At 57.5% G+C, this 57,671-nt stretch carries 38 protein-coding genes (1 of these 38 cut by a window edge); 22 read left to right on the plus strand and 16 right to left on the minus strand.

Annotated elements, in window-relative coordinates; genetic code table 11:
• Positions 1 to 1,658 (plus strand): cadherin repeat domain-containing protein (locus CA85_RS14775; protein WP_186774960.1); only part of this gene is annotated, 1,658 nt, incomplete at its 5' end.
• A gap of 148 nt (positions 1,659 to 1,806) precedes the next feature.
• On the opposite strand, the gene CA85_RS14780 is transcribed toward CA85_RS14775, so the two are convergent.
• The 3 genes from CA85_RS14780 to CA85_RS14790 form a co-directional block, all read right to left on the minus strand.
• On the minus strand, positions 1,807 to 2,088 hold the full coding sequence (locus CA85_RS14780) for a peptidylprolyl isomerase (protein ID WP_146392100.1): 282 nt from the start codon (positions 2,086 to 2,088) through the stop codon (positions 1,807 to 1,809).
• Positions 2,089 to 2,232: 144 nt separating this feature from the next.
• Positions 2,233 to 5,427: an efflux RND transporter permease subunit gene (locus CA85_RS14785; protein ID WP_146392101.1), complete on the minus strand. Its 3,195-nt coding sequence runs from the start codon at positions 5,425 to 5,427 to the stop codon at positions 2,233 to 2,235.
• A gap of 9 nt (positions 5,428 to 5,436) precedes the next feature.
• Positions 5,437 to 6,681, minus strand: coding sequence for an efflux RND transporter periplasmic adaptor subunit (locus tag CA85_RS14790; RefSeq protein WP_146392102.1), 1,245 nt, complete (start codon positions 6,679 to 6,681; stop codon positions 5,437 to 5,439).
• 340 nt (positions 6,682 to 7,021) lie between these two features.
• Between CA85_RS14790 and CA85_RS14795 the strand changes: the two genes are divergently transcribed.
• Positions 7,022 to 8,659 carry an efflux transporter outer membrane subunit gene (locus CA85_RS14795; RefSeq protein ID WP_146392103.1) on the plus strand — a complete coding sequence of 546 codons (1,638 nt, stop codon included), beginning with the start codon at positions 7,022 to 7,024 and terminating at the stop codon, positions 8,657 to 8,659.
• 277 nt (positions 8,660 to 8,936) lie between these two features.
• Here the strand turns inward: CA85_RS14795 and CA85_RS14800 are convergent, their stop codons facing one another.
• Complete coding sequence (locus CA85_RS14800) at positions 8,937 to 9,974, minus strand: reverse transcriptase domain-containing protein (protein ID WP_146392104.1); 1,038 nt, start codon at positions 9,972 to 9,974, stop codon at positions 8,937 to 8,939.
• Positions 9,975 to 10,502: 528 nt separating this feature from the next.
• Between CA85_RS14800 and CA85_RS14805 the strand changes: the two genes are divergently transcribed.
• Positions 10,503 to 10,883, plus strand: coding sequence for a hypothetical protein (locus CA85_RS14805; RefSeq protein ID WP_146392105.1), 381 nt, complete (start codon positions 10,503 to 10,505; stop codon positions 10,881 to 10,883).
• 264 nt (positions 10,884 to 11,147) lie between these two features.
• The gene (locus tag CA85_RS14810; RefSeq protein WP_146392106.1) at positions 11,148 to 12,689 is read left to right on the plus strand and encodes a YifB family Mg chelatase-like AAA ATPase; all 1,542 of its coding nucleotides are present in this window, start codon (positions 11,148 to 11,150) and stop codon (positions 12,687 to 12,689) included.
• A 424-nt stretch (positions 12,690 to 13,113) separates the two neighbouring features.
• On the opposite strand, the gene CA85_RS14815 is transcribed toward CA85_RS14810, so the two are convergent.
• Both CA85_RS14815 and CA85_RS14820 read right to left on the minus strand, forming a co-directional pair.
• On the minus strand, positions 13,114 to 14,127 hold the full coding sequence (locus CA85_RS14815) for an alpha/beta hydrolase (RefSeq protein WP_146392107.1): 1,014 nt from the start codon (positions 14,125 to 14,127) through the stop codon (positions 13,114 to 13,116).
• A gap of 114 nt (positions 14,128 to 14,241) precedes the next feature.
• Positions 14,242 to 16,317 (minus strand): FAD-dependent oxidoreductase, encoded by a 2,076-nt coding sequence (locus tag CA85_RS14820; protein WP_146392108.1) that lies wholly within the window; start codon positions 16,315 to 16,317, stop codon positions 14,242 to 14,244.
• 210 nt (positions 16,318 to 16,527) lie between these two features.
• On the opposite strand from CA85_RS14820, the gene CA85_RS24975 reads away from it, so the two are divergent.
• Positions 16,528 to 16,704 (plus strand): hypothetical protein, encoded by a 177-nt coding sequence (locus CA85_RS24975; RefSeq protein ID WP_186774961.1) that lies wholly within the window; start codon positions 16,528 to 16,530, stop codon positions 16,702 to 16,704.
• A gap of 125 nt (positions 16,705 to 16,829) precedes the next feature.
• Here CA85_RS24975 and CA85_RS14825 read toward each other — a convergent pair whose 3' ends face one another.
• Both CA85_RS14825 and CA85_RS14830 read right to left on the minus strand, forming a co-directional pair.
• The gene (locus CA85_RS14825) at positions 16,830 to 18,065 is read right to left on the minus strand and encodes a DUF1559 family PulG-like putative transporter (protein WP_146392109.1); all 1,236 of its coding nucleotides are present in this window, start codon (positions 18,063 to 18,065) and stop codon (positions 16,830 to 16,832) included.
• A 263-nt stretch (positions 18,066 to 18,328) separates the two neighbouring features.
• Positions 18,329 to 21,184 carry an FG-GAP-like repeat-containing protein gene (locus CA85_RS14830; RefSeq protein WP_246112821.1) on the minus strand — a complete coding sequence of 952 codons (2,856 nt, stop codon included), beginning with the start codon at positions 21,182 to 21,184 and terminating at the stop codon, positions 18,329 to 18,331.
• 600 nt (positions 21,185 to 21,784) lie between these two features.
• On the opposite strand from CA85_RS14830, the gene CA85_RS14835 reads away from it, so the two are divergent.
• Entirely contained in the window at positions 21,785 to 23,179 is a 1,395-nt protein-coding gene (locus CA85_RS14835) for an FG-GAP repeat domain-containing protein (RefSeq protein WP_246112822.1), read from the plus strand.
• 83 nt (positions 23,180 to 23,262) lie between these two features.
• Here the strand turns inward: CA85_RS14835 and CA85_RS14840 are convergent, their stop codons facing one another.
• Entirely contained in the window at positions 23,263 to 24,468 is a 1,206-nt protein-coding gene (locus tag CA85_RS14840) for an AraC family transcriptional regulator (protein WP_246112823.1), read from the minus strand.
• A 154-nt stretch (positions 24,469 to 24,622) separates the two neighbouring features.
• On the opposite strand from CA85_RS14840, the gene CA85_RS14845 reads away from it, so the two are divergent.
• The 7 genes from CA85_RS14845 to CA85_RS14875 all read left to right on the plus strand — a co-directional run bounded on the left by CA85_RS14845 (position 24,623) and on the right by CA85_RS14875 (position 34,029).
• Positions 24,623 to 26,086, plus strand: coding sequence for a sulfatase (locus tag CA85_RS14845; RefSeq protein WP_146392111.1), 1,464 nt, complete (start codon positions 24,623 to 24,625; stop codon positions 26,084 to 26,086).
• 34 nt (positions 26,087 to 26,120) lie between these two features.
• Positions 26,121 to 27,059, plus strand: a complete 939-nt coding sequence (locus tag CA85_RS14850; protein ID WP_146392112.1) for a dihydrodipicolinate synthase family protein — start codon at positions 26,121 to 26,123, stop codon at positions 27,057 to 27,059.
• Between the two features lie 548 nt (positions 27,060 to 27,607).
• Positions 27,608 to 28,792 (plus strand): sialidase family protein, encoded by a 1,185-nt coding sequence (locus CA85_RS14855; protein WP_222435451.1) that lies wholly within the window; start codon positions 27,608 to 27,610, stop codon positions 28,790 to 28,792.
• Positions 28,789 to 30,219 (plus strand): sulfatase, encoded by a 1,431-nt coding sequence (locus CA85_RS14860; protein ID WP_146392113.1) that lies wholly within the window; start codon positions 28,789 to 28,791, stop codon positions 30,217 to 30,219. Before CA85_RS14855 ends, CA85_RS14860 begins: the two co-directional genes overlap by 4 nt.
• Positions 30,216 to 30,470, plus strand: coding sequence for a hypothetical protein (locus CA85_RS14865; RefSeq protein WP_146392114.1), 255 nt, complete (start codon positions 30,216 to 30,218; stop codon positions 30,468 to 30,470). The genes CA85_RS14860 and CA85_RS14865 overlap by 4 nt, the downstream gene beginning before the upstream one ends.
• Positions 30,467 to 33,079, plus strand: coding sequence for a sodium:solute symporter family transporter (locus CA85_RS14870; RefSeq protein WP_146392115.1), 2,613 nt, complete (start codon positions 30,467 to 30,469; stop codon positions 33,077 to 33,079). Before CA85_RS14865 ends, CA85_RS14870 begins: the two co-directional genes overlap by 4 nt.
• A gap of 380 nt (positions 33,080 to 33,459) precedes the next feature.
• Entirely contained in the window at positions 33,460 to 34,029 is a 570-nt protein-coding gene (locus CA85_RS14875; RefSeq protein WP_146392116.1) for a hypothetical protein, read from the plus strand.
• 334 nt (positions 34,030 to 34,363) lie between these two features.
• On the opposite strand, the gene nadD is transcribed toward CA85_RS14875, so the two are convergent.
• From nadD to CA85_RS14895, 4 genes are all read right to left on the minus strand, one after another.
• The gene (nadD, locus tag CA85_RS14880) at positions 34,364 to 34,999 is read right to left on the minus strand and encodes a nicotinate-nucleotide adenylyltransferase (protein WP_146392117.1); all 636 of its coding nucleotides are present in this window, start codon (positions 34,997 to 34,999) and stop codon (positions 34,364 to 34,366) included.
• Complete coding sequence (locus CA85_RS14885; protein WP_246112824.1) at positions 34,996 to 39,768, minus strand: outer membrane protein assembly factor BamB family protein; 4,773 nt, start codon at positions 39,766 to 39,768, stop codon at positions 34,996 to 34,998. Before CA85_RS14885 ends, nadD begins: the two co-directional genes overlap by 4 nt.
• 81 nt (positions 39,769 to 39,849) lie before the next feature.
• Positions 39,850 to 40,605 (minus strand): hypothetical protein, encoded by a 756-nt coding sequence (locus CA85_RS14890; RefSeq protein WP_146392118.1) that lies wholly within the window; start codon positions 40,603 to 40,605, stop codon positions 39,850 to 39,852.
• 125 nt (positions 40,606 to 40,730) lie between these two features.
• Positions 40,731 to 42,749 (minus strand): sulfatase family protein, encoded by a 2,019-nt coding sequence (locus CA85_RS14895; RefSeq protein ID WP_246112825.1) that lies wholly within the window; start codon positions 42,747 to 42,749, stop codon positions 40,731 to 40,733.
• 32 nt (positions 42,750 to 42,781) lie between these two features.
• On the opposite strand from CA85_RS14895, the gene CA85_RS14900 reads away from it, so the two are divergent.
• The 6 genes from CA85_RS14900 (at position 42,782) to CA85_RS14925 (ending at position 49,909) form a co-directional block, all read left to right on the plus strand.
• Positions 42,782 to 43,561, plus strand: a complete 780-nt coding sequence (locus CA85_RS14900) for a signal peptidase II (RefSeq protein ID WP_246112826.1) — start codon at positions 42,782 to 42,784, stop codon at positions 43,559 to 43,561.
• 9 nt (positions 43,562 to 43,570) lie between these two features.
• Positions 43,571 to 46,045, plus strand: coding sequence for an efflux RND transporter permease subunit (locus CA85_RS14905; RefSeq protein WP_146392120.1), 2,475 nt, complete (start codon positions 43,571 to 43,573; stop codon positions 46,043 to 46,045).
• A gap of 96 nt (positions 46,046 to 46,141) precedes the next feature.
• Positions 46,142 to 46,534, plus strand: coding sequence for a BlaI/MecI/CopY family transcriptional regulator (locus CA85_RS14910; protein WP_146392121.1), 393 nt, complete (start codon positions 46,142 to 46,144; stop codon positions 46,532 to 46,534).
• A 24-nt stretch (positions 46,535 to 46,558) separates the two neighbouring features.
• A complete protein-coding gene (locus tag CA85_RS14915; protein ID WP_146392122.1) occupies positions 46,559 to 47,749 on the plus strand; it encodes a hypothetical protein in 1,191 nt (396 codons plus the stop codon).
• Positions 47,750 to 47,876: 127 nt separating this feature from the next.
• On the plus strand, positions 47,877 to 48,935 hold the full coding sequence (locus tag CA85_RS14920; RefSeq protein WP_146392123.1) for an NHL repeat-containing protein: 1,059 nt from the start codon (positions 47,877 to 47,879) through the stop codon (positions 48,933 to 48,935).
• 158 nt (positions 48,936 to 49,093) lie between these two features.
• Complete coding sequence (locus CA85_RS14925) at positions 49,094 to 49,909, plus strand: hypothetical protein (RefSeq protein WP_146392124.1); 816 nt, start codon at positions 49,094 to 49,096, stop codon at positions 49,907 to 49,909.
• Between the two features lie 676 nt (positions 49,910 to 50,585).
• Here the strand turns inward: CA85_RS14925 and CA85_RS14930 are convergent.
• Complete coding sequence (locus CA85_RS14930; protein ID WP_146392125.1) at positions 50,586 to 51,335, minus strand: methyltransferase domain-containing protein; 750 nt, start codon at positions 51,333 to 51,335, stop codon at positions 50,586 to 50,588.
• 17 nt (positions 51,336 to 51,352) lie between these two features.
• Positions 51,353 to 52,735 carry a prolipoprotein diacylglyceryl transferase family protein gene (locus CA85_RS14935; protein WP_146392126.1) on the minus strand — a complete coding sequence of 461 codons (1,383 nt, stop codon included), beginning with the start codon at positions 52,733 to 52,735 and terminating at the stop codon, positions 51,353 to 51,355.
• Between the two features lie 279 nt (positions 52,736 to 53,014).
• Between CA85_RS14935 and CA85_RS14940 the strand changes: the two genes are divergently transcribed.
• The 3 genes from CA85_RS14940 to pyrE all read left to right on the plus strand — a co-directional run bounded on the left by CA85_RS14940 (position 53,015) and on the right by pyrE (position 55,150).
• Positions 53,015 to 53,218 (plus strand): hypothetical protein, encoded by a 204-nt coding sequence (locus CA85_RS14940; RefSeq protein WP_146392127.1) that lies wholly within the window; start codon positions 53,015 to 53,017, stop codon positions 53,216 to 53,218.
• A 107-nt stretch (positions 53,219 to 53,325) separates the two neighbouring features.
• The gene (locus CA85_RS14945; protein ID WP_146392128.1) at positions 53,326 to 54,402 is read left to right on the plus strand and encodes an Mrp/NBP35 family ATP-binding protein; all 1,077 of its coding nucleotides are present in this window, start codon (positions 53,326 to 53,328) and stop codon (positions 54,400 to 54,402) included.
• Between the two features lie 172 nt (positions 54,403 to 54,574).
• A complete protein-coding gene (pyrE, locus tag CA85_RS14950; protein ID WP_146392129.1) occupies positions 54,575 to 55,150 on the plus strand; it encodes an orotate phosphoribosyltransferase in 576 nt (191 codons plus the stop codon).
• Positions 55,151 to 55,741: 591 nt separating this feature from the next.
• Here the strand turns inward: pyrE and CA85_RS14955 are convergent.
• On the minus strand, positions 55,742 to 57,671 hold the 3' portion of the coding sequence (locus CA85_RS14955; RefSeq protein WP_146392130.1) for a serine/threonine-protein kinase. Its footprint extends 65 nt past the window's final position; 1,930 of the gene's 1,995 nt are visible here — the last part of the coding sequence; its start codon lies off the right edge, out of view; it ends in the stop codon at positions 55,742 to 55,744.

Here is a 57,671-nt window from a genome sequence, read left to right on the forward strand (position 1 = left end):
CGGTTGGCGAACTCGACTTCGACACCCAGTCGAGCTATTCGGTTCGCGTCAGCAGCACCGATGCCGGTGGACTGTCGACCGAAGAGATGTTCACGATCACCGTGACCGAGGCCGCTGAAAACACGGCACCAACGGCGATCGCACTCAGCGAAACTTCGATCGATGAATCGTCCGAAATCGGAACGGCGGTTGGTACGCTTAGCAGCACTGACGCTAACGCGGGTGACACGTTCACCTACGCCTTGGTCGCCGGTGAAGGCGATACCGACAACGCTGCTTTCGAAATCGATGGCGACCAAATCAAGACGGTCGGCGAACTCGACTTCGATACCCAGTCGAGCTACTCGGTTCGCGTCAGCAGCACCGATGCCGGTGGACTATCGACCGAAGAGATGTTCACGATCACCGTGACCGAGGCCGCTGAAAACACGGCACCAACCGCGATCGCACTGAGCGAAACTTCGATCGATGAATCGTCCGAAATCGGAACGGCCGTTGGTACGCTTAGCAGCACTGACGCTAACGCGGGTGACACGTTCACCTACGCCTTGGTCGCCGGTGAAGGCGATACCGACAACGCTGCTTTCGAAATCGATGGCGACCAAATCAAGACGGTTGGCGAACTCGACTTCGATACCCAGTCGAGCTATTCGGTTCGCGTCAGCAGCACCGATGCTGGTGGATTGTCGACCGAAGAGATGTTCACGGTCACCGTGACCGAGGCCGAAGCACCAGGCAACTCGGCCCCAACGGATATCGACTTGAGCTCGGACACCATCGATGAGTCGGCCCCTGCCGGTAGCGTGGTTGGAACGCTCAGTGCGGTTGATCCAGATGAAGGCGACACGTTCACGTACGGCGTGGCGCTAGTCGAAGGCGCTGGAGACACCGACAATGCGTCTTTCGTAATCGAAGGCAACGAACTGAAGACGACGACCGATCTCGATTTCGATACCCAGTCCAGCTACGTCATCCACCTCCGGGCAACCGACGCGGGTGGATTGTCGGTGGAGAAAACCTTCACCATCCATGTGACGGAGAGCGAGACGCCAGCCAACACGGCACCCACGGAGGTTACCATCGATCAGAGCATCGTGGCCGCGGGACAGCCTGTTGACACTGTCGTGGGCACGCTGGGAAGTGTTGATGCCGATGCCGGCGACACGTTCACTTACACGATCGTTTCGGACGATGGTGGCGAACCAGATGCATTCAAGGTCGTCGATGGCAACTTGGTCACTAATCAAGTTTTTGATGATGCAATCCAGGATCTATTTTCGGTGGAAGTCCAGACCGAGGACGCTGGCGGTTTAACGCTCTCCCAGACGCTCGATATCATGATCAGTGAGGCGAATGTCGCGCCGACTGCGATTTCAATCTCGGGCACTTCGGTTCCTGCCAATCCTGTGGCGGGCACTTCCTTCGGCACCTTGGTGACCGATGATGCCAACGCGGCTGACAGTCATGTCTACACGTTGGTCGCTGGTGACGGTGATGCTGACAACGCGACTTTCGTAGTGGAAGGCGATGAATTGAAGACCACCACGGATCTCGATTCGTCTTCGCAAAGCAGCTACAGCATTCGCGTGCGAAGCCAGGACCGGTACGGATTGTCCGTCGAAGGAGTCCTCACCCTGAGCATGGAATCGGTGGAATAGTCACCTCTGGAAGAGAAACGATCGCGGAAGGCTGACGCATTCCGCTGATTGAAAACGCGAAACGGGCGACCTTTGAGGTCGCCCGTTTTTTTGTTGTATCTGGCGAGGGATCAGCGAATCTCGCGGATCTTCGTATCCGGTAGTCGGATCAGTCCTCGCGGCTGGTGATCTCGATCAAGTGGTATCCGAATTGGGTTTTGACGGGTCCGTGGACCTTGTTCAAATCGCCGCTGAAAACGACTTGATCAAACTCAGGCACCATCTGGCCAGGACGGAACGTACCCAACGCGCCACCCGACTTACCCGACGGGCAGGCCGAAAACTCCGCCGCGATGGTGCCGAAGTCCTTGCCGCCTTCAATCTGTTCTTTCAAATCGGTGCAGACTTCTTCGGTTTCCACGAGAATGTGTCGAGCGCTTGCTTGGGCCATCGGTTTCACTTTGTTAAAGGAAATTTGAAAATAGGGTCGAATGGAGGTGGAAACGTTTCCAACCAACCTCGACTGGTATCGTCGTCGAAAGCAGACGTTTCGAATACCCAGGCGAATCCCATTTCCGAGCCGTGATCTCAGCGATCAATTGGTATCTGCCGGACTCTCACGAGCATTCACCTCGGACTTAGGCCCCTCCGAGAGAAATGGCCGAAAATACCAATGCTTGATCGCAAGTAACACCTTCCCGATGTCTTCAGCGGCAAGTTGAGCACAAGGAATCAAGAACAACGTCACAAGCGTGGCGAACATCACGCCAAAGGCGAGCGATGCGGCCATCGGAATCAAGAACTGAGCTTGCAACGACGTGTCCGTCAGCAACGGTATCAGACCGACAAACGTGGTAACGGAAGTCAGCATGATTGGACGAAATCGCCTGGCGCCGGCTTGGAGCGCCGCTTCGCGGAGGGTGGCTCCCTCGGCGAGACGCTGGTTCACATAGTCGACCATGACAAGCGTGTCATTGACCGCAACACCCGCAAGAGCCAGCATTCCGAAAATGGATAGATACGAGGGAGTGATATCCATCGCGATATGCCCCAGAAGAGCACCGATGATGGCGAATGGGACAGCTAACAGGACGAAGAATGGCTGCCCCAATGACTTCAGAGCAATGGCTAACAGCCCATAGAGGACGAAAGCCAGAATACACGTACTAAGAATCGTCTGGCGTTGTGCGTCTTCCGCCTCCGCGACATATCCGATGTACTGAAAGCTCAGGTTATTCTGCTGGCACAATTCTTGGATCTTCGGCGAAAGCTCATTTGCAATCCCCAGCAGGTCCACGGTTTGGTCAACCGGTTGAGCGCCGCAGCGAAGAACTTCGGCGCCGTTCTTCCGTTCGACTGACGACGGTGCCTTCGTGAAGGCAATTTCGGCAACCGTTGACAGTGAAACATCCGCACCGCGAGGAGTACGAACGCGCATTCGTTCAAGAGTGTGCAGAGTTTCTCGCTGCTCCAGAGGCAGTCTGACCATGACTCGGATGCTATCGATTCCTCGCTGTAATCGTTGAGCTTCCTCCCCAAAGAACGACTGGCGGACCTGCTGAGCGAGAAGTTGCTGCGTCAGGTCGAGCTCAGCAGCGAGTGGTTTCAGTCGCAACTCCAATTCGTCTTGTCCATAGTTGATATTCGCCCATGTGGAGTTGAACTCCTTGTATTCATCAAGGAGGGCCTTGATCTGACGTGCTACTTTGGCCTTCTCCGGAGACATGGGACCACGCAATTCGATATTTAAGTTCGCATTGTCCGTATTTCGATCGCGGCTAATGCTCGATTCGGAACGAATACGAAACTCTGTCGCCTCGGGAATAGGTCCAATCAGTTCGTTCCATCTCGCGGCAAGATCGCTGTTGCGTGGACCGGCAGCGCTGCGAAGCGACGGTGCTAACACTTCAAAAGTAATCGCGCCACGCGACTTGTCAAAGTCTCGGTGAATTCGCCGGGCACCTACTAATTTGGAGATATTCCGCACGAGCGACTCACCGGTTCCCGGATCGACGAATTCCTTCTGTAGTTGGTGCAATGCCGTTTCAACTCTTCCCATGTACTGAGCGGTGGTTTCGAGCGAGGTATCGTTTGGCATATCGAGTTCGGCGCTGATTCTCTGCTGCTCGACCGACGGATACGCAATGAACTCCATTCGGCCGCTGAGGCAATAACCGACCATCAGAAGCATCGCTGATGCGAATATCGCCAACACCGACGCACGATGATGCACCGAGAACTCGAGGCAGGGCTGATAGACTCGCTTAATGAAATATTCGAGGCCGTTAGCGATCGACGTTTGAATTCGTGTGAGCGGATTGTTATAGGGAACCGGTCGCAGGTGCTTGAGGTGGGCTGGAAGAATGAACTTCGATTCCACCAGCGAGAAGAGAAGAACGGGCGCCACGATCGGCGGCACCTGAGAAGCGAAATCCCCCCAACTTCCTTCAAAAAACATCAACGGGATAAATGCGACCATGGTCGTCAACGCACCGAAGGTGACGGGTATCGCCACCTCTTGGGCACCTTCGACGGCTGCTTCGAGGGGAGGCATGCCCTCCTTCATTTTCAAATAGACGTTCTCGCCGGTGACGATCGCATCGTCGACGACGATCCCAACAACGATGATGAAGCCGAACAGACTCATCACGTTGGCTGTGACACCAAACCAAGGCATCAGCATCACGCCCCCAGCAAAACCGACGGGGATCCCAGCAACAATCCAAAAGGCAAGGCCGGGGCGGAGGAAGAGCCCCAGCAGCAACATCACCAACAAACCGCCCTGGAGCATCGATTCAATGAGCGTTGTCAGACGCCCTCGAATTTCGACCGACTCATCGTCCCATATGAATAGTTCGATTCCCTCGGGAAACCGGCTTCTCGCATTGGATACATATTCATGCACCTTGTCCGAAATTTCGATTGCGTTTTCGTTTCCGGTACGCATCACTTCGACGAACAGGGCTGGCCTACCATTGAACTCGACGATTTTCTCGCCCTCTTCAAATCCGTCGGTAACGGTTGCCACTTCGCCCAACGTGACCGCCGATCCATTGGCAGAACGGATGGGGACATTTTGGAACTCCTGTTCCGAGTATGCCTGCCCACGGGTCCGAACAATGAACGTGCCACTGTCGCTATTGATCGAGCCCGCTGGCAAGTCGATCGAATACTGCTGAATCGCGTCGGTCAGGTCCTGCAAGCTCAACCCATATGCCAGGAGCTTGGTTGTATCCACTTCCACGCTGATCTCGTACTCACGGTCCCCCTGCACTTGCGCGCGGCTGACTCCTGGTAACGAGATGACGTCTTCCTGGACTTTTCGTGCGACTTCGCGTAATTCGTGTGGGCTCAGATGTCCGGTAACGGCGATGCTCAGCACTTCCCACCAGTTGGACGAATCGGGAATGGAGATTTGGGGCCGTTCCGTCTCATCGGGAAAGGTTGTGATGGTGTCGATCCGAGCCGAAACATCGTCCATCAACGTGCGGAGGTCTGTCCCGGGCTCGGCTTCTACCGAAATACGCCCGCTACCCTGACCACCTTCAGAAATGATGTCACGAATCCCCTCAACCCCTTCCAGCGATTCTTCAATAGGGATCAGAATCGCTTGCTCGACATCTTTGGCCGTTCCTCCGCGATAGGCCATCTCGATGCGAACGGATTCCATCGTCCGTTCCGGCGACACTTCCAACGGAATTTTATAGAAGGCCGTATAGGTGCCCGCGATCAGTAGCGCGAGCATCAAGAAATTCGCGGCAATCCCGTTTGTTGCAAACCAGCGAATCATAGGTATTCGTTAATTGGTGGCGTTTTCGTCAGATTTTGTGGAGGTGGAATCCGCTATCGTAATCGCCGCATCTGCGGGCGGAATGATTTCGATCTTAGCCCCCTTCGGTGTGAAGGGCATCGGTGTCGTTGCCAACCACATTCCAGGCGGGATCGCTGCCGACGAAACGATCACTTTCTCCGCGTCGGACCAAAGCGTCTTCACCTGAAGTGGTAACAGCGTTTGATCGGCTCGGTCGACCAAAACAACCTGATCCAATTCGCGAACGGCTCCTCTTGGCAATGCGATGACATCGTGGAGCACCTTGCCGTCAATGGACGCGATCACGGGTTGACCGATGCGCAGTGGCGGTTTGCCGGATTCACGACCAAAGGGATCATCGATTCGCGCGATTGCAAACAGATCGCGAGAATCCGCGTCGAGCACCCCCTCGGTACGAACGATGGTCCCTTCCCAGATCGAATCGTTAGATTGCTGAATACCATCTTGAAGCCGCACTGCCAGTGGGGAATCATCGGGAAATTCGGGCAGATCCAGATAATCCCTTTGCTCACCGGAGACGGGAAGCCGGACTTCGACGTAATCGATGGCAAATATTTCGCCCAGAGGGGCATTCTGTCCCGCCAATTGACCGATGCCAATCAGCTTTGAAATGACTCGGCCATCGAACGGGGCCACGAATTTGGTTCTCTGAAGATTCAGCTTCGCTTGCTCGACGTTTGTTTCAGCCAGAGCAACGTTGGCCTGAGCCTGCTCCCTGCTCGCCGAAGCCGTTTCCACCTCTCCCTGAGGAACAGCATTCGATTCGACCAGCTTCAGCTTACGTTTTTCCACGATGACCGCAAGTTTCAGTTCTGATTTGGCAGCAGCCAGTTCAGACTCGGCGATGGCAAGTGCTGTTTGATAGTCGCGTTGATCGATCTCGACAAGCACATCCCCTTTCTTGAAATAAGCACCGACTTCAAAGAAAGGGCTCGTTTTGGCAACAGTACCTGAGACCTGGGATGTCAAAGTAATTCGGTTGTGGGCTTGGACGACTGCGTGCGTCTTCACCACGACCGGATAGTCGACGATAGCAATTTCCTCAATTCGGGAACGAAGCAGGACCTCCTTGGGTTCTGGCAGAGGGGGTCGTTCGACCTCACCCGCCAACCGTTGGAATCCAAACCAACCAGCGGCCAGGATAGCGCAGGGAATGGCCATTCGCAGCAAGACCCCGGCCAAAAATGAAGGGGTAGTTGATGGCGTTGTCATGTCTTGGAACCGCGTTGATTAACCATTGGCAGGGGATCGAGAGAGGGAAAAGGCGTCCCTCCATTGATCATGGAACACTTCGTAATACCCATCGGTGTCGAAGGAATGCACACTACTTTGGGAATCTTTACGTCACCGAGGGACGATCGCCCGCAGGCAGGGGGAGGTTAACGGCTGATCACTTGTCGGCATCAAACGGTCGTGCCGATCAGGGCGACTTTAATGACGTCGTCTACGGGCTGGGGTTAAGCTGTTCAGGTGGGGAGGGATTGTTTGTACCAAATCCACTGGATCAACCGAAGGTAGGACAGGTGAGGACTTTTCCTGTTTTCCGAGACGTATGATGCGACGCACAGCTGAACCATTTGCGCTCAACGCAGCCCGCCGATACCGGGTGTGCCTGGCATGGGTGTGCGCGTGCATCGCTGCCGTTGGCGTGGGATGCACCAGCCCGCGAGACTGGATTGCCAATGGTTTCAAGGTCGGCCCCAATTACCGCAAACCATGCGCTCCGGTAGCGCCTGACTGGATCGATGCCAACGACAAACGGGTGATCGGTGATCCTGTCAACGCTACGGCCTGGTGGGCGACATCGTTCAACGACCCCGTTTTGAACCAACTGGTCACGGAGGCATACACGCAAAATTTGACGCTACGACAAGCTGGGGCGAGAATCGCGCAAGCCCGGGCACTGCGTCAAATTGTCGTCGGAAATTTCTTCCCGCAACAGCAATCCGTTTCCGCCGACTACTCGCACAATCTCAGTACAGGCAGGGGTGGCGACCGACACTTTAGCTCTTGGAGAGGATCGTTTGGCTTGGCATGGGAAATTGACTTCTGGGGACGGTATCGCCGCGCAATCGAATCGGCCGACGCTGACCTTGACGCTGCCATGTACGAGTACGGTGACGTGGTGGTCACGCTGGTGGCTGACGTCGCTGCAACCTATATCGATATCCGCACGCTTCAGACACGATTGGAACTCATCAAGCTAAACGTGGAGAATCAACGCCAGACGTATGAGGTAACTGAGGTTCGTTTTCGGCTGGGCGAATCGAGCGAAGTCGATGTGCAGCAAGCAAAATCGAGCCTCGTTCAAACCGAGGCCCTCGTCCCGCAAGTGGAAACGGCGCTTCGACAGTCGCAAAACCTATTGTGTATCCTCCTCGGCATGCCCCCCGAAGACATCTTGGGCATCTTGGGCGCAGGCAGCATCCCAGACGTAAAGCCAGAGATTGCAGTTGGCATCCCAGCGGCGACGCTACTGCAACGACCTGATGTTCGCCGCGCCGAGCGAGTACTGGCATCGCAGAGTGCGTTAATCGGTGTGGCTGAGTCCGATCTCTATCCGCACATTAGCCTTGTAGGAACAGTTGGAAGAAGTGCCAACCAGTTCGAGGACCTGTTCCGCGGAGGTTCTGGCTTTGGATCAGTCGGGCCAACATTCAATTGGGATATCCTGAACTACGGACGCTTGGCCGGAAATATTGAGTTCCAGGATGCCCGATTCCAAGAGCTCTTGGCAGCTTATCGGCAAACGGCTCTGACTGCCAACCTGGAAGCGGAGAACGCCATTGTTCAATTTCTGAAGAACCAAGAACGCTTTGAACTGCAACTCGAGGCTGCGAAGGCGGCCGATAAAACCAACGAACTGATCACTCTGCAGTTTACCGAGGGGGAGCCGATTGACTTCAACCGTGTGTTCAGTGTCCAGAACACCAAAACGCAACAGGAACTAGCCGCCGCAGGAACCAAGGGCGACGTTGCCCAAAGTCTAGTGGCAATCTATCGAGCACTCGGCGGTGGTTGGCCGTCGCCCTATCTACGAACGCCCATCATGGCGTCGATCGAGCAAGACGATGATTCCGATAGCGTGGAGGAAATTGAAACGCCTCCCGCCGAAGAAGAATCCGCCGAAGACGAACCCGCAATCGATCAGGTATTGGAAAACCCAGTCGAAGAAACGACGGGAGATTAAATGCAGTGGGATCGGCGTTCAGAACGGCGATCGACCGGGACCTGTCCTCGCCCTCAAACCAAACGCAGATCGCAATCCCACTACCGAGAATCAAACATCAGGATAGTGAAAGAAGCCAAATGGGTCAAAGAAGCCAAATGGGTCAGGCCTCTTTGCCCCTGATGAAAGAAGCCAAATGGGTCAGGCCTCTTTGCCCCTGATAACCATCAAAGAGGATCGCGGTTGGGACGGCTGTTGCCAGCCGCCCCCCGCACAGATCCGTACTTGAAGGATTACCTCACACGGCTCTTGCTTTGAGTCGAGCGGCATGACGTTGGTTTGGGTACGGATGGAGAATACGTGGGGCCGGGAGATGTTTGCGTGCGAGTCGCTGCATTCGTGACCATGTCCAGCGAGAACGTTGAGAACGGCGACGGAGAACCGCCAGCCACATCTTCACAATCTCATCACGAAACAGTTGCGAGCGGACCCTATTCAAAGGCACGGCGTGATAATTCAGCCAGCCTTGCACGACCTTTCCCAACCAGCGACCGGTTTCACCTACCGGACGATGACGATGACGCCTTAGCTTCTCTTTAATCTCCGCTAACTTCGCTTGGATTCGCTTGGCGATGCTGATCCGTTTCACCCTGAACCGCCCACCACGACGGGTTACGTCGCACACATGGGTGAAGCCCAAGAAGTCAAACGTCTCTGGGGTGCCAAGTCCACGCTCAGCGCGATTGCTCGCGGCGAAACGGCCAAATTCGAGAAGTCGGGTTTTCCCGCCGTGTAGCTCCAAGCCAAACTTACCCATCCGCTCTTTAATAGCTTCAAGACAAGCAACCGCTTCATAGCGGTGCTGAAAGCCGATGATAAAATCATCCGCGTAGCGGACAATCACGACATCACCACGACAGTTTCGACCACGCCAATTCTGTATCCACAGGTCCAAAACATAATGCAGAAACACGCTACCAAGTAACGGTAAAATCACTGCTCCTTGGGGTGTCCCCACGGTCGTCGCTGACCATTGCCCCTCCTCGCTGACCCCGGCGCGAAGCCATTTACGGATCAATCGGAGGATGCGTTTGTCACCGATTCGGTGCTCTAAAAATTTGACTAACCACTCGTGGTCAATCGTATCAACGAACCCTTTGATATCGGCGTCCAGTCCCCAATTCACCTTCTGGCTTGTGATCGCGACATCCAACGCATCAAGCGCCGTATGTTGAGAGCGACCAGGCCGCAACCCGTAACTGAAGCCGAGAAAATCCACTTCATAGACGCTGTTCAACACGCACATGACCGCTTTCTGGACGAGTTTGTGGCTCATCCGACGGAAGCGTGCGCTGGAGGTTTTGGAGGCATGGCTCCAGTATCCAATGATTGATTTGTCGGAGGTGATAGTGGATGTTAGGCTGGAGTTGCCGGGAGAAACGGAGCCGAGCTCTGCAGAGGTGCTGGCTTGGCAAGGGATATCTCGGTCGCCAGCGTTTCCCTGCAAAAGCGGTACGCCAATGGTGTTGCCGGTCCCTGGCGGACATTCGTTCGTCAGGGACGCATTTCTGTAAGATTATTGGATACGAGAGCCATGCCTAGAAAAACCTTCCCCTGTGCTCCGCGCACGCTTCCGTCGGATGAGCCCCAAATAGTCCCCAGCAGAGTGCTGTGGTCCCTTGCGGGACTAAAGAACATCACTTCAGCTCATTCTCCCCAAACACTCTAGCGGGCAGTGCGGTAGTGAATAATTCCAAGCCAAGATAGCTTGACGCTCCCGCGTTTAGCGATTGCGGGGCTCAGACCAACTCGGTAGCTTAACCGGATTCGTGTCGGTTCTTATCAGGTCACAAGGAGGAAAGAGATGCAGGCACTCCAAGCCGTCGTTTCCAAATTACTGGTGCTGGCGGTTATCGCGTCGATTAGCCTCTCAGTGGTACTCGGGATCGGGCTGATACTGGGCTACGTCCTCAACCGCTTGATACCGAGCATCGAACTTGGGATCGCGACCTTGTGCGGCCTGGCCGCGGTCGGGATTTGTGGGTTTGTTCTGGTCAGCCTATTTCGCACCTACGCAGCCTCGCTGGAAATGGCGGGCTCCACCGAGGAGGATGAGCTCGAGGTTTCGGACTTACTGACCGAAGCACAGCTCGAGCAGATCACGAGTAAGCTCAGTGAAGAAGTGCTCCTGCAAATGGACTTGGAGCACCGCCAAACAGCACGCCGCTCCAAGAATCGCCGTTAAGGTGGCATGAGGGATTCTCTCAATTTGGTCACTAGCAACCGGGACTTCACGGCCCCGGCAATCATTGTGGCCGCCCGTCGGGCTTGACTAACGACGCGTGGAATCGTGAGGCACGGGGTGCTGGCGGGAGTTCAATCGGCGTGACAACCCCCGGAACCAGCGAGAAAGCGAGCGGATTTGTCGCGGCACGCTGCGGGCGTCTGATCCGGTATGATGGAGTGGGAATATCGATCAGACTTTTCCTTTGCGAATACCGAGGCTCTCATGCTGGCGCGACTGAAGACGTTCACGTTATTGGGCATTGAGGCAATGCCGGTCGATGTGGAAGTCGACATTTCGCCTGCAGCGATGCCCAAGACGATTCTGGTCGGGCTGCCTGATACGGCCGTCAAGGAATCCACACACCGGGTCGAGCGGGCGATCTCCAACAGCGGTTTCATCCGCCCCACCGATCGTGTCGTGATCAACTTGGCTCCTGGCGATCTGCCCAAGCAAGCCCCCTCGTTCGATCTACCCATCGCCCTGGGTGTGCTCGCTGGTAGCGGTCAGCTCGATGCCGAGCGGATTGAGGACTACGCCGTCGTTGGCGAACTGGCCCTCGAAGGCATCACCCGGCCGATCAAAGGCGTGCTGTCGATCGCGATCGAAGCCGCCAAAGATCAAGCACTCAAAGGATTGATCGTGCCCTCGGAGAATGCACCCGAGGCGGCAGTGGTGGAAGACCTCGAAGTCATCGCAGTCGATTCTCTGGCGCAGTGCGTGGCGTTTCTAGCGGGCGAGATTGAAATCCCTGCCGTGCCCAGTCGTTTGGATGAGATTTTCGAGCAGTTCAGCGAATACGACGTCGACTTTGCCGACGTCCGGGGCCAGGAACTTGCCAAGCGGGCAATGACCTTGGCCGCCGCCGGTCGCCATAATTTACTGATGATAGGTCCCCCCGGATCTGGCAAGACCATGCTCGCCAAACGGATCCCCACGGTCCTGCCCCAGCTCTTGCCCGCCGAGTCGATCGAGACGACTCGCATCTATAGCGCCGTCGGCCAACTGCCATCGAAACAACCGCTGCTGGCCAAACGCCCCTTTCGCTGCCCGCACCACACGATCAGTGACGCGGGGTTGGTCGGCGGCGGCAGTCCGCCTTCACCGGGCGAAATCAGCAAAGCCCACAATGGCATCTTGTTTCTCGACGAGCTGCCGGAGTTCAACCGCAAGACGCTCGAAGTCATGCGGCAACCGCTCGAGGATGGCGTCGTGACAATCTCACGAGCCCTTCGCAGCACCACGTTTCCGTCCGACTTCATGCTGATCGCGGCGGCCAACCCCTGCCCCTGCGGCTACCGCAGCGACCCCAGACGAAGTTGCAATTGCACACCACCCCAAATTGAAAGGTATATGGGAAAAATCTCCGGACCACTGCTCGACCGGATCGACATTCATATCGAAGTCCCCGCGGTTCCCTTTGAAGAACTCTCGGCCAAGACCACGACCACCGAGAGCAGCGCGATGATGCGTGAGAACGTTGTCCGCGCCCGGGCCGCGCAAAGCGATCGATTCCAGAACAGTCCCGTACGTTACAACGCGCAGATGACCAGCCGTCAGGTCCGCCAATACTGTGAACTCAACACAGCCAGTAAGCAACTCCTACGCGTGGGCGTGGAGTCGCTCGGCCTCTCGGCCCGCGCCCACGACAAAATCCTGCGAGTTGCCCGGACCATCGCCGACATCGCCGCCAGCGACAAGATCGAAGAAGAGCATCTCGCCGAAGCAATCAGCTACCGAAACCTCGACGCCGATCTGTGGGTGTAACAAGAAAGCACGGGCAAATGAATACGGAGATAGAGAAACAACAAATAGAGCCGCCCCGTTGGAGCTACCGCGAGGTGGTGGCTTCTGAAATCCCAGGCGTTGCCTGGGGCTGTCATAGGACTGCCCCGTTGGGGCGTTGTCATGAGCTATCTTCTGCAATCGATAGAATGCTGCAATCATTAAATCGGCGTCCCTCGCGTTTAACGGGGCATGATGAACAAGCGTCGAATTGGAAGTGGGCGAGGCGACGAGCTGTTGATTACCCAGAAAGCCCGATCCCCTGTCAGCTTGTCTGACAGGGGATCGCCGTTTCGTGATTAGAAAGATGGAGCGTACACCCCGCTCCCATGTGGGCTTGCCCCGCATGAGAGCAAAGTTTTCCGGCTTGGTTTCCTGTCAGACAAGCTGACTGAAGCAGTGCCTCCTATCGTGGAGGACTTCGCTCTCCCTCGGCACGACTCTTGGAAGTGCTTGCTGACGGGCCGTGTTGTTGCGTGTTTGGGTGTTTCAGATTCTTTTCAAAAAAGTCGCTGACCAGCTCGTCAATCGGCGCTTCGCTGAACGCTCTTCCACCGTGCCCGGCTCCTTCGATGGTGTGGAAATGAACAGGAACCTGCACCTTTTTGAGAGCGTTGAAGAGAAGCTCGCTTTGATTGAGCGGTACGGTGCCGTCCTGATCTCCGTGCACAATCAAGAAGGGAGGATCGTCCTTGCTCACGTACGTGATGGGGTTGACCCGTCGGGCTTTCTCGAGATTCTCCAACACGGCGCCACCAATCAGCTTCGCCTCGGGTGAGTTCGCTCGCGCATGACGCTGATAGTCAGGTGTTGTCACGAATGCTTCGAAGTCGGTGGGCCCATAAAAATCACAAACAGCCTCAACGGCGCTGGATTGTTCGAGATTCTTTCCCACGTCAAATTCTTTGACATCACCACTTGAGGCAACCAGGGCCGCCAGGTGTCCACCGGCAGAGCTTCCCCAGACGCCCACTCGCTCTCGATCGAGGTGATATTCGTCGGCGTGCGCACGAAGCCAACGAATGGCTGCCTTGCAGTCTTCGATCTGTGCGGGGAACTGAGCCTGGTCGCTCAGCCGATAGCCAATACTCGCAATGGCGTAACCCTGCTTCGCAAAACCCGCGCGGAGAGGCAAGCAGTAATCTTTGCTGCCAGCCTGCCAGCCGCCGCCGTGAATCCATACGATCACTGGCAATGGCTTCGACGACTCGGGCAGATAAAGATCAAGCCGCTGGCGGCTGTCGTCGCCTTCAGCATACGCCAAGTCACGATGGGCGGTCACACCGTCGAGGGAACGCGAAGCATTGACGCGGCGCTGTGCTTGGCGACGTTGAGCCTGTGCGTAGGACTGCACCGTCATGACGATCATCACAGCGACGCAGCACACAATACGAACGATGGGGAGAACAAGTCGATTCATGAAACGCTTTCCTTCTTTGCATGAAGGTCATCATTGATACCGGGTGTTGGCTGCGATATCCGACAGCCCCATCAATGTACTCGATCCCAGCGTCATCTTGTGGCGATTCAGGATTTACTGCGTCGAAGGCTTCACCGGTAGTAACTGCAGTGCATCGATGATGACAAAGCCAGCCGTTTGGTGGTTGCTGATCGAAATGGTCGTTTCGACGTCGCTATCAAGCTGGACGTTGCCGACGAGGATGAACGATTGCTGTGACGGCAGTGGCTCGGTTTGATCCACCGTGAATGTACTTTCAAAGTCGCCGCTGGTGACGGTCACTGGAACGTTTGTCGCGCGACTATCGTGTGCCGAGTAGGCCATCCGCAATCGATACTGGCCCGAGTCAGGCACCTCGAACCGAAACGTCGCTGTGGACGCGCCGTCGCCGATCTGAAGTGAGTCCTTCTCGCCGCTAAAGAGGTAGCCACTGCCGATGAAGGGTTTGAAACCTGTTGAGCGGGACCACTCGCCTGCCAGTGTCGCCTCGGTATCGTCGAGAACCGTTCCCGGCAATGTTTCGGGAGCGATGGAGCGGTCTGGTGATGGCAGATCGGGGACATCGGGAAGTTCCAGAACCTGATCCTGGACCAACAGATTCTTGCGGAGTTCGTTATACGGTAGTTGCTGCACGGCGATGTCAGCTTCGGCTGCGAGTGCTGCGGCGACGCCTGCACTTTGGCCGATGATCATCCAGGTCCCCTCGATACGCAGCGACGAGATGCCAACATGCGTGCAGGACAGTGCCACCGGTACGAGTAGATTGTCACATTGCTCTGGTGCGGGCAGGATGGAACGATAGGGCACGTGATAGGCGTAACCCTGTTTCGGATCCTGGCGTCTGACGGGGAAGATCGTCCCTTCGTTAATCACCCCTCCGCCTTCCAAGGCGACGCGTTGGCAGTCGTGCGAGTCGATCGGGAAGGAAGACACCGCAATCGGGTCCTCTTTCTCGGGCTCTTGCAGGATGTCTTTCTGAGAGATGACATACATGCCCTTCATGCGTCGTGACTCGCGGACATAGAGGGCCGGTGAGAAGTGATCGTCGCTCGCAAACTCGTCTTGGCACAGGCCGAGAACGGCGTAGCGTTTGCGGACGCTTTCGGGCACGGCCGGATCTGTTGTGAGGAAGTGAATGAACTCGAGCGTGTATTGCTTGTGCGCCTCCCAGATTTTCTTCCTTCCCGCCTCGTCGGCGGAGTGCCAGTCCTTGGCACCACCGACCAGCCCCAGTGAAAATTGCCCGCCGATCGAATTGTTGCCATCGAGTTTTCCGCCAGGCAGCGGGTAGAGATCGAATCCGATGTCCACTCCGGCCTTCAGAGCGCGTCGCATCACCTCAAATCGAGCGGGATCATAATGATCCGGTTTGGGCATCGGCACGCGATTATCGGGATCGGAGGTCAAGCACAGCCGGAAGCTGTAGGTCATCACGTTCTCGTCGCCCTCGTCGTCGGGCCCGGCATCGTCAGACGTGACGAACGGCAACAGATCACCGTTCTCGTCAAAGCCGTTGATGTTCATCGGCTTCTTCGGGTATTGCTTGCCCGCCCGGGACTCATGGTAGTCCTCTCGGCGATCACGACCGATCGTCCAATCAACGCCGGCGGCCGCCATCAGATCACCTTCGTAGGTGCCGTCAACGAAGACCTTGCCGGTAAACGTACCGTTTTTGGTAACCAGCGACGTGATTTGCGGGCCGTCCTTGGTGACCGATTGGAGATATCGCCTCGTCAGCAAAGTTACCCCGGCTTCATCAAGCATCTGTCTGGTCACCCGCATGGCCACGTGCGGTTCAAAGGTCCATCGCGACTGATCTTTCGTCTCCGGGCGATAAGGTGCTGGAAGCCCGCGATCGGTGTAGTCCGCAACGATGCGTCGGTGCCACTCATCAAACAGGCCCATCACCGTACTGCGAACCATTTGGTTGGAATCGCAGTGACTCAGCCCGCCGGTACTCATTGCGCCGACGTGATCGGTTGGCTCCAACAGAATCACCGACGCGCCCTGGCGAGCGGCCGCAATCGCAGCGCAGAACCCGCCGGGAGTCGAACCGTAGACGATAACGTCCGCCTCACTCTCAGCCGTGGCTCGCGGAGTGAGCAGCGCGGTCGACGCGACGAGAAGAACAAGCAGACAGATCGATGGCATCTTAAATTCCTATTGGACGTCGGCGGAGAAGCGATGAAGAAAACTCATTTAGAAAACAACGAATGGCCGTGCTTCGTCGAATCAGCCTGCTCGATCCTTTCTCCTAAAAGTGAGAACGATTCCGGCGGACCCTGAACCGCGCGATCAACGAAGATAGGCTACAATGCCGGTTCACGAACTTGCTTTTTTAACTTACCGAGAGGAAACACAATGATCCGATCTACTTTCACTTGGCTTGCCCTGCTGTCGACATTGAGCGTCGTAACAGGATGTGGTTCTAGCGATTCCAAAGTCGTCACCGAAGGAGTCGAGCAGTCAGAGATCGAAAAGTACAATGAGATGGTCGCCAAAGAGAGCGAAGGGATGACAAAAGAAGATAGCAAATAAGCAGGTGGTACGGTTCGAAGATCACGCCAGGTACGGGTGATTGGAAAAACAACGAAAAAACCCGGAGCTGTGAAGGCTCCGGGTTTTTCGATTCAGTACTGAATTCAGTGAGAACGCGTTAACGATCAAAAATCCGTTGAAATCGTTTCTTTGGCAGCCCGCGTCCCCAATGCTCCCCACAATCCGAAAGGACTCTTGCTGCCTTTCGAGTTGTTGTTAGCGGTCGTGCCACCCTGCCAAACAACTGGATTCGTTTGGTTGCCGGATTCGATAGAGTCCGTGATGAACTTCACCGCACCGTCGGCCATCAGCACATGGATGCCGCCTTGGTGACGGCTTGACCCAGTGGCAATCGACTGCCCATTGGAATCATGGGCGACGCAGACCGGGCTGTTCGGTGGCAAAATCGTATGAGCCATTGACTGCATGATCTGCGCATCGGCCCAACGAAACCCACGTCCTTTCGTCGCTGGTTCCATGTTACCGCTTCGCCAAAACTGAGGACGCTCGGGATCGAGCATGTCGGCCTGGAGACAGAGACTTGGATTATCGCGCATCTGAGCCTGGGCAGGTTGCCCAGCGGTGTGCTTTTTGCCGATCGTCCGAGCATCGTCATCACCGAGGTCGCTCGCAATCTCCATCATCGCGATTGTATTAGAGAGTCCGTCGAGCACATCGCGAAACTTCACTTTCTTGTGCTGAGTGAAGAACCCACGGTTGGCTCCGTTGGAGTTCTGAGAATACCCCGAGTCTGTGATTGCCGGATAGGCATCAGGGTCAAACGCCCCGTGCTGGGTCCACCACTGCGAATCACCCATGCAGGCGGCGTAGTTCACACGGCCGAGGGCAGGCAACCCTTCGCCAGGGTCACTGGGGCAGCGGAATCCTGAAATCTCGGTCGCCCAAGGGAGATAATTGATTTGCGAAGGCCCAGGCCCCATGGCAGGCCAAGGATTCGTGGGGGTCCCAATTCCTGCGCCCAGGTTTCCATCGGTTCGTTGCGAACTCGGGTTGCTAATCTGCTGCCAAAGAGCCTGCTGTTCGATGAAAGGAGTCATTCCAACCAGCGCGCTGAGACGCCAATGATTGTTGGTGACGTAACTGTTGTCCCACCAGTTCTGTCCAGTGTTGGCCTTGTCGTCGGTGCCGACTCCGTGGATGGGAGCTTGGTCGTAGGCACTGTGATAGTTGTGCAAAGCCAGGCCGAGTTGCTTGACATTGTTACTGCAACTCATTCGTCGAGCGGCTTCACGAGCGGCTTGGACTGCGGGCAATAACAGCCCCACGAGAACGCCGATGATCGCAATGACGACCAGCAGTTCCACCAGCGTAAAGCCCTTGGCGGGCCTGAGACGTTTCATAAAAGAACTCCAAAAACTAAACTGAACAATTGAACACGATACGTGACGCAGCAAACCGAGTGACGGCGAGAAAACAGGCCTCTCGACGGCTCGCACTCCGCGAAACAGCCGAGAATCCACCGTCAACCTGCGACAATGTCGGTGATTCTACCACAATGACAGGTCTACGCACAACATTGCCCGGAAGTCTGCGAGCATTGCAAATCACTTGGATTCAGCAAAACGACTGCCGTTTTCTCCGACAAAGTTTGGCGAGCCGAGCTTCAATGCCGCCTGAACGCGAGGGGCTCTCCCTCAACGAGCAGCCAGCTCGTATCGATAGCGGTTTTCGGCCAGCTCTGCTGAGTCTGATTAGGCCAGGTCACGGTGATATCACATGGATCGCTCGCGTGGCCCAGCCCGATTCGCAGCAATCGCTCGTTGCTGCAAAGGTATCCATCACCCGCAGTGAGCGTACTGTGCCATCGCTTCGCCCCACAACTCACTTCGACGACGGCGCCAATCGCATCACGCGCCGAACGAGTTCCGACCAACTGCAACTCGATCCAACTCCCTGCTTGCTTCGTCCGGTTAATCAACAGGGCGACCGGTTCAGTTTGATGGGTCACAGCGATATCCGTTTGGTGATCTCGATTGGCGTCGATCGACCATAAAGCGCGTCCAACATGGGGCATCGCTAGGTATTCACCGCCGACCTCGCACGATTCGAATCGTCCGCTTTCACCAAGTCGAAAAATCTGCATGGGATGTGCGTAGATCGATTTCTCGCCTTGGCGGGAAAACATATCGACGTGCCCGTTGGCAAGTATCAGCTCCAATTGACCGTCATTATCCAAGTCGATCGCTTCGGTGCCGAACCCGACCAGGGGGACAGTGCTACGGACGAGGTTATACGCCGCCGTGCGATCCTGCCATTGGCCCGGGCTACGTTGCTCGTAGAGTGTGTTGTACTCACGGTCAAAATTCGTAACATAGCAATCGATGTCTCCATCTCGATCGAGGTCACCGGTGGCGATGCCCATGGACCCCTGTGCAATCGACCGGTCATCGCCTGCCAAGCCAACTGCGATCGCGCATTCATTCAACGAGAACGTCTTCTCGTCATCAACTCGCTGCCAGTAGTGGTTCTCGGTCATGTCGTTGGCAATCAACACATCGGCGCCCGCATTCTCATCGAGCGCGCCAACGACAATACCGAGCCCACGACCGGGCACCGATGGTTCCGCCGCCCACGACTCGGTGGAGTCGACGACGGCTCCATCGACTTGCATCTGATAAAAATTGTCTTGTTGTGCGGGAAACTTCATCGGCGAGCAAGAACGAAATACATCGGAATCAGCCATCGGACAGGTCTGAATCGCGGGTTCGAGCCCGGCACAGTAGTTCAGGACGACGATGTCGGACAGTCCATCATTGTCGAGGTCGGCGATTGCCCCACTGGTCGACCAAGTCGCGGACTTCATCGTGGCAGGCAATTGAGAACTTGCGTCGGCAAATGTTCCGTCGCCTTGATTGACCCATAGTGAATTGGCACCGTAGTTCAGAACGAGGAGGTCGGGAAACCCATCCTGATTCACGTCGCCGACCGCAACGCCTTGACCGAACCCAGGATCGCCGGTACCCGAATCCACCGTCACGTTTTCGAATGTTCCATCAATATTTCGAAAGAGAGCGTTGGGGGGAGAGTCTTTTCGCGGCGGCGTTCCGCCCGCCGTGGTCAAATAGACGTCGCTCCAGCCATCGAGGTCAAAATCGAGTGTTCCGCCGCCGCAACCAAGTGTCTCGTGCAGCATGATGCCCGGAACGTCAAGGTCGTCGGCAGTCGATCCCGTAAAATTCAGGTTCCGCAGTGACGCCTCGTTGACTAAGAACATGTCTTCGCCTTTTTCTCGATCGCCGTTGGCAGTGTGAAGTTCTCGCTGCTGATTCGATGGACCATTCGCTCCAATCGCAGGTAGCGGCAAATACGAGAGATCGACACTCAATTCGGGATGATTCTCTGTCATCTGCCATCGCGTACCGGGGCGTAGCTGGGAGACGATTTCCTGACGAACCGCTCCGACGTCGACCGCATCATCTTCAGGCAGGGTCGTCGCGACTGCCGCCCATGCCTCGGCTTCCCACAACCGTCCTAGACCGAGAAGCACCTCTGCGATGTCGGTCGCAATTTCACGGGAGACCTCTCCGGTTCGTTCAAAGCGGTTTCTGAGCTGATCGAATTTGCTCAGCATCGCGGCGCGTTCTGCGACGGCGGTGATCGCGTGGGGCGGAAGTTGGCTCCCGGACTGTTCAAGCAATCGCATTGCCGCACTCAATTTGGTCCAGGCTTCGGTCGCGTCATTGTCTGCTCTCGCCGCTTCCCAATACGCGCGAGCGGTCTCGGCAGGGCCCTTCTGTGATCTTGCCCAGTCACCGATCGCCAACCAATAGTCCGCCTCCTCGTCGAGTCCTGGGACGCGTGTCTCCGAGGATCGCCGAAGCTCATCGAACTGGCCCGATGAAGAGAATGCCCGAGCAAGCAATGCGTGAGCGGGCACATCGGTGGGATGCGACTGTACAATCTCTTTCAGCAGTTCAATGCTCTTGTCATAGTCCCCGGCGTCAAAATCAATTCGTGCTGTACCGATCATGGGTCGCCGGTCGTCGGGATTCCGCGACAACACTTCCTTGAGCGGTTCTGGATCGAGTGAGCGACGGGCGTTTCCTCCGAGAGACTTGAGCAACTCGAGATCGAACTGCCGTTGCTGGACCAATCGCCGGCCATGGGGAAGGCTCGCAGTTCGATTCTCAGTACCCACGTAGAGGTCGTACAAAGTTCGCTGGCTAGCGTAATCTTTTGGATTAGCCCTTACCGCCTCCTCTAAAAAATCCAGTCCGTCGAAGAGGCGGCCTGCGGAGACCAGCGCCACCATCGCCTGCTCCACCCGATGCGGATCATGGAACGTTTCAGCACGGCAAGCCTGAATCAGAAAATCCGCTGCGCGTGATGGCTTCTCGACGATGTGAGCAAGTTTCGCCAAATTGACCAAAGTCTCGACGTCGTCAGCATGTTTTTTGGCAACGGCGTCACTATAATCCCAAGCCCGCTGCATCTCTCCGGCATCGACTGCTTTCGCCATCGTTCTCATCGGTGCCGGATCCGTTGCCGGATCGGGCCATCGTGAGAAAGTATCGCCACACCCCATCAACAAAACACAGCCAGTCAGGGCAACGCACCAACGCCATGCTCCATTTATCGGAGAGAGAGGATCGAATCGATTCACAAAACACTTCCATAGGGTCTGCAACGGGAAGGCCTTGACCCGCCATCGGATGGATCGCTAGCTCGCGGACCCAGCGATTCTCCATTCTTCAAGGCAACAGAAGCTATGATAACATGATCCTACGAGGCTTCGATGGATCGGCCATAACATTCCCAGCTCGATCTGACTCCTGGCCTGAATCCGCCTCCACCGTGTTCTTTTTTCAAAGCTCGAATGCTCCGCATCCTGTTTTTCCAAACCCTGTTGTTTCTAGGGGCATGCGCATGCTCAGTCGGTTGTCGGGAATCATCCGATTCTCCGAGTCAACCGCAGCCAAGACCGTCGCCGCCGTCGTTCGATCGGAACGCCTCTGAGATCGATGAAGGTGCGACCGATCCAATTGCCGACGATCTACGCAAAGCCAAGCTGATCAACCGCATGCGACCGCAGGTTGAAAAATTTTGTGGTGGATGCCACGTGACACCACCTCCGCAAGACTCCACTGCAGCGGAGTGGGTCGCACAAGTGGATCAGATGTTTATGTTTTATCACTCCTCCGGGCGAACCGACCTCCCACTCCCCGATCGCAACGCGGTGCTGGAGTTCTTCCAAGTCCAAGCCGCTGAGCACCCAACTCTAACAGCTGGAATTGAGAGCTACCCACCATCACCCGTTGCGTTCGACCACGTGAACGTCACCGGTGCTGGTCATCGTCCACCGGGCGTCACGAATATTCAGTGGCTGGACCTGGGTCTGCGAGACTCGCCCGCATTGGTTTACTGTGATATTGGGACCGGTACTGTCATGGCGCATTGGCCCGGCGACCCCGATCAGCCCACTGTGCGGCTCGGAACTGTTTTTCAACCGGTGCATGTCGAGGCCTGTGATCTCGATCAAGACGGCAATCAGGACTTGATCATCGCTGACATCGGAGAATTCAATGCCAATGATAGTGATCTCGGGCAAGTCGTATGGTTGCGCCGGCGTGCCCCAACTGACGAAAGTGATTTGGACGCTCATTTCGACAAAACGGTCCTGCTCGATGGGCTGAGCCGGGTCGCTGACGTACGCCCGGGGGATTTTGACAACGACGGTGACATCGACTTACTGGTTGCCGAGTTTGGGTGGCGGCAAACAGGGAGAATCTTCCTGATGGTCAATGAAGGCTCCGCCAATCCCGGCGTCCCTCAGTTTTCAATCCGTGAAATTGACGATCGGCATGGTCCCATTCAAGTCCCAACCCTTGATTTCAATCGCGATGGGCACCTGGACTTCATTGCATTAATCGGCCAAGAACATGAATGCGTAGAGGTCTTTCTCAACGATGGAAAGGGTTCCTTCACACCCGAGCGACTGTGGACAGCCTCGAATCCGGGCTACGGATCCAGCGGGATCGAATTGGTCGATCTCGATGGTGACGGAGACACTGACATCCTGTATACCAACGGCGACTCATTCGACCGTGGAGCCAAGCCGCACCACAGTGTCCAGTGGCTTGAAAATACAGGAACGCTTCCGTTTGAACACCATTTACTCTGCTCCATGCCCGGTGCCATGGTTGCCAAAGCTGGTGATTTTGATGGCGACGGTGACCTCGATGTGATCGCAGCGGCTCTGCTGGTCGGCGACGACCTCGAAGAGGTCAATTCGGTCGATTCCTCATCGATCGCCCTACTCATTCAAGACGCTCCGGGACACTTTCAGCCAACCCAGGTTGAATCTAAATCGCACCAGCACCTGACACTCGAAGTCGGCGACTTCAATCGCGATGGAAAAGTGGATGCTGCGGTCGGCAACTTCGTCCGCCATGGCCCCAGTCAATCCGCGACTCCCGATCTCATTTTGCTCGTCAATGAGGCTGAGGACGAGTGATTTTACATGGCACTGATCGCCGAAGGACCGTGACCGTTCAGCGACCGTAATCTCTCCGCCGATCTGCGGCCGTTGGCGCTCGTTCAGACGGCTGCCGAACTTGCTGCACGGTTTTGGCTGCGAAACTCTCTTGGGGTGAGTCCGATTTGTTTGCGGAACGTCCGGCAGAGATTGTGCGGAGTTTGGAAACCGGTGATCCGAGCGATCGCTGCGATCTTCTCGTCGCTCTCGCCCAGCATCGCCTTGGCTCTGGTTAGTCGAATGTGACGGAGTTCTTCCATCGGAGGGCGTATCGAGTGTTCGCGAAAAGCGCGTTCGAGCCCACTACGCGACATCGCGACATGCTTGACCACATCGGCCATCCCGATCGGGCGGCTGAAGTTGTCGTGGATGAACCTGAGCGCAGCGACAACCTGGGGATGCTCCACCGCGAGACTGTCGGTGCTGCGGCGTTCGACGATTTTTCCCGGCGGTATGTAGAGTGGGTTAGCGGGCGGAGACTCGCCCTGCATCAGCCGTTCGAGCAACGCCGCGCCTTCGTACCCAACGAGTCGCGAGTTGTCTTCGATGCTGGACAGGGGCACTCGCAGGCATTCACAGATCGCTTCGGAATTACCTACCCCCAGCACAGCAATTTGGTCCGGGACGAGCAGCCCCAGTTCGAGGCAGGCGTCGATGACCATGACAGCTTCGACGTCGCGAGAGGCAAAGACCGCCAGCGGTGTCTTGAGTCGGCTCAGCCGCTGCTTCATCCAACGACGTCGTTGTTCGGGTGTGTCTGGTCGACCGCTGCCTTCTTTGCCCCACGAGAGGATCTCGCATTCGAATCCCGCTTCGACCACCCGAGCTCGGAAGTGATCACGGCGTCTCTGGCTGGCTCCGAGTTCCCAGCGATGGACGAATGCGAAGTGACGATATCCGCGATCCAAAAAGAAGTCCGCTGCAGCATGACCGACGGCGGCGTTGTCGATCGTGACCCGCGGCAGTCGAATCTGGGGACGGCTTTCGGCAAGGTCGACAATCGGCACATCGAACCGCCGCAGGCGACGCCAAATCTCTTGCGGGGCGCCCAAATGCGTCAACACCCCATCGCCGCTCCAGCTTCGTGGAATCGGGTCCTCCAGATCAGCGGGAATGTGCCAACGATGATCTCGACCAAATTTCGCCACACCACGATGAATCTCAGCATTATAAACATTCAACGCCAACAACACGTTCCGCTCGTCGAGCAGCACCGGATCGGCAGATCGTCCACGACCGGTCGTGCACGGGAGATTTGTCCTGGCCACGAGATTCTCAAAATTCAAAGCAGGGTGTGAAAAACAAGCAGCGACGCGGTAGCGAAAGTGCCAACTCTTTTGTTCATAATGTCAATAGTCGCTACATCGTAGTTCACTATAATCGAGACACATCAGAATCACCAACGCCTTCGAGGGAGAAGCCATGACAGGGGATTGCAGCAGCTTCATTGGGTTCGGCAATGTCATCGCCGGTCTCCTAGGCATCGCTGCCCTGTTGCTGCCTGTCACGGTGCCTGCCGCCGAGGACGCCGCTCCAGATATTTTGTTCATCGTCGTTGACGACTTGAACGACTGGAATTCGCTACTCGATCCGAATTCTCTTATCCAAACGCCGAACCTCGAGCGTTTGGCACAGCGCGGCATGTTGTTCACGCAGGCGTACTGCGCATCTCCGGCCTGCAATCCGTCGCGAGCTGCCACGATGACGGGTCTGCGACCATCAACGACAGGCGTCTATGGCAACAAGAGTGATTGGCGCCGGGCGGTGCCCAATCGCAAGACGATCATGCAGCAGTTCATGGCGGCTGGCTATGACGTTCGCGGAGCCGGCAAGATTTTCCACCATCACTATGACGGAGCGTTTCATGATCCAGACTCGTTCCACGACTTCCAGGCCATGCGTCGGCAGCGCTATCCAGCGACGAAACTCAACGGAGCCCCGAACTACGGTTCTCGCAATACCGATTGGGGAAAGTGGCCGCTGCTGGAGAGTGACGCCATCGATTTTCATACGGCCGACTACTGCGTCAAAGCACTGCGCGATCCGGTTGGTGACCAACCGTTGTTTTTGGCATGCGGTATCTATAAACCTCACTCACCGTTCTTTGCTCCCGCGTTCTATCACGAGGCCTATCGTGATCTCGAGCTGCCGATCCGTAAGTCAGACGACTGGGATGACCTGCCAGCCGGCGCAACGGAACTAATGCGGAACAAGAAATGGTTTTGGGAAGGCATGATGGAGGTCGAGCAAAATCATGTGGGTTCCTATCGCGACTTCATTCGGGCTTATGCCGCCTGCGTCAGTTTTGCCGATGCCCAGATCGGTCGCGTCCTCGATGCACTCGACGCCAGTCCGCGGCGTGACAACACCATCATCGTGCTGTGGTCAGATCATGGGTTCCATCTCGGCGAGAAGGACCATATTGAGAAGTTCGCCCTCTGGGAGAAGAGCACTCATATCCCCTTCCTCATCGCTGTGCCAGGCGTGACGCAACCGGGCAGCCGTTGTGATCGTCCGGTCGACATGACAGCGGTCTATCCCACTCTGCTTGAACTGGCCGGGTTGTCCGCCGACGGATCATGCGATGGAGCAAGCTTGGTGCCGCTGCTGCGTGATCCGATGGCAGCTTGGAACCGTCCCGCCGTAATGACCTACCTACGGGGCAACCACGCAGTTCGAAGTGATCGGTGGCGATACATTCGGTACGCCGATGGCAGCGAAGAACTCTATGATCACGAAGTCGACCCGAACGAGTGGAACAACCTCGCGGGCGACAGACAGTATGCCGATGTGATTGCGAGTCACCGCCAGTGGTTGCCGAAAGCGGACGCGAAGCAAGTTCCTAACTTAAAAAAACCCGTCTCCCCAGTGGAGACGAGTCAATGACAATCGCCCAACCTAGACAGGATTCCAGTAGCACATGAACGCACAAAAAATCGATGGGCTCGTCGCTGCGACTTACACACCGCTCGGTGACGACGGCACGATCAACACGGCTGCGGTTGCCCCGATAACCAATCATCTCATTCAGAGCGGGGTCAGCGGCCTGTATGTGTGTGGCAGTACCGGAGAAGGCATGTCTTTGTCGAGCGATGAAAGAAAGACCATCGCAGCAGCGTATGTGCGTGCGGCCGCCGGCCGGGTTCCCGTCATCGTTCAGGTTGGCCACAACAGTCTCGCTGATGCGCGTTCGCTCGCCGAGCACGCCCAGCAGATCGGCGCAGACATGATCTCAGCGACTTGCCCGTCCTACTTTAAGGTAGGCACCGTGGCGGGAATGATTGACTGCATGTCGGAAGTCGCCCAGGGCGCTCCAGACCTACCGTTTTACTACTATCACATCCCCGCTTTGACCGGGTCGGCTCTGGATGTGGTGGATTTTCTCAAGATCGCCGGTGATCGCATTGCCAATCTCGTGGGCCTGAAGTACACGGACACCAAGCTGCATGAGTTCCAGGAGTGCTTGGAACTCGACAACGGCCGCTTCGATGTGGTTTGGGGTTGCGACGAGATGCTGCTGGGGGCCTTGGCGACGGGAGCGAGGGGAGCGATTGGCAGTACCTATAACATCGCCGCGCCGTTGTATCAGCGGCTCATCACCGCCTTTCGCGAGGGACACCTCACCGAGGCTCGACAATGGCAATCGATGTCGGTGAATATGATTCGCACGTTGAATCACTTTCCTTTCCACCCGGCAATGAAAGCCGTCTTGGGGATGCAAGGTTTTGACATGGGTGGCTGCCGACTGCCACAGGAAAGCCTCTCGGGCGAAGACATCTCAAGATTGCAAGCGGAGCTGGAAGCAATTGGTTTCTTCGAGTGGTCACAGACCGAGTCAGAAGCAGTCTCCACCGAGTGAGCCGTATGCTGCGGACGCGAGATCTATCAACGCGACCGCACGAACACGACGAGAGCCTATCCGAAAAGGGGTCTGACCCTCTCCGGCGAGGCAGTTAACAAGCAAGTCAATTGACTCGCCTCGAAAGGGTCAGACCTCTTTTCGAACAGGCAGTAAAACGAGAGATAGGGTGAACCATGACGAGAGTATTTCCAATGCTTATGCCGGCCGCGGCTACCGATGCGAGGCCGAACCGATGCTTGGCCCGATTGCTAAGCAGGTCGGTTAGAGTTTTTCGGTGGAATGAGCCGGCGGCGCTAGCCCAATGCCATCTACTTTGCCCCCGTTCGGGGCATCATCACGATGGTAACCCGACGCGTCAGCGAGGAAAATGCAGTGTTTTACGTGGCGAACAAGTGATCCTCGCTGACGCGTCGGGTTACCAGGACCGCTTCGCGGTCGAAAGTAGATGGCATTGGGCTCTAGCCGCGGGGTCCCGCTTTCACTCGCGGCGAGCGCCGTCGGCTCATAAGAGTTATGCGGAATCATTTCTCTCAATGTGCTTGGCGGTGATTGCGATCCTCCTATTTATTGGTCCAGTCTGGGGCGAGCAATTTGAGAAGGCAACTGTGTTTCAGAATGGGGAAGAGGGCTACAAAGTCTTCCGCATTCCGGCAATCGTCACCGCCGCCAATGGCGACCTCCTAGCGTTCTGCGAAGCACGGATGGGAGGCGATCAGAGTGAAATCGACCTAGTGTCGAAACGATCGATCGATGGTGGACGGACCTGGCAAGGGATTCAGGTTGTTCAGGAAAGCGACGAGCTTCGAGAAGAGTTTGATCAGGAGAATACGCAGGTCAGTGTGGGCAACCCAGCTCCCGTTGTCGATCGGCTCGACCCGGAGCATCCAGGGCGGATCTGGCTACCGTTCACACTGGAGAACGACCGCGTCTTTGTGACTTTCAGCGATGATCATGGGAAGACCTGGGGCCAGCGGCGTGAGATCACCCGTGACGTCAAAAAAGACGATTGGGGCTGGTATGCGACCGGCCCTGTCCATTCGATTCAACTGCAACGTGGCGAGCACCAGGGCCGTCTGGTCGTGCCGTGCGATCATCGTATCGGCAAGGGAGGGGATGATCGTGGTGCCAATGGTGCCCATGCCATCGTCAGTGACGATCACGGTCAAACGTGGCGTCTCGGCGCGATCGACACCACTTACACGGATGACCTCAACGCCAATGAAACTGCTGTTGTCGAACTCAACGATGGCCGACTGTATTTCAACACCCGCGATCAGGGTGGGAAAGCGAAAGGGACTCGCGGGGATGCCTACAGCAGTGTTGGTGGCGATTCGTTCGATCGATTCGGTGGCCCCTACCGGTGCTTCAAGCCGTCGCCACCTCAGCTCGATCCGCCCGTCGTTCAGTGTGCGTTGCTTCGCGCCGCATCGACAGTTGCGGGAGACGACCGAAACGTAATCCTGTTTTCCGGTCCAGACGAGAGCGGGCCAAGTGGCAAGGGACGTAGCGATCTGCGCATTCGCTACTCCACCGACGAGACGCAGACGTGGCAGGACGGCCCATTGATTCACGTTGGCCGGGCGGCATACAGCGATATGGTAAGGCTTCCCAACGACGAGTTAGGGATTCTATTCGAGGCGGGCGAAGGCGAGCAGCAATACGCGCGAATCATTTTCACGCGCGTGAGCCTAGACGAAATAACCGGCGACCCGTTTGGAGCAAACCGATGAGACAGAACAGCATTGTTCTTTGTTTGACGGTCGCTCTGACTGTGCTCGTCGTACGCGCCGAAGCGATCGGTGCTGATCCTCCCAAAACCAACGTGATTGTTGTGTTGATCGACGACCTAGGATGGAAGGACGTCGGCTGCAACGGAAGCGAATACTACCAGACGCCGAATATCGATCGACTGGCAAGTCAGGGCATGAGGTTCACCGACGGATACGCTGCCTGCAACGTTTGCTCGCCATCTCGGGCAGCGATTCTCAGCGGCAAATGCCCCGCACGGCTGATGTTGACCCAGTGGCTACCATCGGGACGATGGAGCCCGACAGAGCACAGACTTCGTGAGGGTCGCTATCTCGCGAACTTGCCCTTAGAAGAAGTAACGGTTGGTGAGGCGATGCGGGAAGCCGGGTACCGAACCGGTTTCATCGGAAAATGGCATCTGGGTACCGAGACTTACTACTACCCCGAGCACCAGGGCTTTGATGTCAACATCGCCGGCCGCGATTATGGGGCGCCGGGTAGCTACTTCTTTCCGTTTGAGGGTGGTTGGCGAATTCCGACCACCGGAAAGATGCTGCGAAAGGAGTCGCCGCTCTCTGGTGAGAAAGGCGACTATCTGCCGGATCGGCTGGCCGAAGAAGCCGAGGGTTTTATCCGTCAAAACGCTGACCAGCCATTCTTTCTGATCCTCTCGCACTATGCGGTGCACACGCCCTTGCAGGCGAAGAAAGAAGTGATCGACCGCTACCGTGACGTCCCTAAAACACAACGACAGGGCAAACCAACCTATGCCGCCATGGTGGAAAGCATCGACGACAGTCTGGGACGTGTCATGGACACGTTGCAGGACGAGAACCTCGACGACCGAACCCTGATTATCTTCACGAGCGATAATGGCGGCAATGGAGGAGTGACCAACCACGCTCCGCTGCGAGGCAACAAGGGCTCGAACTATGAAGGCGGAATCCGCGTGCCGTTGATCATCAAATGGCCAGGCCAGACTGAGCCTGGCTGGGTATCGGACACACCCGTCATCGGGATGGATTTGTATCCGACAATCCTCGACGCCACGGGCCAGAGCCTCAAGCCGTATCAACATCTTGATGGAACCAGCCTGGTGCCGGTGCTGACCGGATCGGGAAGACTCGAGAGGGACGCGATCTATTGGCACTATCCGCATTACAACCGGCACCCCTCCGCATTCCCATCGGGGGTGATCCGCGCCGGTGACTGGAAGTTAATCGAAGAATTCGAAACCGGCGAGTTGTCGCTCTACAACCTTGCCGAAGATATTGGCGAGTCAACAGAACTATCGAATGCTGAGCCCGCCAAGCTCGCTGAGCTTCACTCCAAGTTGAAGGCCTGGCGTCGCGAAGTGGGTGCCGATCCAATGAGGCCGAATCCCCAATACGTCGAGGCGAATCCATGATTCCACACTCCAAACATTTCGTGATGCAACTCGTCACTCTCTGCCTCGTAATAACCGCAAACGCGGGTGCGTCTGCAGCAGATCAGCCCAACATTCTGCTGATTGTGCCGGTAGACAACGGGCTAGAACTGGGGTGTTACGGTGAGCCGTACGTGGCGACCCCTGTTTGGGATAGACTCGCTCACGAGGGCGTGCGGTTCGACAAGGCCTGGCCAGCAGCACCGGAAGCGTCGACGAGCAAACTCCCATGAAGCATGTATCTAAGTGGCTCATCAGCATCGGCATGCTTGTCGCATTGTTGATGGGCGAGCGGCCCAGCCTGACAGCCGATGACAACGTTTTGCTCTCGTGGAGCGAGCTGCCATCGCTACCCGATGAACTCGGTCTTGCCGGACCGTTTGCAGGCGTCCACAACGATGCTCTGATCGTCGCGGGTGGCGCGAATTTCCCAAAGCCTGTTTGGGACAACGATAAAGTTTGGCATGATCGCATTTTCGTCTTGACCAAAGACGGCGATCAGTACCAGTGGCATGAGGGTGGCAGACTGCGTCAGCGGCTTGCCTATGGGGCTGCCGTATCGACTCCAGACGGCGTCCTTTGCATGGGCGGCAATGATACCAGCGAGACGTTCGGCGAAACCTTCTTGCTGAGTTGGGATCCCGAAAGTGAGCAGATGACGAAGACGGAGTATCCCCCGTTGCCACAGCCTTGTGCCTATTCCACGGCGACGATGATCGGCGATGTGGTCTATCTGGCGGGTGGGCAGAGCGGCACGTCGCTCGAATCCGCAATGACAAATTTCTGGTCGCTCGATCTTTCGAAGAAATCGAGCGAGGAGGCGTTCGTTTGGCAGGAACTGCCGCCCTGGCCAGGGCCCTCGCGGGCGTTCAATCTGACGATCAGCCAGCACAACGGATACAACGATTGTGTTTATGTCATCAGTGGCCGACGCCAGGAAGGTGATGCCGATGACCCTGCCAGTTTCGACTTCCTCACGGATGTTTGGGAATTCAATCCATCCAACCGCAGTTGGCGGCGGCGGGCCGATGTCCCGCGCTGTGTGATGGCGGGTACCGGTATCGGCTTTGGGCAGAGCCACATTTTCGTGCTCGGTGGTGCGACGGGAGAACGGTTCTTTCAAGGCGACGAGCTAAGGGATGACCATCCAGGTTTTCTCAAGGAATCACTTGCCTATCATACGATCACGAACACGTGGACAAGCGCTGGCCCAACGCCCGCCAATCATGTCACGACGACGGCGGTGAGGTGGGGCGATGATATCATTGTTCCGACAGGCGAGGTCCGGCCCCGCGTGCGATCGCCAAAGGTCTTTCGAGTGTCGGCGGTGCGACCGAGCCGCGGGTTCGGGACGATCAACTACATCGTGCTCTTTGGCTATCTGTTCTCAATGGTCGGGGTAGGGGTTTACTTCGCCAATAAGAACAAGAGCACGGACGACTATTTTCGTGGCGGGGGGCATGTCCCTTGGTGGGCTGCGGGCTGCAGCATCTTCGCAACCATGCTCAGTTCATTGACGTTCACCGGCGTTCCTTCAAAATCATTTGCTCAGGACTGGGTGTACGCGGTGGGTAACATGATGATTCCCGTCGTGGCGATTCTCGCGGTTTCTGTAGCCATGCCATTCTTTCGTCGGATCGATGCGACGAGCGCGTACGAATATCTCGAAAAGAGATTCAGCCGGCCTGTACGGCTCTTTGGCAGCGCCAGCTTCACAATGTTTCATATCTTCCGCATGGCCGTGGTCATGTCACTGACGGGACTGGCGCTGGCGGTGGCAACACCGTTAACGCCCGGGCAGTCGGTACTGCTGATGGGCGTGCTCAGTATTGCCTACTGCACGATGGGCGGGATCGAAGCGGTGATCTGGACGGATACGATCCAGACGTTTGTGTTGATGGGCGGCGCGCTGCTAGCGATCGGGATCTTGATCGCAGGCGTTGATGGTGGATTCGGCGGCTTCCTTTCCACTGCGACCGACGCCGACAAATTCACAATCGCCAATTTTCATTGGGACATGACGAGCAGCCAGGTCGCGCTATGGGTCATCCTCGTCGGTTCGATTGCCCAGAATGTTTCATCCTACACCGCTGATCAGGCCGTTGTTCAGCGATACATGACGACGGCCAATGAGACCTTGGCAGCACGATCGATCTGGACGAACGCCGTTTTGACCATCCCAGCGACGATCCTTTTCTTCGGTATCGGTACAGCACTGTTCGCCTACTATCACTCGCATCCTGACAAGCTCGATCCGACGATCACGACGGACCAAGTCTTTCCGCTGTTCATTGCCCGAGAGATGCCGATCGGCTTGGCGGGATTGATTGTGGCAGGCATCTTTGCCGCCGCCCAGTCGACGGTTTCGACGAGCATGAACTCGACCGCGACCGCCATCGTGACGGACTTCATGCGACCGTTCGGAGCCTGCCGATCCGAAGCCGGTTATCTCCGTGCGGCGCGTTTCTGGACGTTTCTCATTGGGGTGGTCGGCACTCTGCTCGGCCTCGTTTTCGTCAATCCGGAGATCAAATCGCTGTTCGATGCATTCATCAAAGTCATTGGCCTGTTCATGGGCGTCCTCGGCGGCTTGTTCATTCTGGGTGCTGTGACGCGGCGAGCCAATGCAACGGGTGCGCTCACAGGCGCCCTCGTTGGAGCGGGCGCGATGTTCTGGTTGTGGAAATTCACCGCCGTCAACGGATACCTCTACACCGCCAGCGGAATCGTCAGCTGCCTCGTTGTCGGTCTCGCCGTCAGCCTGGTAACCGGGCGGCCCACCAACGATCTGTCGGGGCTGACGATCTACACGCTCGGCAAACCGGTGAGACCATCGGAATGACCATCGTGTCGGTCGGAGCTGAACAACAAAGCGCGGTAGTGACCAGAAGGCGACGAGCTGTCCTTCACCCACAAGTTTTCCTACGCCGACGGCGTTGAAGAAAATAGCCAGTGGTCGAGCGCAAGCGAATACCACTGGAAAAGACAACCATAGGTGGCGCTGCGCTGACCTACGGCTATTTTCCATCATCCCTTTCGGGATACTTGTGGGTAATCAACAGCTCGTCGCCTCGTCCAGCACGGCGCTGAGAGGACTCGTCGCCTTGTCTACTACTTTCAGGGCGGATTATTGATTCGCGGTTGCCAAGCAATCGGGGAGGGGGATGATGTATAATTGTTGTTTTGGCAATGTGATTTCGATGCGATGACGACCCTCCGCTCATGAAACTTATCTCGCTCTCCTGCAACCACTGCGGTGCGCCTCTTGATGTTCCGAAATCAGCGAGGTTTGTCACATGTGGGTACTGCGATGCTCGGTTAGCCGTCCATCATACCGGCAGCACCTATTCGACAGAGTTGCTTGAAGACATCAAACAAACCACTGAGACACTCGTCCGGGACGTGGAGAAGCTCAAAGGCGATTCCGAACTTGACCGCCTCGATCGGCAATGGGAACGTGAGCGAGCTCAGTTCATGACGACTGGCAAGGATGGGTCGCAGAGCCTGCCGTCGAAAGCACCGATCGTTCTGGGAACCGGTTGCGTCGCGGTGTTCGGAGTATTCTGGACGATTCTTGCTGCGAGCATGTTTCCGCCCATGGCATTGTTCGGAATCGTTTTTGTCATCTTCGCAGTGGGCGGCGGGATCATCGGTTGCAAGAAAGCCGATCGTTACCAGCAGGCGAAGAAACAGTACCACGAGCGACGGCGGGACCTGATCGCGAATAGCAAAGGTGAGAAATCTGGTTCATCCGACGGAAGCGTGCGCAGAGCACAGCGGAAGGTTTTTTGAGGCATGGCTCTCGTATCCAATGATCGTTCAAAAATGCGTCCCTGACGAACAAACGCTCGCCAGAGACCGACAACACCGTTGGCGTACCGCTTTTGCAGGGAAACGCTGGCGACCGAGATATCCCTTGCCAAGCCAGCACCTCTGCAGAGCTCGGCTCCGTTTCTCCCGGCAGTGCCAGGCTAACATTGATAATCACATCCCACAAATAAATCCTTCGATACGGGAGCCGTGCCTTGAAAACCTCGGGCGCACGCTTCCGTTGGATGAGCCAGAGATCTTGAGAAGCATTCGAAAGTCTATCTGAAAAGGCGTCCGCCCACTCTCGAGCAAGCATTTAGTCCTGCCGATACAGATTTTCGTTTCGAATGAATGCTTCGACACTGTGGGGGACATGGAATCGGATCGACTGAGATCGGGCGACACGTCGCCTCAACTCGCGGCTGCTGATTTCGATTTGCGGCATGACGATCTCAGCTTCACGACAGGCCTGAACTTTTTCAGGCGACGCGAAATCTTGCAGGATATCATAGCTGGGCGGCGGCATTCCCCCGCGCCGAACAACGGCCAGGGTGCACATCTGCAACAGCCGATCTGGATCCTTCCATTGGGCGAAACTCGCTAGCGAATCAGCGCCGATGATAAAAAAGAGGGTGTGATCGGGAAACTGATCTCGCAGATATGCGAGCGTGTCGACGGTGTAGCTAACGCCGTCGCGGTCGAGTTCGTAGGTTTCAATTCGATGTCCGGATTGCCCTGAAACGGCCAATCGCAACATTGTCAGACGCTGAGAGTTACTCGCAACGGGACCGAATGGTTTCAGTGGACTCGTCGCAGCGGGGACCCACCGTACCTGATCGATGGGCAATTGTTCGTACGCTGCCTCGGCGATCCATAAATGCCCCAGATGAATCGGATCGAAGGAACCGCCAAAGATGCCGAGAGCCTGCGACATCGTCTCGGGACGCGTCATTGGGATTCGTCGGGTTCTTGCGCGGCATTCGGCGTTGTGGAATCAGAGGATTCCGGATTGGCTTCCGTGTCGGTGGGCTTCTGATTGGAGAACGTGTACGTCAGCAGTTGACTCTGGATGATCGAGAAGACCTGATCACGGCTGGGCAGCAATCGCACTTCGGTTTCGATCCGTATGTTGCGGCTGCCGATATTCTTGCCTAATAATTCATTGAGCGTTTTGCCCGACTCAACATCGAGCGCCCAGACATCGAGTTCGTGGCGTCTGGTCGAGGCGTTATCGATGTAGGTCTGGCGTCGGACGAGCGTCAAAATGGGTGTCATCCACGGCTGAAACGTCGTCACCCCACGTGCCTGTTCGAACGTTTGCGACCAAGCCAATGCGGCCGGTGCGTCGGTCTCGTCATCGGCAAGTTCAATGCAGTGCGCGCTGGTCACATCTTGCACCGACATGCCACTGGGGATCGTAATGACATTCCCTTCGATGTCCGGGGGCGGCGGCAACTCGCATCGTGGCATCAGCAGAAACCGGTCATGAATTTGCACAACGGACAGACCGGATAACCGAGGCCTCAGCGGGATCTCCACATCAGCGAGTGAAGCACCGGACAAAACATCCCAAATCGTCGCCCGGCCATCGCTATCGATCAGTGTCATATAACGATCGTTGACGAGTCTGCCCTGGGAGGTCGAGCGTGCTTGGTCGGTGAGGTTGATGGGGGACGCGACGCGTTCTTGAACACGATCTTGCGTGATCCCGTCGACGATCTCGAGCATGTAAGGGTCAACGAGATCGCTATCGGCATCTTCCTCATCGTATTGGGTCACCAACAACACATGCCGACCCGCCGTTGCCATCACGGAGTCAACGTTGAACGGTTTGGATTCCATTTCGCGTCCATCGTGCCAATCGAAGTACGCGATCTGATCGGCGCGCTCGCTCAGCACCGCGACTCGGCCGTCGCCAGCGACCACGCCGCTGCCGGGGATACTTGTTTGTGTCCGCCAAAGTTGCTCGCCGGTCACCGTGTGGTAGCAGATGAGATCACGTCCCTGCAGAAGAAACAGGCGATCACCGAGCACGGGGCCGAGACGCAATTGAGCGTCATCCGCATTGGCGGTGGGAGAATTGGAGACATAACGATAGATCTTGTCACCGAACTTCGATGTTTCGCTGCGGCGTTTGGCGACAGACTGGCCGTCGGGATGCAGGCTTTGTCGCCAGCGAACGGCGTCGGTGGAACCTCGCGAGAGGACGCGGAACAGATCAACGGCAATCAACTCCGATGGCGTCAGCACCAACATCAACCCGCCACTCAGGGTAACTTCTTTATCGCTCGACGTGCGGTTGGTCAGTCCATCGACCATGATCGGGTGGTTGATGCCGTCCTGGTCGAGGAGGGAAAGCGGGGTGTTATCGCTGATCGCTTGCCAGCCGAGTGTTTGCTTGCCCATCCAACGTGTCGTTTTCGCATACCGTCGATTCGACATGAGGGCTTGGTTCTGCGGCAAGCGGGTGGATTCCCACTGCAGTTCAACGTGCTCGCGAGGCCAAGAATCGGAGCGGGGTCGGATGTTTCCTCGAACTTGGTACTCATCCAAAATGCCGGCGATCCGTTGAATCTCAGCCGGTGATGCTTTCGGGTCTTGGATCCGCTGTTGCAGGACTTGGCCCACGTAGCGTCGGTCCTCACCCCATTGTGCTTCGCTGTAGGTTCGCGCCAGTGTCAGCAGGTCTTGCGAATCGAGATCGTGCAGCGCCGCATCGGTTGGCAAGCGGGTGCCCCAGACCAAACGTTCGGTTGCCAGTGCGTCGCCCTGCTGTTGTGACTGCTGCACAAGGCTTTGGCGGTACGCTTGGACGGCATCTCCCAGCGGTGAGAAATGGCTCACGATCTGGTTCAGAGTCGTGCGATTGGCGCGAACGCCTGTCTGCAAGTGCTCTTGGAGCCGCTCGTTGATCTCCGCCAGGGTGTCTTCGTCGGCAGCGTTTGCGACCTGCGCCACGCGCGCCGTCAGCCAGCTCGCGAGAGTGAACTGGCGAGCGGAATCTGCGAAGACAGCGGCCTGTTGATTTGCCAACGACGGTCGTTCGATGGTCAGCGCGGATAGTTCGAGCAGCCGATCCATCGCCGCATTCACGTCTGACTGAGAAATCTCGGTCGCCGGCGGATCGGAACGGAGTGGCTCGAGCAGCCCTTGGATTTGCAGTACCAACAGCTCGGCTTGCTGTTCGGGCCGATCGATCAGCTCGCGCAGGGTCTGCATGTCTTCGGGGGAGATCTTCTCTTGATCGCGGAGGCTGCCGAGCAGGGCCTCGACCGACAAAGCAATCGCATCGATGCTTTCCGGATCCATCTCACGGGCTTTCTTCAGGAGAGCCAAGGCGTCGTCACGCCGGTCATCCTCCATCAACAACTCCGCTTTGCGAATGATTGCAAAGAAGTCGTCGGGATCGTCAGCTAAGATGCGATCGATCGTCGGCCGGAGCGTCTCTTCACCGTATGCGACGGCGACGGTGGCCGACGCCTGGGAGATGATTTCACCCTCGGCTGCGACGAGGTTACCGAGCGGATAGCGCGTATGGCGTCGCGACAAAATCTCACCGGAGGCCAAGCCGATTTCAATCAGTTCGTCGCTGGTGGTGGGGAGAAAATAGCTCGCTGGCCCGAACACACCACGACCGGAGACGCGTTGCCCTGGGCTCATCAGGTCGCTCGGGGTCGACCATATCTCATTGCCGGTTTGCAGGTCGAATGCCATCACCCGGTCGCCACGGACGATCAGATATTGGTTGTTGCGGATCCCGGCCAGATACAGATTCTTGCCTCGGGGTTGGGGGCGGAAGCGATCGACGCCCGTGACCGCATCGACCACAATCATGCGGTCTGATTCAACCGGTGTCAGAGCGATGCTCGTCTCGTGGCCGATCGCAACCGAAGTCAACCAACGTTGACTGAGTTGATTCATCGGCAGGTCCACGGGTTGGCGGAATGCGTTCTGAGAGAATTCACGGTTGCGCGGATGCTCGTTGGCCCAACGGAGTGTTCGGTCTACCAGATTCACGGCCACGGTCACTCCGGCGCCAGTGGGGCAGACCAACAATCCCTCGTGATAAGTCGGCATGGCGCCGGCCACTCGGCGGACGGGGTCAGTCGTGATCCCGCTGGCTTCGACCGAGACCAGAACCTGCCGCCACAGCTCGCTGCCGTCTTGAGGGTCTAGACAGACCAGGATGATCTCGCCAGCCAATTCAGCCATGACGTACAACCGTCCGCGGACGGGCAGCGGCGGACCGAGGAAGAACGCTTCGGAAAGGGAGGACGGTGTCGTTTCGGAGGAGCCGAGGCGCCACAGCAGTTTGCCTTCGGTGGCGAGGTCCAGTGCCACTAGCGTATTCTTGCTGGCCTGGACCGCCCGGGTAGCGCGCATCCCAAAAGGATTGAACCGTTCAGACTCAATCGCGCCGAGATCATTGATCATGTAGACCTGTCGCCCGTCACTGGATACCTGACCATAGGGGACGTCGTTCCAGATCCGTTGAACCAGGATATCTTTGGGGTCTTCTTTCTCGCGAAGGTCATTCGCGTCGGCTTCGTCAGGTGTCGTGAGCTCTTCCGGAGTGTCAAACCACGGGTACTGCCAGACTCGCTTTCCCGTCCGGTAGTCAGCACCAATCAGACGCTGCGTGGTTCGCATCAGCAGTTGATCACCGACGCGGAGGGGCAGCCACGAGGGCGGCGGCAATTGACCGGAGGATTTGAGCTGCGCCGTCTCGGCCTCGATCATCCGTTCTTGCAGTGGGCTGCCGGATGTTTCGAGCATCCATCGCGGGTTGCTCAGCGGCATCTCACCTTCAGAGAATCCGCTGCGGTTGGGACGACCGCCTAGAAAGGGGTAATCTTCGGCGGGCGGATCCACGGTGAAAGCCATCGCTGAGAACCGCGCACGGACTGCAGATTCCCAATCGTTCTTCACTGCAGGAAGAGCCTGCGGATCCCTGTTCTCTGCGGCGACAAAATCGGCGGGGAGTTGCCCCGGCGTGGGCAGGGATCGGCTCGACAAGAGACAGGCGCCCGCGTGCAACCAGATGACCTCGTCACCGAGCTGCTCGATCGCTCGAGGCGACCGCACCACGTCGTCGAGCAACAGCGAAACGGCGAGTGCATTGCCAAGCAACCACTCGCGTGTCGCCAGTAGAGAGGAGGCGTGGTAGCCCGCCTCGGTGTGAAAGAACTCGCGCCGCACCTGTTCGACGGCCTCCCAGTCCCGGTCGGGCTGGGCATCATCGAGAATCTTCGCCGCCAGCGGCCCGTAGCGAAGCTCGTAGATTTCCATCGCGGGCTTGGGCAGTTGTCCGATCATCTCGCGGGCTTGTCGCATGACCGTCATGGGACGGCCGAAATCATCCACTCCATCGCTGGCAGAGTCGAGCTGATCGCGGGCGGCACTGGGCGAGGCAGAATCCAGAAAATAGTCCTGCGCCGTCTCGGGGAGGTTGTCCTGGGAGAGCCTCCGCAATAGATCGCCCAGACGCACGACCGCATCGCTGTAGCGTTCCTCCTCGATCGCATCCTCAGCCTCACGAATCTGCTGGCGGACGCTACGCGGCGGCGGCAGGAACTCAGCCATGCCTGAGACCGAGTTGGAATTAAACAGCCCCTGAGCTAGACAATCGCCGGAGACAACTGAAAAAGCAACGATCAACAGCGTCACGACCGCTGGCATCGACCGGGCGCCAGGACGGTACGGCTTCGCAGTCAAATTCACAGAATGCCTCACAGCTAGGTCGGGGAACAAGCAGAATCCGAACCCATCTTATCAAAAAGCGGCGATCGTGGCGTGATACGCTCAGCAAATGTCTTGTCGTTTAAAGAATTCAGCGTTGGATACGCGTCTCGCACCGAAACCGGCGCAGAGAGTGGCGAGCAAACACAACAAGAGCGACGGTTCGGGAACCGCGACCACGGAACCATTGACAACCAAGTCATCGCCCACGAGGTTGCGCAAATAGGTGTCCCCGGCACCAGTGGTGGTTCCAAATCCGTAAATACGGAAGCTAATCGGGCCAGTCAAATTTTGAAACTCCGGCATCGACAGACTGATGGGGCCAAATCCGGATGCGTCCGTATCCAGTCCTCCGGTCACACCCGCAATGTTGTCGACCGAAGCGATTTGGTCGCCATCGTTGAACCCGCTTATACTCGTCAAGACTGCCGCGCTATTGCTACCGTTGGCCGTCGTTTGTCCAACAAATGCAAGAGAGTCCAAATTCATTTGGAATCCTTGAGCAGCAGTCACCGTAAAATCGATGAAGTGCCCAGCATTGATCGCCCCGGCCAGAGATGTTTGCGAGTCCCCCACAAGGACTTTGAATCCGTAGCGAGAGCCTGCCGTCGACGGGTTCAAACTACTGCCGATACGCAACACCCCCGAGACATGCGGGGCGGTGGTGGGTGCCGTGAATGAGAACGGTGACGTCGATTCATCAATGCCCCCGCCCGTGTTCATGTCGATTCCATCAAAATCCCAGCTAGCGATGATTGCCCCGTCGGCGGCCGACACGCAACAAATCGAGAGCACTAGGAGCACAAAGCGGATGTTCATATCAGAGCAGTTTCAGGGCGAATCCCTTGCAGCCTCTCTTCGAGGCTTCGAACGGGCATGTGTCAAAACACATACTCTCTATCCGGATGGATCCTACTCCGTCAATCGCCAAAGTGCCAGAATATTCACGGCGCTGACGGGTCGGCAGGTTGAGCTTCGCTGAAATGGCGAAGCCGACGTGCGATCTGGCCCTTGGGGAGGACGCGAAACTTGAATTCGAAAGCGTCGGCGTCGATGGGGAACTCACCCCGGCCGTTGTCGTGGAAGAACGAAGCGATGTTGAGGATCTGCAATACCTCGGCCTCGGTTCGGCTCCGGAGGGCCGAACGCACCAGCACCTCGCGCGGGTCGGCCTCACCGATGATGGCGAGAAACTCGGCTGCCCTGGCGGCGACGAGTGGTTGAGGATCGAGTGTTGCCCGCTGAGCAAGCTGGATCATGGTTTGGTCGTCGGCAGCGTCTGTTCTCACGGCGGCGTCGGAGGCTGCCTTCGAGCTGGCGGCATCGAAGGCCCAGTAGCGGACCCAGGGGTCGCCTGAGTTCATGCTAGTAATCAATTGCGTGGTTGCGCGGTCCCATGGCTCCAGGGCGATGTTCACAGTGTCGATGTAGGTCGCGATCGCCTCGGCCTGATCGTCGCCGAACTGGACCGGGTTGCTCGTGCCCTCCCGCAGAAAAACGGCTTCGGGGACGAAACTGAGGTCGTGCGTGTCTTTCAAGTGATCGCTCAACAGACGCCGCATTTCCGTAAGCTTGCCCCCATGCTGCGTTTCGGATGCCAAATTATTGACCTCGTCAGGATCCTCCGACAAATTGAACAAGGCCTCGACAGGTCGTGATTGGAAGAAGGCAAGTTGCTCAGCCGGAGTCGATGGGTCCTGCGAGCGCTGACGCCATTGTTGGTAGGCCAGCATTTTGTAGCGGTACTCATTGTGCAGCGAGTTGGGATACTGGGCTTCGAAGTACCGAATGTACTTCCAGTCCCCGAGCCGAACGGCCCGCACGAGATCGTACTTCTCATCCATTCTGTCGGCGTAGCTGAATGTGGTGTCGCGGACGTCGACATCCGCGGCCGTCACGCCTTCACCGAGAAAGGCCCGGCCATCGATTTGATCGGGTGTTTCAACGCCCGCGAGACGCAACACCGTGGGGGCGAAGTCAATGAACGAGACGAAGCCACGCGTGCGTGATCCCAAGTCACGGTCGACCAGGTCACGGTATTTCTCGGGCACTCGCACGACGAGAGGCACATGCAATCCGGTTTCGAAAACGTATCCTTTCGACCGTGGCAAGACGCCGCCATGATCGCCAAAGTAGAACACGAAAGTATTCTCGAGTTGGCCGGCGGCTTCCAAATCAGCGATCGTTTGCTCAACGATTTCATCGATCTTGCTGATCCGATCGCGATAGTAGGCTGCCGTGAATCGTGTCAGCTTGGTTTCGGGCAGATAGGGTGGCACGCGGACATCGTCCTGAGAAAACTCAGTCGGTTTCTCCATGGCTTGTTGAGCAAAATGCAGCCGGCTTTCATGCGAGTCAGCGTGGCTCTGGACATGAAAGAAAGGTGTGCTGGAGTCGGGGCGGTTCTGCCACGAAGCCTTCTTGCTGGACTCGTCCCACGGTTTCTCGTTGCTTTGTACGTTGTAGTCCGTTTTGCTGTTGTTGGTCGTGTAGTACCCGGCACTGCGCAGGTAGGCGGGGAACATCTGCATGTCCTCCGGCAGCGACACCCGGTTGATCGCGCGGTGATACTGGCCGCCGATGCGAGGGGCGTAGCAGCCCATGATCAGAGTCGTCCGAGCAACCGAACAGACCGGGGCATTGGAGAACGCCCGGTCGAAGGTAACCCCGTGGGCGGCCATCGCTTCGATGGCCGGGGTGCTCACACCGGACTCGTCGAAGTGTTGCAGGTAGTGCTTGGAATTGTCCTCCGACATGATCCACAGAATGTTCGGTTTTGCCGCCGGCGGTGGAGTACCCGATGCTGTCGCATCATCCGAGGCGGCCGGAGTATCGGCGTGGACGGCGGCGGCGATCATCAGCAGCGGAAGGACCGAAAGGATGCTCGTCGCCAGGATTCCGCACTTAGGAAGGCAACGGAAAATGGGCAGGATGCCGAAAGAGATTCGCCGATCGAGGCTCATAGAAATCACAGAATGAACAGAGTGGGAGGGGAGTGGCGACACGTGGTCGCGAGGAGAAGGCATTGGATCGTGGATTGTACCGTGATTGTACCGGGGAATCGGTGAGCATTGGTGAACCGCTTCTGTTTTCTTGTTCACAGAGTAGCCGCGGAAGTGTATTCTTCGTCGCGTGGTCCACCCCGCTCGTTCCCGGTTATCTCTTTGCGAGTCTCATGCAAGCCAACCCGTCTCCCGCCTCGGTCGTCATTCCCCGGTCGCGCTACCTGCTTTTTGGCTGCCTCGCCGTGGTCGGTGCCGGTTTGGACCTCTGGACCAAACACGCCATTTTTGCGTGGCGCGGACTGCCCGGGCAACGCGAAGTCTACTGGGTGATCGATGGCTATTTTGGCATCGAAACAGCCGTGAACATTGGTGCCGTGTTTGGCATTGGCGCCGGCAAAGGATTGATGTTCGCGGGGATTTCAGTCGTCGCTTTGGTGGGGATTCTGGTCTGGCTCTTTCGCTTTCGCGCTGCCGAATCCGCTTGGCTGACCTTTGCTCTGGGATGCATCACCGGTGGGATCTTCGGCAACCTCTATGATCGGTTGGGGCTATGGTGGCAGACCGGCTATCCGGAACAGTGGAAGAGTGGTGTGCGTGACTGGATACTCTGGCAAGCCTCAGACGCGTGGAGATGGCCGAACTTCAACATCGCTGACTCGTTGTTGGTCGTCGGTGCCGTCATGCTGGTTGTCCAGTCGATCTTCTTTCCGCCCGCATCGATGTTAGCGGGTCCCTCCGAGGCGGATCCAGATCCGACACCCGGTGATTGAATTCGCGCGATGTCCCATTTGAACAATCAGCGTCCGTTGAAATCGCAAGTGGTCGCTGGCTCGCCGACCCGCCCTGCCCTGCTGGCTCGGTCTGCCGATCGGTTGGCTGCAGTCCTCGTTCGGTGGCGCGTGTGGTTGCTGGTGATCGGCTGCCTCGGGTTCATTCCGCTGGCGTACCTGCAGTCGGGGTTGACGATGAATCGGTCGTTGGCGGCCATGTTCGCCAGCGACGACCCCGCGCTGCTGGACTACCAACGCATGCAGTCACGTTTCGGCGGGAACCTCGTCGTCATGTGGGTTTACGATGACGAAGAATTGATGACTGCCGAAGGGCTGGCGCGGAGCCGCCTGTGGACCGAGCGAGTCGAATCGATCGATGGCGTGGAGGGCGTCCTCTCGGTCGCCAAACTCGTCGACGCGTTTCGTTTCCTGCGACCGTCGCTTTCCTCATCGTTATCGCTGTCCGAGTCCACCGGGGAACCTCTCTTTCGAACGGGTGATGCGGTCGCGGCACAGTTTCGTGATCTTTTCGCTGGCTACACGCATAGCGCCGATGAAAAGACCGCAGCGATCGTCGTGATGTTGAAGGGCACGACAGCGGCGCAGCCTGACCGCGTGAGCCAGAGCATTGCTCAGCTGCGCAGCCTGGCGGCGGAGATGCCAGCGTCCTCGGCATCCTCGTTGATCGGGGAGCCCGTGCTCTTAGAAGATGCCTTCGATCTCATCTTGGCCGACGGCCGGAGGTTGGCGATCGGCACGATCGGGCTGCTATGCTTGGTCATCCTGGTAACGCTCCGGGACCTTCGCGTGGTCATTCTGGCGGCGATTTGTATTGTCTGGTCGACGGTGGCAACACGGGCCTGGATGGTTGTCGCCGGCGTCGAACTGTCGCTGGTTTCGACGATTTTGCTCGCCCTCGTTTCGGTGATCGTGGTCGCGGCGATCATGCATTTGGCGGTGCGTTGCCGTGTCCCCGGTGCATCTTGTGCGGCAGCGATAGCGATGCTGGCGATCCCGATTGCCTGCACCTGCTTTACCGACGCAGCGGGTTTCGCCGCGTTGATGATTTCGCAGGTGCGCCCCGTCGCCGAGTTCGGTGCCATGACAGCAGCGGCCGCTGTCTGCGTATTGGTGTCCCTGGCGTTGTTTTCGCCCGCCATGATGAGCCTATCTGACCGCTGGGGCCTGTCCAGGAAACGAGCTCGAGAATCACGAGCTCCAGGCAATGAAGTGGATACCGCCGAAGCATCGCAAACGCACCTGCCCCTGCGAACATTGGCAACGGTGAGCGTACGTCAGCGACTTCCACTGTCGATCGCCGCGATCGTTTTGCTAGCCGGTTCGACCTATTACGTCATGGGCCTGGATACGAACTCGAGTTTCCTTGAGAACTTCCGTGCTGACAGCCCAATCGTGCGCGACTACGAGCGTGTTGAAAACCGATTTGGTGGCGCGGGTGTATGGGATGTCAGCCTACCCGCACCGGCAGTAATCACACCGGAATACTTGGATGAGGTGCGCAGCCTCGAGGACCAACTAAGGAACATTCAGATTGAGTCCGTGGACTCGGGATCAAACGACCGTGGCGATGTGCGGCTACGGAAAGTCCTCAGTCTCGCCGATGCCGATGCCGTGGCCGCGCAGGTCACGATGCTGTCATTCGTCTCGCCCGGAGTCCGCTTGACAGGAATGCGTGCGGCCATCCCCGCGTTTACCGAAGCACTATTGACGTTCTCCGAAACATCCCAACCGACACAGCCGCGCCGGCTGCGGATCATGCTGCGCAGCGATGAGTCGTTGTCGGGTGAGGAGAAGTCGGCGTTGATGGACGAAGTCAATCAAACGGTGCAGGCAGCTGTTGCGCAGTTCACCCATCCGGGAGCGACCGCTGATCAGCATGAGCGGGCTAACAGTAGCGAGTGGGACGAAGGCGGAGTCGTAACGGGATACTCAGTCCTGATGTCGCGTATGGTCTCCAGTCTCGTGCGCGATCAATGGACAACGTTAGCAGTCGCCCTCGCCGCGGTGGGCTTGTTACTACTCGTGGTAACCGCGGATTGGCGATTAACAATCGTGTCACTGATCGTCAACGCACTTCCCATCCTCGTGGTCCTGTCTTGCATGGGATGGTTTGGTGGGCAGCTCGATCTCGGGTCCGCGATGATTGGTGCCGTTTCGATCGGGTTGTCGATCGATGGATCGATCCATTTTTTGAGCGGCTATCAACGCCGCCGAAGTGTCGGACAACCCAGTGAAGTGGCGGCGGTCGAGGCGGCTGCTGACCTGGGGGCTCCGATCTTGCTCGCGAATATCGCCTTGGTGGTCGGCTTCGCCGTCTTGATAACGAGCCCCTTCGTACCGACAGCTACCTTCGGGCTGCTTGTGGCGGCCACATTGACCATCTCAGCGTTCGCCAATCTCACGCTGCTGCCCGCCATGGTGGTGTTCGCTTCGTCCCCTCGTTTCGTCCTTTCCCAGCGATGAAAGATTTCAGCGGCAGGGCGAGTTTGACTCCTGAGACAAAACGTCCTAGGGTGAATGTGACACGCTGTCTCCCGCTTCCTTTCGTTCGTCGTTTCGATGGCCGTCCAACCCGCTGACGTCACTGCTGCCGAGCTCGCCGTCTTACACGCGCTGTGGAATGGGTCCGCCACGATTCGTGAGATCACCGACGTGGTGTACTCCGGTGGATCGGCGTCGGAGTATGCGACGGTCAAGAAGCTGCTTTCTCGGATCGAAGCCAAGGGGCTCGTGACGCGTGATACGAGTCAATTGGCTCATCGCTTTTCGGCAGCCATCTCTCCAGATGACCTCATTGCCCGGCGGTTGCAGGATGTAGCGGAGGACATTTGCGACGGATCGCACACTCCGCTGTTGATGAACCTGCTAACCCATCGCCAGTACTCGGCGCCAGAACGCAAGCAGCTCCGCGAGCTGCTCAACGAACTTTTCGGCGCGGACTCTCCGAAGTAATCTCTTCTCTCTCAAGGCGTTTCCATGTTCACCTCATTGCCATCGAGTCTCTTCCCGATCGGGATCAGCAACGCGTTTATCGCCACAGGATTGGCTGGTTTGGTTTTCCTGCTCAGTTGGAAATCGAAGTGGCCGGCATGGAGCCATCTTCTGCGGGAGTATACCTCGGCCATGCTCAAGCCCGTCGATTTTCTCTCCGGCAATGCAGCCAACAGGAACAAACCTCGTTTGGCCCTGCTGCTACCACTGGCAATCCTCACGCTCACGCCCTCTCCGGTGATCGGTCAGACGTCCGTGGAGGAGACCAATGATACGAACAGGCAAGCGTCCCAGGCCCCCACAAGTGATAAACCCGATCCCGTTACCGATCGCGAAGCGGGGCCGGCCAGCGGGGATCCGTTCGCCCAACCCGATTCGTCATCCCGACAAACGGACGATCCGTTCGCGGCAGGAAGCGACAATCCCTTCGATGGCGGAAGTGCGTTTGCTGGTAAACCCGATCCGTTCGCTGGGGGCGGCCGGAGTGGGGATCCCTTCGCAGACCATTCTCCGCAAGCAAATCGCACCTCCAAGCGTCGTCAATCTGGAGCTGCCGCGAAAAAGTCCCTCGATGCCTCTGCTAAGGATCCCGCGACCGGGCGTGGCGCGGCCCAACGCCGTCAGACCGTGGAGGAATCGCTGCGTGCGGCACTTCGCCGCTCCATCTCACTCCGCGTTCCCGACGTGCCACTCAAGGAAGCTCTTCACATTCTATCGGAAATGGCAGATATCCCCATTTTGATCGACACGCGAGCCTTGCGCGAAATCGAGATCTCAACGGATTCACCGATCACGGTCCGGGCGAGCAACATCAGCACGCACAGTATGTTGCGGTTAATCCTTCGCAATCTCGATCTGACGTACGTGATCGAGAACGAAGTCATCTTGATCACGACCCCATCGGTTGCCGAGCAAACCCTCGCGTTGAAAACGTACGTGCTGCCCCACGAACTGGTGACGCGAAGTGATAAAATACTCAGCGCACTGATAACGAACGTGAAACCCGACGTGTGGAGCGAAGCGGGTGGAACGAGCACCTCTTCGGCGATTGACAATGTGTTGGTGATCTCGACCACCGAAGACGTGCATGACGACGTCGAGTCCTTTCTGCTGAAGGTCGAAACCGCGTTTGCGGCCTCTCAACCCAAGCACGGATCCAGCCAGTCGCAGCGCTGAGTTCGGCGAGACATTTGTCGGCAAAAATCGTTGATTCGCCCCCGCTATATCAAAAGCCACACCGGTCCTTCATCTGGAATACAATTCGGATCGTCCATTCTTTGTTCGATCCGTTGAGAACCAGCCTATGAATCCCGGTAGCCGCCCATTCGTTTTGTCTCGTCGTTGGTTCTCCGTTAGTTTCGCTGCCGTGACGCTGTGTTGCTTGACAGCCCGCGCGAACAGCCAACAGCCCGAGGTGATTGGCGGTCGCGACGAGGCCGTTCCCCGTCCCAATACCCCCGGTGAGCTGCACTGCCCCTTCGGTGTGCAGTTCGATACCGAGGGCAGAATGTGGGTCGTGGAATACGATGGCGGGCGTGTGTTGAAACGAATAGCCGATGGCACGTTTGAAACCGTCGCCGGGGCGAGCGAGACGGGGTACGTCGATGGTCAAGGCGCAGCGGCCCGTTTCAACAAACTGCATAATCTTGTGATCGCACCCGATGGGATGATCTACCTCTCCGAACACCTCAACCACGTGATCCGCAGCCTCGATCCGAAAACTGGCGTTGTTTCCACGCTGGCGGGAACCGGCGAACCCGGCTATGCAGGTGACGGTGGTTCGCTCGATCAAGCTCAATTCAATCAGCCGATCAGCATCGCGCTCTCACCGAATGGGGAGTCTCTCCTGATTGCCGATATTCAGAATCGTCGTGTTCGCGAGCTCAACCTGGAAACGAGGAAGCTGCGAACCGTGGCGGGCAACGGCAAAAAGGGGATCCCGCAAGATGGATCGCTCGCCACCGAGGCTCCTCTTGTCGACCCGCGCGCCGTTGCGTTCGATCCCCAGGGAAATGCTTACATTGCCGAGCGTGGTGGTCACGCATTGAGGATCATCCGAGACGGCCGAATCTACACCTTGGCGGGAACCGGCAAGGCCGGGAAACAAGACGGCCCCGCCCTGTCCGCGACATTCAATGGGCCCAAACACATCGAGACCGGGCTGGACGGCCGCGTCTACCTTGCTGATGACAACAACGACTTGATTCGCATCTATGATCCCGAGACCGAGCAAGTCTCCACACTCAACACGTCACCCTATCAGCTCAAACGCCCACACGGCGTGACGTGGTATCAAGGCGACCTGTATCTCTCAGACAGCTTCCATCATCGAATCATCAAGCTAGCGGCACCTTCGCGATAACGTCAATCGATTGTCGCACTCGCACTCGCACTCGCACTCGTGCTCGTGCTCGTGCTCGTGCTCGTGCTCGTGCTCGTGCTCGTGCTCGTGCTCGTGCTCAGCGAAGCGGTACTCGAACGCGGAATCGACTGGGCGGCACGCCGCCATGGGTCGCGAGCGTGGTCGATACCACACTGCTGCCCGATTACGATGTCTGCAACGACCGAGCAACCCAGTCGATTGAGCAGCGGTCAACATCGGGGCGTTTGCGGCCGAATGCGTGCGCGGTCGCCAGGCTTGGTTTCGAGCACGAGCACGAGCACGAGCACGAGCACGAGTACCTGGATGCCAGAACGCCACCGATCACGGGCCAGCGACGAGGAAGGTACCATTTTCGAAAACCGCGATTTCCCCGCTGCGGTACACCGATTGTCGTGCTCGTGCTCAGCGAAGCGGTACTCGTGCTCGATCGGTTGGCACGCCGCCATGGGTCGCGAGCGTGGGCGATACCAAACCGCTGCCTGATTTGTGATGGTTCCAACGACCGAGCAACGCATTCGATTGAGCAGCGGTCAACATCGGGGCGATTGCGGCCGAATGCGTGCGCGGTCGCCAGGCTTGGTTTCGAGCACGAGCACGAGTACGAGTACGAGTACCTGGATGCCAGAACGCCACCGATCACGGGCCAGCGACGAGGAAGGTACCATTTTCGAAAACCGCGATTTCCCCGCTGCGGTACACCGATTGTCGTGCTCGTGCTCGTGCTCAGCGAAGCGGTACTCGTACTCGTACTCGATCGGTTGGCACGCCGCCATGGGTCGCGAGCGTGGGCGATATCAAACCGCTGCCTGATTTGTGATGGTTCCAACGACCGAGCAACCCAGTCGATTGAGCAGCGGTCAACATCGGGGCGTTTGCGGCCAAATGCTTGCGCGGTCGCCAGGCTTCGTTTCGAGTACGAGCACGAGCACGAGTACCGTCGCCGGGACGACTGAGCACGAGTACGATTCTTGGCTGCCGGAACCAACCGGCAGGACGATGTTTCTCTCCATCGTCGACCGACGGCTCCGTCCGTCGCGAGCCACAGCCGATGTGCGTTTCGCACGAGGCGAGCCCCGCTCTATTCGGGTCGCCCGTTGAGTCAGTAACGGCTTGGGAGGAATGTTCATAATTTTTCGCTGTTACGAGTGTTGTACCTTCGGCGATCGCCTGGAAGCTCAAACGGGGAGAAGCAGCGAGACGGAAGCAAGATGTTTCCAGGGCAGCGACCCGGTACGCCGCAAAGCAACGCATCCAAGGGAAGCGTGTAGCTTCTGACTGGAGCACTCCGTCCCGAAAGCACGAATGTGGGAAGATACGGCATACTTGACTTATCGCTGCGAAACCCACTGAAAGATCAGATGACGTTTCGAGCGCGAGCTCGATCGCTCAGATCACGTTGTGATCCGCTATCATGACCGAGACGATTGATTGAGTGGGTCTGAGGGATACAGCCAACATCTTGGGGTTTGCGACTGGCTCCCAGCAAAAAAATTCGCCCAACTCAAAGACCGATGTCCCAACCAGAGATTGTTCGCCGATCCGAATCTGTTGTATCAAGTTCGAGGCGGGATGCAGCACCGACCGACCGGTACATGAGCCGGTGGCAGCGAGCTGGCTTGGCGGTGGTGTTTACGTCAGCGCGTAGCGGGCGGCCGCTTTCACCGGTTCGGCTTGGCATCCTTGATCGATCACGGCGAGAAAGCGGCAGGGAGGTGATCGTTTGACGGGCACCGAAAAACAGAGTGCTTGGTGCAACAGCGTGGCGAATTCATCACGGGTGTAGGCGGCGTGGACGCTTGCCGAGGCATCGAAGTGAACGACGTCGCTACGCGTGACCAGGCGCGAGGCCGCGGCGATCAGGGCGAGGTTGGTGCGGGAGCGTTCTAGATCGCAGATCACGATCGCCCGGTCACTGACCCGCCACATCTCTTGGATCAATCGCGAGACCTCGTGCGGGTCGAGATGGTGCATGAAGAGCGATGAGGTGACGACGTCAAATCCCGACGGCAGTCCATCCCGGACGCAGTCACGGACGACGGTCCCGAGTTGCACGCCAGCGGCCTGGGCGGCGTCTGCGGCCGTTTGCATGGCCAATTCACTGCGATCGAGCGCCGTCACGGCCAGCGGCAGTTTGCGGCGGCTGGCCCGCCGCAGCCAATCGATCGGCAGGTCGCCACTGCCACTGGCGACATCGAGCACCCGCAACGGACGGTTCGCAGGCAGGTTCGCGGCGATCCGGGCGAGTCGACGAAAGAGTGTGCCCGAAATCCCACTGAGCCGGTTGAGCCGCCGCAGTCCCGCCAACGCTGCCCGATGCTGATCGTCGGGTAGATCGGGAGCGTCCATTCGCTCATCGACACGGCTGCGAGAAATTGTCATGGGCTCGAAATTACTTCTTAACTGGTGGACTCAATGGAGGAAGGAACACGAAGTGGGCGCAAACGGAACGCCAACGCGATCAGACAGGCAACGATTACGACGATACTCACCCACTGCGAGATCGACAGCACGGTACCGAATTGGCCTGCCTCGTCCACGCGGACCCATTCCAAGACGATCCGTAGCACTGCGTAAGCGATGAACCCACATAGCATCAGTATACCGTCGATGCGAATCCCACGAATCCGCAGGATCCATTCCAGTAACAAGAGCAACATGAGCATGACCGCGGCCATCGCCGAACTGATGATCTGCGTCGCCCAAACCGGAGCAGCTTGGGAGGGCAGTTCATCCGGCGACAAACGCGCCAGCAGTTCTCCATCTCGCAAAATGGCCAGTCCAGGCAAGGCGTCCTCGGCGGGAATGTCTCGCGGGGCCCGTTGGGTAAAGTCTGGATCGAGAACCAACGACACCGTCTCGCCCGGTTGCACTCCCGCTTGGTCGGCCAAGCTACCCGGAGCGACCGATTGAACCAACCACTGATTGGATTGCCGCTCGAGTCCGGCGGTCTTCGACTCGCGATCAGCGACCGGGTCGGCCGTGATTCCGATCAGTTCACCACTGACCAATTGGTCCATATAAACGGCGCTGCCCGGTGGGAACTCAACGGACAGTGCGTTGGGATCGCAGGCCCCGCCGTAGCAGCAACCGTTCATGAGGCATCCCAAACGCCCGAAAAACAGGCCGACAAAGATGCAGGGCACGATCACGTCGCCGAGTTTCCAAAGGGGCAGCCGCATGCGGGTGATCGCCCACGCGGACGCCAAAAACCCGCCGATGAAGCCCCCGTAAACTACCAGCCCTCCCTGGGTCATCGCCGCCATAGCAGCAAGGGTCTCGGGCCATGTCTCGCGTAAAAAATCGTTGTGATACTGGATCACGTAGAAAATTCTCGCCCCCAGCAGCCCGCCGATGAAGGTCCAGGGTGCCAAGCGGAAAATTGACTCGGCGCCCAACCCGGCGCGGTCCGCTCGCCAAGCCGCCAGCGACACCGAGGCCACCGCCGCGAGCATTAAAAACATCCCATAGCCACGAATCGGCAGCCCGACTGGCTCGCCAGCGATATTGGCCAACTCCAGGCGTGGCAGCACAAAAACGATGATCGCGACAAAAATCGCCCACACGGTCCCCTCTTGGGCGATCAGCGAACGCCACGTGGGCCTCGCTGAAGGGCTCGAATCGCCCGCCGAAGAATCCGGCTGCGGCCCCGGTTGGGGGCGGAAGTGTACCCATGCCAAACGCATCAGAATGAACAGCACCAATCCCGCGAGCAGCCAGCCGACACCAAAAAATGGAATTCCCGCGATTTCATGGGGGATTAGGAAAAGCGTTCGACGCATGACGATGTTGACGGCGAGAGAAGAGAGAATGGAAAATTTAGACTCGATTGACTGTGTCACCCAATGTCGCAGGCCCGATAGGCCACGAATAGTCGAGTTTTCTGCTCCAGTCGCTACAATCAGGCTCTGGGGAGGCAAGAAAATCTAGCTAGACTGGCAATTCTGAGCAGGTTTGAGAAACTTTCGCCAGCCCCAACTACACTGACGCCTGCGACTGACTATGCTATGTCGCTAACGGCCCCTAATTCTCTTCTATTTCGTTCTTCGAGGTTTCGATTCATGCCCAAGGCGCTTTGTCTGCTCAGCCTTGTGGCGTCGATTCTCCTGCTCGTGCTGTTCGGAGCCGATCTGATCATGGGCTTTGCCGGGATGCAGGACGCCGCCCCTATGCAAGCCACCAGCATGTTGATGGATTTAGCATTCCTCATTTTCGCTGGCGGATTGGCCTACATGAGCTATTCCACCTACCGAGAGCAGCGATAAAGCGGGCTCCGGGAAGACCAAGGGTTCAGAGTTCTCGGTGGAGACGTTAGAGTGACGGGAGCTAATTTTTGCCCCCTCCCCTTCGTTCTTCGGAACCTGCATCCTCTATGTCTTCTTTGACTGATTCGATTGGCGAACTGCTCGCCGCGTATCCCGACCCGGAATCGGGTCGACCGCTCGGCCCGATGGGCCAGGTTCAAGATATCGAGGTCGATGGCGACGCCGTCAGGGTGCGGATTGGTATCACATCGCATTGCCAGCCGATTGCCGATGAGTTTGCCAGCGCCCTCGCCGATAAAATCTTAACGATTGCCCCCGGGAAAAAAGTCACGGTCGAGACGCCGGAGCATGCCCGCCCGCCAGCAAGAATCGGACAGATCGGACTACGCGCCAAGAGCGTGATCTTGGTCGGTAGCGGCAAGGGTGGTGTGGGCAAGAGTACCGTCGCCGCCTCGCTCGCCCTGACGCTGCAGCGACTCGGCGCGAAGGTGGGGTTGATGGATGCGGACGTCTACGGGCCGAGCATCCCGCACCTACTGGGTTTGCAGGGACGTCCCGCAATCTCGGAGCAAAAGAAGATTGAGCCCATCCGGCTGGACAATTCCATGCCCGTGATGTCGATGGGATTTCTGCTCGAGCCCGACCAAGCCGTGATTTGGCGGGGCCCGATGCTGCACGGTTCGATTCAACAATTTCTCAAGGACACGGACTGGGGCGAACTGGACTATCTCATCGTCGACATGCCCCCGGGGACGGGCGACATCGCCCTGACGCTGTCGCAAAACGTGCCTGTTTCGGGCGCCGTCGTCGTCTGCACGCCGCAAGAGGTCGCGTTGCTCGACGCGGTCAAGGCGATCAGCATGTTCCGCAAAGTCAACATCCCGATCGCTGGCATGGTCGAGAACATGAGCGGTTTTCTGTGTCCCGATTGCGGCAAAACCTACGATATTTTCGGCAGCGGTGGGGCGCGGGACAAAGCCGAGGAGTTGGAGGTCGCTTATCTCGGCGGGCTACCGATCGACGTCACCCTACGGATCGCTGGCGACGAAGGGCGGCTTGCCGAAGCCCTCGATAGCGATCAGCGAGCCCGGGCACCGTTTGAAAAGATCGCCCGGGCCCTGGTCCGCAATCTGGCCGCCAAGGCGGTCTCGACACCGCCCAAAGCATCGCTGCCGACGCTTTAAAGCTCTTTTCTCTCCGGACATACGAGAAAACTCGTGCCCAGGCTCCGCCCCACGATCATGGGTGGCGGCGGAGCTGCGGGCGGACTGCGGCTGCTATCACGCCCGTCTTTCTGGTACAAAATGGGTCGTGCATCCCTGCCTTCCCATTTCTCGCTTTGAGTGAAATTCACCGATGACCGCTGACGCCCACCTGAAACCTTTGATTGATCTGATGGAGCAAGAGGCGCTCCAGCAGGGTGATTTCACGCTCGCCAGTGGCAAAAAAGCGAGTTACTACCTCGATTGCCGACGCGTCACCCTGCATCCTCAAGGGGCTGGGTTGATCGGCAACGCGATGCTGAATTTCATCGGACGACAGGGCGGCACTAGCGGCGACATGCCCGACGCGGTCGGTGGCATGGCCATCGGCGCTGACCCGATCACCGCGTCCATTGTCACGATCGCTGGCAGTCAAGAGATCGACTTGTACGGATTCATGGTCCGCAAAGAGGCCAAAGAACACGGCATGGGCCGTCAAGTCGAAGGGCCTGTCGAACCCGGTCAGAATGTGGTGATCGTCGAGGACGTGATCACGAGCGGTGGTAGCGCCATCCAAGCTGCCGAGGCGGCTCAGGCCTTTGGGCTCAATGTGATGTACGTGCTCGCCATCATCGACCGTCTGGCCGGTGGCGAAGCGGCGTTCGCTGCCAAAGGGTTGCAACTGCATACATTGTTGACGATCCGCGACTTCGGCATCGAACCGGAGTGAACGCGATCCTCGATCGCAGCGGGACCGCATGAATGCAGCGGTGCCTGCGTTTCACTCGATCGAGAACCATCGTCAATATCCACCTTTTGGAAGCGGAAGCACTTCTGGGGAAGATTTTCCGCATCACTCAATGAACCGGTGGGCGCAAGCCTGGGCTGTTCAATCTTTGGGGTTGCGACCCGTTTCGGTTGATTTTCATGGAGGTGATTTCTGTCCTGATTTCACCCTCCCGAGCGAAGCTGGGGAGGGTCGAGAAACGAGCCTTCAGCGAGTTTCTCGGGGAGGGCTCGGTCAGGGTTTTGCAGCGATTGAGGNGTTTTCCCAGTGCTGGGCCCCTCCCCGACGAGGCTTCGCCCGTCGACCCTCCCCAAACTTCGTTTGGAGAGGGTGAAGTCAAGAAATTGCGCAAGACCTATCGAGCGTCAACCCCAAAGATTGAACAGCCCAGCGCAAGCCCCGGTTTTCTGCCGCCAAACGCGAAGCGTTGAAGGAACCGGGGCGAATGCTGAATGGCTAATAAACCGAAACAACTGCCCCGACCTGCTTAGAAGTGCACTCGTTTAGAAGTGCACTCGTTTAGAAGTGCACTCGTCACTGATCCGGCGTTGTTTGGCCGCCATCGATCAGCGACTGCAACTGCGTCTCGGCTTCATCGATCACAGGGCGGGCCCAGGTCTCGTCGCCGAACGAATCGATCAAGCTCCGCAGTTTTCGCTCGCGCGGCTCCGGTGGCAGACCCTCGCTCGCCTTGAGCAGCTCCTGGAGTTCTACCAAGCTCCCGTTGGTTTCCAATTCTCCCGCGAGCGGGTCTTGGAGATGAGCCAGCTCCGTGCGGGCGAGACGGGTCAGATGGTCGAGCCCGACCAGTGGTGCCACGCCATCCAAGTCCGGTGCCGTATCGTCGTCACCGGCCCCATCGTTGTTCTCATCGCTTTGCCCGTCATCGGCCCCATCGTCGGCAAAGAGTTCCAACCAGCTCTCGAGCCGCACAATCGCGTCCTGAGGTGATGTCGTACGCAGATCCATGGCTTTGACGAACGCCAGTGCGGGGGGATCGAGCTTCGAAACGCCCCCCGACAAACGAGCTTGGCCCATCAAGCGTTTGAGCGTGCGTTCCAAGTCCGCTTGCTCTTTCCAGCGTTGGACCTGAGCGAAGTGCTCATCCTCGGGGTAATGTACTAAGAAGCGGTCAATGATTGCTTCATTGAGAGTCAATTCGCCATCCTGCTCGGCGGTCTGCAGGGTTTCATACATGGACTCGGCTGAGGGCACGCGTGTGGCGCGAACGAACAGGTAAATCCCGCCGGCGAGGATCGCCAGCATCGCGGCAAACGAAGCGACCTGGAGCCAGTGATGCGTGGGCGGAGACACGGAGTCACCGTGTAAATACCCCGCGTTGGCGTCTTCCTGTTCGACGGATTGGAAACTCGTGAGGGCCCCAGACGATGTCTTGGCGGGCGGACCTTGCGCTGGAACGCGGGTCTGAGAATCCTTTGGATCGGTCGCCGACGCGGCTCCTGTTGCCGCCGTGACCTTGGCATTGCTCCCGCTTGGATGCCTCTCGTTGAATTCCACGGCTGCGGAACTGTCTCCCGGTCCGGTGCAGTCGCCGGTTCCGCCCGAGCCCTCATCAACCTGGATGTCGTCCGCCGGCAATCCACTGGTCAGATGGGATTGCTGCGTATCGATATGCCCACCGTCCTCACCGCTGGGTTTCGGCCCATGCTGTGTGACTTCACTTTTGAACGAGACCGTGCGGCCCCGCTGCAGACCAGCGCGAGTCGATTTGAGTCGCTTGTTCACAGCAATCGCGGTAGGCGGTCGCTTCTGCGGATCTTTCTCGAGCAGGTCATGGACGATCTCGACGACTTCGCGCGGGATTTCGGGATTGATCAGGTCCAACGGAACGGCCTGATCTCGTTGCAGAGCATCCATGACCTGCGTCAGTTTTTTGCCGGCAAAGGGCGACCGCCCCGCCATCATGGCGTACATCACACTTCCCAGTGCATACAGGTCCGTACGAGGTGTGACGGGACCATCGCCCGCTTGCTCGGGGGCCATGTAGTCGGCGGTGCCCAGCACCGATCCGGCCAGCGTTTGGTCGCCGTAGCCGAACAACTTCGCGATCCCGAAATCCACAATCTTGACTTCGTTGGATTCAGTCAGCAGCAAATTGGCGGGCTTGAGATCACGGTGAATCACGCCCATGTCGTGGGCTTGCTTGAGCGCGGCCGTGATCTGGATAGCAATATCGACCGCTGGCAACCAATTCATGCGTTTGACATCGCGGATGCGCTGTTGCAGCGATTCGCCATAAACCAATTCCATTGCATAGAACAACCGGCCTGACTCTTCACCGTATCCGATCAAGCGCACGATCCCGGGGTGTCGCAGGCGACGGAGCGTTTCGATCTCGGCATCGAACCGGCGACGAAACCGCATATCGTCGGCAACGTGGGGCGCGATCAGCTTGACTGCGACCTCTTCGCCCGAGGTGACATGAGTGGCCTCGTAGACCGAT

This window comes from Allorhodopirellula solitaria (assembly GCF_007859855.1).
GTDB classification, from domain to species: Bacteria; Planctomycetota; Planctomycetia; order Pirellulales; family Pirellulaceae; genus Rhodopirellula; species Rhodopirellula solitaria.

Bases quoted from the DNA above. Each gene is read 5' to 3' on its own strand.
- CA85_RS14890 (WP_146392118.1), bottom strand. From the start codon at position 40,605: ATGAACATCCGCTTTGTGCTCCTAGTGCTCTCGATTTGTTGCGTGTCG.
- pyrE (WP_146392129.1), top strand. From the start codon at position 54,575: ATGACCGCTGACGCCCACCTGAAACCTTTGATTGATCTGATGGAGCAA.
- CA85_RS14930 (WP_146392125.1), bottom strand. From the start codon at position 51,335: ATGACAATTTCTCGCAGCCGTGTCGATGAGCGAATGGACGCTCCCGAT.
- CA85_RS14830 (WP_246112821.1), bottom strand. From the start codon at position 21,184: ATGGCGAAAGCAGTCGATGCCGGAGAGATGCAGCGGGCTTGGGATTAT.
- CA85_RS14800 (WP_146392104.1), bottom strand. From the start codon at position 9,974: ATGAGCCACAAACTCGTCCAGAAAGCGGTCATGTGCGTGTTGAACAGC.
- CA85_RS14945 (WP_146392128.1), top strand. From the start codon at position 53,326: ATGTCTTCTTTGACTGATTCGATTGGCGAACTGCTCGCCGCGTATCCC.
- CA85_RS14815 (WP_146392107.1), bottom strand. From the start codon at position 14,127: ATGAATCGACTTGTTCTCCCCATCGTTCGTATTGTGTGCTGCGTCGCT.
- CA85_RS14895 (WP_246112825.1), bottom strand. From the start codon at position 42,749: ATGAGCCTCGATCGGCGAATCTCTTTCGGCATCCTGCCCATTTTCCGT.
- CA85_RS14825 (WP_146392109.1), bottom strand. From the start codon at position 18,065: ATGAAACGTCTCAGGCCCGCCAAGGGCTTTACGCTGGTGGAACTGCTG.
- CA85_RS14875 (WP_146392116.1), top strand. From the start codon at position 33,460: ATGAAACTTATCTCGCTCTCCTGCAACCACTGCGGTGCGCCTCTTGAT.
- CA85_RS14785 (WP_146392101.1), bottom strand. From the start codon at position 5,427: ATGATTCGCTGGTTTGCAACAAACGGGATTGCCGCGAATTTCTTGATG.
- nadD (WP_146392117.1), bottom strand. From the start codon at position 34,999: ATGACGCGTCCCGAGACGATGTCGCAGGCTCTCGGCATCTTTGGCGGT.
- CA85_RS14790 (WP_146392102.1), bottom strand. From the start codon at position 6,681: ATGACAACGCCATCAACTACCCCTTCATTTTTGGCCGGGGTCTTGCTG.
- CA85_RS14915 (WP_146392122.1), top strand. From the start codon at position 46,559: ATGTTCACCTCATTGCCATCGAGTCTCTTCCCGATCGGGATCAGCAAC.
- CA85_RS14905 (WP_146392120.1), top strand. From the start codon at position 43,571: ATGTCCCATTTGAACAATCAGCGTCCGTTGAAATCGCAAGTGGTCGCT.
- CA85_RS14820 (WP_146392108.1), bottom strand. From the start codon at position 16,317: ATGCCATCGATCTGTCTGCTTGTTCTTCTCGTCGCGTCGACCGCGCTG.
- CA85_RS14865 (WP_146392114.1), top strand. From the start codon at position 30,216: ATGATTCCACACTCCAAACATTTCGTGATGCAACTCGTCACTCTCTGC.
- CA85_RS24975 (WP_186774961.1), top strand. From the start codon at position 16,528: ATGATCCGATCTACTTTCACTTGGCTTGCCCTGCTGTCGACATTGAGC.
- CA85_RS14845 (WP_146392111.1), top strand. From the start codon at position 24,623: ATGACAGGGGATTGCAGCAGCTTCATTGGGTTCGGCAATGTCATCGCC.
- CA85_RS14935 (WP_146392126.1), bottom strand. From the start codon at position 52,735: ATGCGTCGAACGCTTTTCCTAATCCCCCATGAAATCGCGGGAATTCCA.
- CA85_RS14910 (WP_146392121.1), top strand. From the start codon at position 46,142: ATGGCCGTCCAACCCGCTGACGTCACTGCTGCCGAGCTCGCCGTCTTA.
- CA85_RS14850 (WP_146392112.1), top strand. From the start codon at position 26,121: ATGAACGCACAAAAAATCGATGGGCTCGTCGCTGCGACTTACACACCG.
- CA85_RS14860 (WP_146392113.1), top strand. From the start codon at position 28,789: ATGAGACAGAACAGCATTGTTCTTTGTTTGACGGTCGCTCTGACTGTG.
- CA85_RS14780 (WP_146392100.1), bottom strand. From the start codon at position 2,088: ATGGCCCAAGCAAGCGCTCGACACATTCTCGTGGAAACCGAAGAAGTC.
- CA85_RS14805 (WP_146392105.1), top strand. From the start codon at position 10,503: ATGCAGGCACTCCAAGCCGTCGTTTCCAAATTACTGGTGCTGGCGGTT.
- CA85_RS14870 (WP_146392115.1), top strand. From the start codon at position 30,467: ATGAAGCATGTATCTAAGTGGCTCATCAGCATCGGCATGCTTGTCGCA.
- CA85_RS14940 (WP_146392127.1), top strand. From the start codon at position 53,015: ATGCCCAAGGCGCTTTGTCTGCTCAGCCTTGTGGCGTCGATTCTCCTG.
- CA85_RS14920 (WP_146392123.1), top strand. From the start codon at position 47,877: ATGAATCCCGGTAGCCGCCCATTCGTTTTGTCTCGTCGTTGGTTCTCC.
- CA85_RS14795 (WP_146392103.1), top strand. From the start codon at position 7,022: ATGATGCGACGCACAGCTGAACCATTTGCGCTCAACGCAGCCCGCCGA.
- CA85_RS14810 (WP_146392106.1), top strand. From the start codon at position 11,148: ATGCTGGCGCGACTGAAGACGTTCACGTTATTGGGCATTGAGGCAATG.